The organism is Methylobacterium sp. NFXW15, from assembly GCF_049887755.1.
Lineage (GTDB): Bacteria > Pseudomonadota > Alphaproteobacteria > Rhizobiales > Beijerinckiaceae > Methylobacterium.
Genome location: NZ_JAGEKG010000004.1, coordinates 1 through 55,621, shown reverse-complemented (window position 1 = coordinate 55,621; position 55,621 = coordinate 1). Strand labels below are relative to the sequence as shown.

The following is a 55,621-nucleotide window of genomic DNA, read 5'->3' as shown; positions in this document are numbered from 1 at the left end:
TTCGAATCCATGGCTCGCGGCGGGCGTGGTGGACCCGGTGGCGGCATGGGCGAGGACATCTTCTCGCACATATTCGGGGAGGCGTTCCGCGCGGGCGGTGCCGGGCCGGGCGCCCGTCAGGCCGCGAAGGGCGAGGATGTCGCCGCCGAACTGATCGTAACGCTGGAGCAGGTCGGCGGCGAAGACAAGCTGCGCCTCAACCTTCCGACCGGTCGGGAGGTCGATGTGATGATCCCCAAGGGCGTCGTGGACGGTCAGACGATCCGGCTGCGCGGCCTCGGCCATCCCGGCGGCATGCGCGCGGAGCCTGGGGACGCGCTTCTGACGATCCGCATCCAGCCGCATCCGCGCTTCAAGGTGGAGGGTGCCGATCTGCGGGCGAGCGTCGAAGTTCCCCTCGATGATGCGATCCTTGGTGGCACGATCCGCGTGCCGACCCTGACCGGCGCGGTCGAGATGAAGATGCCGCCGATGACGAGCTCGGGCCGCACCTTCCGCCTGCGCGGCAAGGGCCTGCCCAAGAAGGACGGGACGCGCGGCGACCTCTTCGCCGTCACGGCGATCGTCCTTCCCGCTGGCGATGACGAGGCGCTGGCCGAATTCGCCCGCGCTCGCCGGGCCGCCCGCGTCGGCTGAGGTTGCTTTCCGGCCCGCACAGGCGCGGGCCGGACTTCCGTCCTCGCCGCGCCTCCGGTAAGGGAACCCCCGGCGCTACCGGCGCCGCGTTACACCGGGAAGCGTCATGGCGGAACACGGGCACGGGATTCTGGCGGGCAAACGGGGGATTGTCCTCGGAGTTGCCAACAACCGGTCGATCGCCTGGGGTATCGCCAAGAGCGCCCGCGCCCACGGCGCCGAACTGGCCTTCACCTATCAGGGCGATGCCCTGCGCAAGCGCGTGGAGCCGCTGGCCAAGGAGCTCGACGCCCAAGTCATCGGCCATTGTGACGTCACGGATGCGGCCTCGATCGATGCCGTATTCGCCGAGGCGACGCGGATCTTTCCGGAGGGGATCGATTTCGTCGTCCACTGCATCGCCTTCTCCGACAAGGATGAGCTGACGGGGCGCTACCTCGAAACCTCCGAGGAGAACTTCACAAAGTCGCTTCTGATCTCCTGCTACTCGTTCACGGCGGTAGCGCAGCGGGCGGAGAAGATCCTGCGGCCGGGCGGCTCGCTGTTGACGCTGACCTATTACGGCGCCGAGAAGTGGATGCCCCATTACAACGTGATGGGCGTGGCCAAGGCGGCCCTCGAAGCGTCCGTCCGCTACCTCGCCGCCGATCTCGGGCCGAAGGATATCCGAGTCAACGCGATCTCGGCCGGGCCGATCAAGACGCTCGCCGCCTCCGGCATCGGCGACTTCCGCTACATATTGAAGTGGAACGAGTACAACGCGCCCCTGCGCCGCACGGTTACGATCGGCGAAGTCGGCGAGACGGCGGCCTACCTCATCTCCGGCATGGCCGCCGGCATGACCGGCGAGATCCTGCACGTCGATGCGGGCTATCACGTGGTCGGCATGAAGAATCCCGAGGCGCCGGACCTCTCCCTCGACCGGGATTGACCGGCCGGATGGCCTCAGAACGAAAAAGGGCTGCCCGGAGGGGCAGCCCTTTTTCGCGGACCTCTATGCCGACCTACTCGTCGGCAGCGGGAGCCTGAGCCGCCGGCGCGTGCGGCGCGGCGTTGCCGGTCGCAGGCTTGGCGGGTGCCTTGGCCGACGGCTTCTGCGCCGTCGCCGCTGCGGGCTTTGGCATGTATTCCGGGTCGGTACGCGGGCCGTTCGGGCCGTTGGTCGGACCACCGAGCTGGCCGGGGATCAGATCCGTCACCTTATTCCAGGTCTGCGACTTGCAGAGGAACGCGATCAGGCAGCCCTTCACGGTCAACTCGCCGGGCGTCTCCGTCCAGATCGTCACCTTGTAGAACTTGCCGTCCTCGGAATTGTAGATCTGCCCCTCGTAGCGGGCTTCGTCGTTGGGCTTCAAACCCATGATGAGCTGGTGGCCGAGCGAGGGCCGGGCCTGCTTCTTCGGATCGGGGTTCTTGAAGTCGGTCCGCGGCTCACCCTTGTCATTCAGGGGAACCTTCAGCCACACGACGTAGCCGCACAGCTTGTCATTGGCGGCGCCGCACTTTTCCAAGCGGACGCGCGCACGCCCATCCTCAGTGAGGTAGGTGCCGCTGGGGTCGGTCGGTGTAGCGGCGCGGGCCGGACCGGCGAAGGCCGCAAGCGCGAACAGCGCCAGCGGCGCAGCGCGGCGACCGAGCAAGCGAAACATCATCCCTAAACTCTCCTCCATCGCGCGCCGCAGGCCATGACCAGACCCTGCCTTCGCCGAGGCGCCCCATGCCGCTCCCGACGGGCGGCACCGATGCTGCCGTGAGCCGTCTCACGCCCGATGGTGGCCGGATGATGACAGCGCGCTTCGAACAACGCCTTTTGCGCGGGACGTCGTGGTGCCGGAAAAACGAAGGGGCCGGTGCATGGCACCAGCCCCTCCGAAGCTCTCATGAGATGCGCCGGATTACTCGGCGGCGGTCATCTCGGCGGTGAAGTGGCCGCACCAATCATGGGTGGCGACAACCGGCCACAAACCCTTCGAATCGGGACCCGGCTGGCTGATCGGCGGGTTGAAGCGGCAGAGGCCCTCGTCGGCCTTTGCGACAGCGCCGTTGCCTTTGTGCTCGTCGTAGAAGCGGCAGCTCTCGCAGGACGCATTCGCGGTACCGGCCATGCTCGTTCTCCTCAAAGCTTGCGGCGGGAGACGTTGGCCCCGCCCGTAGTTCTTAATTAGAACAGCTCTAATGACGCGTCAATGACAGGCCCTCACGCAAAATGGCCCGGGGCAGCGAGCCCCGGGCCATTTGACGCCGACAGCTATGAGGGGAGATCGTTCAGGCGGCCGGGCGGGTCGCTTCGAGCGGCCGGTCCCGGAACAGGGCAGTGCAGCCCGAGCCACGATGCATGCTGAGGATCGAGGCACGGTCGATCTCGGAGTGACGCTCCAGCACGCCGCGTACGCAGGACACGACCTTCTCGTACTGTACCGGGTCGAAATTCGGCTCGAGCGGGCTCACCGCGATGTAGGTCTCGACCACGAGGACGCGCTCGGCCCGCTCCCGGCCAACTTCGACCGCGATCCACGACGACTTGATGAGGCTCGTGCTGTTGAGCATGAGAACGTCCTCCCGGTTGACCGCCGCTTAGACACAGACATGTGCGGTACGGCACTTACCGGCATAGTACGCCTCTCTGCCCGGCTCACAAGTGCGCCGGGCTCGGGGCTACTCCCAGAAACCCGGCTTGCTCTCTTCGAGGTTGGGGCCGATGCGGATGGCGGCGACCTTGGTGGCAAGTCCATCGGGCCCGGTCTCGATGGCAATTCCGCTCAACGTGCCTGGACCGCCAGCGACTTCCCAGCGCGAGCCGGGTGTCTTCTGGATCAACCGGCGGATCGGCTCATCCTTCTGCATGCCGATCACCGAATCATAATCACCGCACATCCCCGCATCCGACATGTACGCGGTGCCGCCCGGCAGGATGCGATGATCGGCGGTGGGCGTGTGCGTATGGGTGCCGACAACGAGGCTGACCCGCCCGTCGAGGTAGTGGCCGATCGCCTGCTTCTCACTCGTCGCCTCGGCATGGACATCGACCACAATGGCATCCGCTGCCGCGCCAAGCGGGCAGGCGGAGATCTCGCGCTCCACCGCCGCGAAGGGATCGTCCATCGGGTCGAGGAAGACACGGCCCATCACGTTGACGACGAGCACCCGTGCCCCGGCTTGCGTCTCCACGATGGTAGCGCCCCGGCCCGGCGTTCCCGGCGGGTAATTAGCCGGGCGGATCAGCCGCTCCTGCCGCCCGATGAAGACCAGCGCCTCGCGCTGGTCGAAGCTGTGATTGCCCAGCGTGACCGCGTCGGCACCCGCGCCGATCAACTCGTCGCAGATCGCCTCCGAAATGCCGAAGCCGCCCGCCGCGTTCTCACCGTTGATCACCACGCAATCGAGCCGCCACTGCTCGCGCAGGTTGGGCAAACGGTCGAGGACCACCGAACGTCCGGGACGCCCCACCACGTCGCCGAGGAACAGGAGCCTCATGCGCGCGGACCTTCGAACTGGAGTACGCTGTTTTCGGTGACGATGGCCGAGAGCGACTTGTCGTGCGGCTCCACCGGCACTTCGGGCACTTCCTGCGCGGCGTAACAGATGCCGATCGTCAGCAGGGATCGACCCTGCGACAGCCGGGCAATGGCACCGTCGTAATAGCCGCGCCCATAGCCGAGGCGGCGTCCCGCGCGGTCGAAGGCGGCAAGCGGCACGAGGAGCGCGTCGGGCGCCACTTCCGGTAGGGAAGGGTCCGGCTCGCTCAGGCCGAAGCCACCACGCACCAGCGCGTCGCCGGGCTTCCATTCCCGGAAGACGAGACCGCCGGGCGTGACGTGCGGCAGCGCGATCCGGGTGCCACGCGCCGCCAGCGCCGTCATCACCGGGCGGGGGTCGACCTCACTGCGGATCGGCCAATAGCCGGCGACCAAGGATGCATCGAGAAGCGGCTGGATCGTCAGGAGCCTGCTGGCGATGGCCGAACAGGCCTCTCGTCGGGCGTCGACGTCGAGGGCATCGCGGGCGGTCAAGGCCGCGCGGCGGGTCTCGGCCTTACGGGCCGCCAGCGAATGAGGATCAGGGTGCGGAGCCACGTGAGCCGTTGGAGGATCGATCCCGGGAAACCTACAGAGTAGGTGGGCGCCGTGTTGGCCAGGTCCAGGGACGAGGCCAGTGACAGCTCCCGAGGGAGTCGATAAGGCCCCGGGGATAGTGCTCCTGACGAACTCTGCAGCCCCGCCTCCACTATGTAGCCTCGCACCGATCTCCGCGCCAGGGTGATCCGCGAGAAAACGGCGAGGCTCCTTCCCTAGCGGGGGATGACGGGAGACAGATCCGCGAGGGCGGCGAGGCAGGAGTCGATATCGCCCTCTTCGGCCCAGACGTGGGGGCTGAATCGCAGGCCCCCTCCCCGCTCGCTGGCGAAGACCTTCCGCTCGGCGAGTTTCGCGACGATGCCTTCCGGCAGACCATCCGGATGCTTCACACCGAGGACATGCGGCACCCGTAGCGATGGCGGCGCGACCTCCAGACCCAAAGCCGTGCATCCATGCGCCAGACGGTCGGTAAGCACCTTGAGGCGCTGGGAGATGACGGGCGCCCCCCATTCCGCGACGAGCGACAGGCCCTCGGCCGCCATGGGCAGGGCGACGGGATCGTGCAGCTCACCCCTGTCGTAACGCCGGGCTCCGACGGCCGGGGGCCGGTTACCGTTGTGTTCATCGAGCGGCAGGCCATCCTGCCGGTGAGGTGCCGCGTAGAGGAAGGCGAGGCCGTAGGGGCCGAGGGTCCACTTGTAGGTGGGAAAGGCGAGGTAATCCGGTCGCCAGCCTGTGACATCGACGGGTATGGCCCCGACCGCTTGCGTCGCGTCGATGACGAGGATGGCTCCCGAAGCGTGGACGGCGGGCGCGATGCGGTCGAGATCGATGAGAGTGCCGTCCATCCAGTGCAGGGGCGTCAGCGTCGCGAGGGAAAGCGGCGGCGCCCCCGGCCGGGCGATGGCCGCGAGCAGCGCCTGCGTCCAATCACCATCCGCAGGCCGTTCGACCACCTCGACGATCAGCCCGCATCGCGCGGCCAGTCGGTCGAAAGGCAGGCAGAGGGACGGAAACTCATCCGCGACGCGCAGGATGCGACCGCCCGGCGAGAGCGCGAGCTGATGGGCAACGATGCTCATCGCATGGCTCACCGCGCCGACGATGGCGATGTCGTTCGGCGAAGCGCCGATCAGCGCCGCAGCCAGTGCCCGAGCCCGCTCGGTCTGCGGCGGAAAAGCCGTTCGCGAATGAGACCAAGGCTGGCTCTTGGCACGGATGCCGGCTTCACCGGCCGCGCGCGCCGCATGGGGCAGCGGCGACCACGCCGCCGCATCGAGGTAGCTCACGCCTTCGGGGAGTTCGAAGTGCCGACGCTGGCTCGGAAGGATCGGGTTCGATTCCATGGTGTCAGCCTAAGGGATCGTCCGCAGCGGGCGAAACCCGCGCCGGGCTTGATCCCCGCATGCGCATGCCGCATCCCGTGACGGTTCACAGCGACGATGAACCGACGCGTCCCAACTCGCCTTAGTCCTCTGCCATGAGTCTTCGGAGCTGCGACGCCCCTGCGAACGAGCCTGCGCCAATGCGGGTCGCCGACGCCCTCGCGTTGATCCGTGGGCGTCTGCCGATCTCGGCCGGTGTCGAACGGTTGATCTTGGGCGAGGCGGCTGGACGCATTCTGGCGCAGGACGTGTTCGCGCCGCTGTCGCTGCCGCCTTTCGATAATTCTGCCGTCGATGGCTACGCGTTCCGCCTCGATGATCGGGGGGGCGCACCTCTCCCGGTCGCCGCCCGCGTTCCGGCAGGCGCGTCCGCCCCCGCGATCCCGCCGGGCGGCGCCGTACGCATCTTTACCGGCGCGCCCCTGCCCCCCGGTGCCGACACCGTGGCGATGCAGGAGGATGTCCACGTCGAAGGCGGGGCGGTTCGGCTTCCCGAAGGCCTGACCCGAGGCGCCAATTGCCGTCGCGCGGGCGAGGATGTGAGGGCGGGAAATCTCGCCGTTCCGGCCGGGCGCCGTCTGGGTGCCCGCGATATCGCGCTGGCTGCCGCCCTCGGCCTGCGCGAACTCCCCGTACGGCATCGCCTGCGGGTCGGGCTGTTCTCGACGGGTGACGAAGTGACGGCGACAGGCGACGGACTCGCGCCTTCCGGCATCCACGATGCCAACGGGCCGATGCTCACCGCCCTCTTGGCGCGCTGGGGCGCGATTCCGCTTCAGCTCGGCATCCTGCGCGACGATCCCGCCATCGTCACAAGACGTCTCGCGGAAGCAGCCTCCGGTTGTGACCTGATCGTCACTTCCGGCGGAGTATCGGTGGGCGAGGAGGATCATGTTCGCGCGGCCGTGGGAGGGGCGGGCGGCATTGCCCTCTGGCGCCTTGCCATCAAGCCGGGTCGCCCGCTGGCCTTTGGCGAGGTCGGCGGCACGCCCTTCGTCGGCTTGCCCGGCAATCCCGGAGCCGCCTATGTGACGGCACTCGCGATCCTCTTGCCGGTCCTCCTGCATCTCGGCGGCGGCGCGGAGGAAGCCCCCCTCCCCCTCGTGCGCAGTGGTTTCGCCATGACGAAGCGGCTCGGACGGCGTGAGTACCTCCGCGTTTGCCTCCGGCCGGGGGACGATAGCCTGTCGGTGGCTATGCCGGCGCCGACCGGCGCTCTGTCCGGCTTGGCCGCCAGCGATGGCTTCGCCGAACTTCACGAGGATTGCGAGGCAATCCGCCCCGGCGACCTGCTGCCCTTCCGGGCGCACCCGCTCGGCTGACGCGCCTTGCCGGGAACCGGTCCGGCCTGTAGGCCCGAGCCCGCCCGTCATCCAGCCGCGGATTCGCCGTGACCCTCCTGACAGATCGCGCGCCCGCCAAGGTGAACCTGACGCTGCACGTCCTCGGGCGGCGCCCGGCCGATGGCTATCACGTGCTCGAAAGCCTCGTCGCCTTCGCGGGCACGGCCGACCGCCTGACCCTGCGCGCCGGGGAGACGCTCTCCCTAACGGTGAGCGGACCGACCGCAGGCCCCGCGGGGCCTGATGCGGACAATCTCGTGATCCGGGCGGCACGGAAACTGGAAGCGAAGGTGCCCGGCCTGAAGCTCGGAGCCTTCCACCTCGTGAAGCGTCTTCCGGTGGCGGCGGGAATCGGCGGCGGCTCGTCCGACGCGGCAGCGGCCCTTCGGCTGCTCGCGTGCCTCAACGGCCTGCGGCTCGATGATCCCGCGATGGTGGCGGCCGCCCGCGAGACGGGAGCCGACGTGCCGGTCTGCCTCGATCCGCGCGGGCGTATGATGCGCGGCGCAGGCGAGGATGTCGGCCCGGCCCTGAATTTTCCTGCCCTGCCTGCGGTGCTGATCAATCCCGGCGTGCCGGTGCCGACCGCGCCGGTCTTCAAGGCTCTTGGCCTGACGGTCGGGCAAACCCTTCCAGGCGCCCATCACCCCGAGATTCCGGCAGACTCGACTAGCGGCGCGCTGCTTACGGCGCTCGATCCGGCCCGCAACGATCTCGAAGGCCCGGCGCTGACGGTCGCCCCGGTGATCGGCGAATGCCTCACGGCCCTGCGGGGTCAGAAAAGTCGCCTTGCCCGCATGTCCGGCTCGGGCGCCACAGTGTTCGGCCTGTTCGAAGATCGTCACGCGGCGGTTGCGGCGGCCAAGCGTCTGCGCGCCGCCCATCCGGGCTGGTGGATCGCTCCGACCTTCCTGCGTTAACGATTGGCGGTGGTGACCGGCGAGGTCGCGCCACCGAGCGACACCCAGGCCGTCGCATCCTGGCTCTCGCGCTTGATGAAGACGTAGCCGGTGCGGTGCCAGGGCAGGATCGCGTTGGTCTTGTTGTCCAGCACGATGTCGCCCCGATCGGTGATCAGCGTCAGGACCGCGTGACCCTCACCCTTCTCGTCGATCACGACCGTCATCCGCATGGCCCGGCGCGGCAATCCGGCCTCGGCCAAGAGATGACGCTTCAGAAGCTGAAAATCCTCGCAATCGCCGATGCCGTCCTCGGCAAGGTCCCAGCGATCGGCGACATGGAGATGGTCCATATCGGTCATCGGCTCGACCGACTTGTTGATACGCTTGTTGACGGCCGTAATCGTGCTCCAGATCGCCGGAGTCAGGGTGATCCGAGCCGGCTCGCTACGGTCGACGGCGCATTCCGCCGCGTAATCCTGGCAGAAGGTGGTCCAGGCGGCGATCGGCTTGGCGTCGCCTCGCACCTTAGCTCCCACGTCCGAGGTCGACAGGCTGGCCAGCGTCTGGGCAGCGGCCCCACCCGTCATCGCGACGGTGGCGACGGCGACGACGGCGAGCCCACGCCGCAGCGTGGAAACCGCATCCCGCATCTTGGAAGCCGCGAACAGCATCGCCGTGACCCAACCGTTTAGCTCTCGTTAACGAAAGCTCTCACGACGGAGGCCTGACCGCAATCGCCCCCTTAACAAAAGGTTAATGCTGTGAGGAGTGGGCAGCAATTTGGCCACTTCCTGACACGTCGAACCAATTTTTCGGGACGGTTAATAACGTGAGGGCTGAGCAAAATCATTATCCGCCAATGTCTTGGAGGGTCAGAAACCTACCGGGCGCCCCAGACCGCCGGGTGGAGGGACTTGATTAACGAAACGTTAGCTGGGTCGACCGCCCTCCGGCGGAATGGCCGAACCGTGAGGCTTTCTCTCGCCTGCGGCGTTCCGGCAGCGTACAGACGGCGCGACCCCCGAAGAAGCCGGAGCCGAGAGCGCGTGCGCCTGACCCAGATCACCCATCACGACCTCGACGGTTATGGCGCCTCGACCGTGGCCGCCGCCTGCGCCGAGGTCGAGCGCGTTATCCATGTCCCGCGCTACAGCGATGTTGGGCCGGTCTTCGAGGAGGAGGTGAAGCGCCTCGGCAAGGCTCAGGCGTCGGAAACGCTTCTGATGACCGATCTCGGCCTTGAGGAGCAGACCATCGCCGGGCTCAAGCGGTTCGCCGCCATGAATCGCCGCCGGGACAGCGAGAAGCACCGCCTCGTCGTCCTCGACCACCACGCTTCTTCAGCCGAGCAGCTCGCTCGCCAGGGACTGGAGCCCATGCCGGTCGCCGACCGGCCCGGCCTGTCGCGCTCGGAATTCAACGATCCCGAGATCACGCTGCTGATCGAGGAGGATTCCTGCGCGTCGGCGATGACGATGACGCATCGTGCCCTCTTCGGCACGCGCGAGCCGGAGCGGGCGGAGGACCTGACGGCGTTGATCGCGGCGATCGACGCCCTCGACCTGTGGCGCAAGGAATCCCCCGCCTTCCCAGGCGGCATCGCCCTCGACGAAATCTTCTGGGAGAACGCCACGGGTTTGATCCCGCCCGGTCATCCCTGGCACGACCGGTTCGTTTCGGCTCTGCTGATGGCGGCGGGCGCCCGGCTGCGCGAAGGCGCGACCCCTGCGCAGCTTGAACAGGATGCTGTGGCGATCCGAACCCGCATCGTCGACGACCTGCTCGCCAACGAGCCCGACGACGATGCCGGCCTGACCACGCGCTCGCGGCTCGCCCGCGCGCTCGCCCGCTCGGACACGCTGTTCCGGCCTCTGAAGGATGGGACGCTACTCTCCTTCGGGCTCGATTCCGGCATGTTCCAGCGCGTCTCGGACCGGATCATGGAGGCGGGGCGGACCAAGCGGGTTGTGAACGTGCAGCGCATGGGGACGCTCTCGTTCCGCTCGGTCGACGGCACCGCGCTCGACGGCGCTCGCCTGTTCCGCGGCGGCGGCCATCGCGATGCGGCGGGCGGACGCCTGCAAAGCGGCTCGGCCTTCTCGCTGGCGGATGCGATTTCTCAGGTGGAGCCGGTTCTGAACCCGGAGAAGCCTGCGGGTTCGGATAGCCCCTTCGCGGCACTCAAGAACTGGAAGGGCTGATAGAGCTTTCCTTCGTCATTGCGAGCGTTAGCGAAGCAATCCAGGGCAGCAGGACGCTTTAGAACGGCGAGCCGTCCTGGATTGCTTCGCTGCACTCGCAATGACGACAGGGCCTAGAGCCGGAAATCCTCGCCGAGATACAGGCGTCGCGCCTCCGGGTCGGCGACGATCTGTTCGGGCGTGCCCTCGGTGAGGATACGGCCCGAATGGGCGATGTAGGCGCGGTCGATCAGGCCCAACGTCTCGCGCACATTGTGATCGGTGATCAGCACGCCGATCCCGCGCTGCTTCAGGTGCTTCACCAGATCCTGAATATCGCCCACCGCGATGGGATCGATGCCCGCGAAGGGCTCATCGAGCAGCATGAAGGTCGGCGACGAAGCGAGCGCGCGGGCGATCTCGCAGCGCCGCCGCTCGCCGCCTGACAATGCGATGGAGGGCGACTTGCGCAGGCGGGCGATGTCGAACTCTTCGAGGAGGGATTCGAGCTTGCGCGCCCGCTCCTTCCGGTCGGGCTCGGCGACTTCGAGCACCGCGCGGATGTTGTCCTCGACGGACAGGCCCCGGAAGATCGACGCTTCCTGCGGCAAGTAGCCGATGCCGAGCCGCGCCCGCTGGTACATCGGCAGATGCGTGATCGGCAGGCCGTCGAGGGTGATCTGGCCCCGGTCGGCGGCGACGAGGCCGGTGATCATATAGAAGATCGTGGTCTTGCCCGCGCCGTTCGGCCCGAGGAGGCCAACCGCCTCGCCGGTATGGACCGTCAGCCCCGCCTCATGGACGACCGTGCGCGCTCCGTAGCTCTTGCGCAGGCCCCGCACGCAGAGAATTCCAGGGCCGCCCTCTTCCACTGCTTCGACAGACGATACCTCGTCCGGCGCGATCGTGGTCGCGGTCGCCACCGGGCTCGACTTGGGCTTACGGCCGAACAGCCGCCCGAGCAGCGAGGGGCGGGCCGTCGCCCCCGGCTCGGCCTGGAGAGCCACGGTGTCGCTCAATTGGCTTGTGCCCGCGGCTTCGCCGGCGGGACGCTACACCCCTTGGCCTTCGTGTCCTTGCCATCGGACTTCTCGCCCGGCACGAACATGGCCGAGACGCGCCCGCCCGCCACCGGGTCCATATTCGCGCGGCCGCTTGCCATGTCGTAGACGAGACGCTGACCGCGGGTGACGTTCTGACACTGGCTGAGCACGACATTGCCGGTGAGCACGATGCGCTTCGCATCCTGGTCGAACACCGCATTGTCGCCGGTCGCGACCTGATCCTTTTGGGTCACCGTCACCGGCCCGGCGCACTCGACCTTCTTAATGCCGTTCTCGGCGGGGTTCTTCGAGGTCTGATCGTCGCTGCCCTCGCCGGACTTGTCCTTCGAGGCGGCGTCCTTCCCGCGCTTGTAATAGACGGTCATGGTCGTGCAGCGGATCGTGCTCTCGCCTTGAACCGCGACGACATTCCCGGCGAAGATCGCCTTGTTTTCCTTGTCGAACACGTCGAGCCGGTCGGCGTCGATCTTGATCGGCTCCTTGCCGCCGCCGCCGATATTGCCGAAGGCCGAAGACGAATCCCCCTTGGCGGCCTTCTCGGCCTGGGCCGGGGCCACAAGAGCAAAGCCGAGGGCGAGCGCGAGGGCACCGAAGCGAGCGACACTCATGGCCGGGGCTCCGCGGACGCAGCATCCGAGGTGAGGATCGTGCCCTTCAGCTTGTCCCCCTTCGCCGGGTCCGGGCTTTCGGAATTGATCACCACGCGCACGTTGCCGATGAACGAGATGACCTTGCCGTTCTCCACGACGTCGAGCCCGTCCGCATCCACGGTGCCCTTGGGTGTCGTGACGGTAACGGGCTCCTTCGAGACGATGGAGCCGGTCTTGAAGGCAATGGCCGCCGTCTTGAGCAGCGCCTCCTCACCCTTGTCGGTCCAGACGCGGATGTTGTCCTTCAGATCCAGCGCCTCACGGGCGCTATCGAACAGGCCCGATGCCGCCGAGAGCCGGGCAATCCCACCCTTGTCATCGGTCGCGATGTGACCGCGCATCTGCTGCAGTTCGATCTGGCTCGGCTTGCGGACATCCTGCAGCGCCGCCTCGGCCGTCACCTCATAGGCGCGATCGCCCTTGCGGAAGCCGGAAAGGCGCGGATTCTCCATCTTCACTTTGGAGCCCGCCAGCGTGACGGGTCCAACGGAGACACCGGGCAGGCTCGCCGCGAAAGGATTGAACAGATAGGCGAGCAGCAGCACGGTGGCACCACCGGCCACCACGGGGATCACGCGCCGCAGGCGGCGGACCCGACCGCTGTGGCGGTAGGCATGGGCATGAACGCGCCTGCGCGTTGCCGCGACAGCCTGTCCATTGCCGGCTTCAGCCTCGACGAGATTCATGCCGCGTCCGATGGGCGAGACTTCTGGTTTCTCGCCATGCCAGTGAGTTTGCGCCTGCGGCCCCCACCGCGCCCGCGCATCCGGCTGGGATGATCCCAGCCGGTGGCGAAGTTATGACTCCCACGTTTCCGAATGATCAATCATCGCGGGGCGTGGCAGGTGCGCGCCGTCACTCTTTTGGTGTTTGGGAGGCCTCGGCGAGGGCGGAAGCCACCTTTCTGGCAAAGGCAGCCGGGTCGCGAGGGCTGTCGCCATCTTGGATCCGCGCGAGATCGAGGAGCATCCCGGCCGATTCCGGCACCTGTGATTCGGGCGACGCCGCCAGGGTTCGGATGAGCGCGTGGCGTGGGTTGATCTCAAGCGTCGGCTTGCCCGCCCCACCGGCGCGACCGGCCCGCCGCAAGAGCCGCTGCATCTGCAGGTCGGGACCGGCACCGCCTGCCGAGAGCACGACCACGCTGTCGACCAGCCGATCGGTGACGCGAACATCGGCCACCTCGTCGGCCAGCGCTGTCTTCACCGCCGCTACGAAGGCATCGAGCCCTTCGACGGCCTCGGCCTCACCGCCCTCGGCGGCGAACTTCGACAAGTCGAGGCCGCCCTTCGTGACCGACTGAAGCTTCTTCTCCTCGAAGGCGCCGAGCTGGTCCGGCCAGAACGCATCGACATGATCGGACAGGAGTAGCACTTCGAGCCCACGCGCGCGAAACCCTTCGAGCTGCGCGGAGGATTTCAACGCCTCGGCATCGTCGGCGACGAGATAATAGATCGCCTCCTGACCGTCCTTCATCCGGGACACGTAGTCGGCGAGCGAAGTCCAGCCCTCGACGGCGGAGGAGCGGAAGCGCAGCAGAGGGGCGATCTCCGAGCGACGCTCGAAATCCTCGTAGATCCCTTCCTTCAGGACAGGGCCGAAGTTCTCCCAGAACGCCTCGTAATCCTCACCCTTCTTGGCGCGGTTCGTCAGCTCGGTGATGACCCGGCCGGTCACCGCCTTACGGATGCGGGCGAGCGCCGGGGTCGATTGCAGCATCTCGCGCGACACGTTGAGGGGCAGATCCTCGGTGTCGACCACACCCTGCACGAAGCGCAGCCAGGACGGCAGCAACTCGGCTTCATCGGTGATGAACATGCGCCGCACATGCAGGCGCACCTTGCTCTGCCGCTCGTTCTCGATCGGCTGGAACGGCTTCGAGCCTGGCACGAAGAGGAGCGCCGAGAATTCGAGCTGCCCCTCGGCCCGCCAATGCAGCGTGGCCCAGGGCTTGTCGAAGTTCATGCCGAGCGCGTGGTAGAACTCGGTGTACTGCTCTTCCGAGATCTCGGATTTGGACTTGCGCCACAGGGCGGTGCCCTGGTTGGCCGCCTCGTCCTTGCCGTCGCGCACGATGGCGACGGGCACGGTGATGAAGTCCGCCCACTTCCGCACGAGATGATCGAGCCGATAGGGCTCCAGATACTCGTCCGCATCCTCCTTCATGTGGAGGACGATGTCGGTGCCGGGCTCCGCACGCGTACCGGGCTCCAGCGTGTAGCTGCCCTGGCCCTCGGAGGCCCACGTCCAGGCCTCGTCCGAGCCGACCTTGCGGGACGTGACGGTCACGCGGTCCGCTACCATGAAGGCCGAATAGAACCCCACGCCGAATTGGCCGATCAGGCTCGGCCGGTCCTCGGCCTTGGCGGATTCGAGCGTTTGCGAGAAGGCGCGGGTGCCTGAGCGGGCGATGGTGCCGAGGCTCGACGCGAGGTCGTCCTTGGCCATGCCGATGCCGGCATCGGAAATGGTGAGGGTGCGTGCCTCCTTGTCGGGGGCGATGCGGACTTTCGCGTCCGGCGGAAGGGCGCTGGACTCGCTGGTCAGCGCCTCGAACCGACGCCGGTCCATGGCGTCGGCAGCGTTGGCGACCAGCTCGCGCAGGAAGATCTCACGGTCGGAGTAGAGCGCGTGCACCACGAGGTCGAGGAGACGGCCTACCTCCGCCCCGAATTCGTGCCGCTCGATCGTCTCGCTCACGGATTGAACCTCCGGTTCATTTAAGGAAATGGCGCCGCGCATATGCGCGCGAGCGCGGCCGTTTTCAATCCGTTCCCCCGCTTCCGTCATTGCGAACGCCGTGAAGCAATCCAGGGCAGCGGGACGCCATCAGGCGGGGAGCATCCCTGGATTGCTTCGCATTCGCTCGCAATGACGTGGGGGTGTTCAGATCGCGTCCAGACCGAGATCGATGATCGCCGCCGAGTGGGTGATCCAACCACACGAGATCAGATCGACGCCGGAGGCCGCGACGGCCCCCACGGTCTCGACGGTGATGCGCCCCGACGCCTCGGACAGGGCTCGGCCATCGATGATCGACACAGCCTCCGCGAGCGTCGCCGGGCTCATGTTGTCGAGGAGCACGGCATCGACACCGACCGACAGGGCCTCGCGCAGCTGATCGAGCGTATCGACCTCGCACTCGATTTTCACGAGGTGGCCGGCGCGGGCTTTCGCCCGCTCGATCGCCTGCCTTACGCCACCGGCCACGGCGATGTGGTTGTCCTTAATGAGCACTGCGTCATCGAGACCGAACCGGTGGTTCGAGCCGCCCCCGGCCCGCACCGCGTGCTTTTCCAGGGAGCGCAGGCCCGGCGTCGTCTTGCGGGTGCAGGCGATCGATGCCTTGCCGTGCGGTCGGGCCGCCTCGACCAAACCGTTCGTGGCAGTCGCGACGCCGGACAGGCGGCAAAGCAGGTTGAGAGCCACCCGCTCGGCGGTGAGGATCGCCCGAGCGGGACCATCGAGATGCAGGACTACGTCGCCGGGGGCGACGCGGGCACCGTCGCCGCGTTCGACGCTCACGCGCACTTCGGGGTCGACCAACGCGAAGGCAATCGCCGCCGCGTCCGTCCCGGAAATCACCCCCGGCTGACGGGCGGCGATGACACCGCGCATCCGCTCGCCCGGCGGGACGATGGCATCGGTGGTGATGTCGCCCGCCCGGCCGAGATCCTCGACCAGGGCCGCACGCACGATCGGCTCGACGAGGAGCCGCGGCAGGGGGAGAATGTCGGTCACGAAATGTCTCACTCTGCGAGCGCGGGAGCGGCGATGCCGGTGGGCGTCGTCTCGGTGTGGCGGGCTGGCGCCTGATGGGGATGGTCGCTGCGCCAGTGGGCGCCACGGCTCTCCTCACGCGAGAGGGCGCTGCGCGCGATGTGAGAGGCCACGAGGGCGGCGTCGCAGGTCTGCGCGAGGGGGGCGAGGATCTCAACGGCCTCGTTCAGGCCCTTCGCCTCCCGCACCACGCCGACATGGGTTTCCATAAGCGCGCGGATCGCAGGCAGATCGGAGGGGGCACGCAGGGTCGGCACGTCGGCCAGGATCCGGCGCGGCGGCGGCGCATCGAGCCCGTCCGCGATGAACCCGGCATAGGCCAGCCCTTCGAGCAGCGAATTGCTGGCAAGGCGGTTTGCCCCGTGCAGCCCGGTGGAGGAGACTTCGCCGCAGGCATAAAGGCCCGGCACGCTGGACGCGCCCTGCGCATCCACCTTCACGCCACCCATGTGGTAGTGCGCCGCCGGGCGCACCGGGATGAGCTGCACAGCCGGATCGATCCCGGCCGACGCACAGAGCGCGGCCACGGTGGGAAAGCGCATCGGCATCGCGGCGCCGAGCGCCCCGCGCGTGTCGAGATACACCGTGCGGCCCCGTTGCAGCGCCTGGAAGATGCCGCGAGCGACGACATCGCGGGGGGCGAGGTCGCCCCCGGCAATGCCCGCCATGACGGCAGCGCCGGTCTCGTCGATGAGCCGGGCGCCCTCACCGCGCAGGGCTTCGGTGGCGAGCGGCATGGGATCGCGCCCGGCCGCGATCGCCGTGGGGTGGAACTGCACGAATTCCATGTCGCGCAACACCGCGCCTGCCCGCGCCGCCAGCGCGAGGCCGCGCCCGGTGGCGCCGGGCGGATTGGTAGTGGACGCATAGAGCCCGCCGAGCCCGCCCGTGGCGAGCACGACGGCCCGTGCCGGGATGCGGAACCGGGCACCATCGCTGTCGCCGACGATGCCTGCGACAGCCCCATGCTCGTCCCGCAGGAGGTCCGTGACGGCCGCCGTCACCACCTCGATCCATGGGGCAGCCTTCACGGCGGCGACGAGGGTCTCCAACACCCGTGCGCCCGTGGCATCGCCGCCCGCCCGCACGATACGGCGGCGGCTGTGAGCGGCTTCCAGACCGAGGGCAAGCTCACCCTCGGCAGTCCGGTCAAACGGCGCGCCAAGGCTCACCAGCCAGTCGATCAGGCGCGGCCCTTCGGCGGCAATGCGCAAAGCGACATCCGGCTCGGTGAGCCCGGCGCCCGCCGCTCCGGTATCGGCCGCGTGCAGGGCGGCGGAATCGTCCTCGCCCATGGCGGCGGCGATGCCGCCCTGAGCCCAGCCGGTCGCCGTGCCGGAGCCGAGGGGCGCTGCGGTGACCAGCGTGACCGGGCGCGGCGCAAGGCGCAGGGCCGTGCTGAGACCTGCGACCCCGCCGCCGACCACGATCACGCGGTCGGCCGGGTTGCGAGAAAGAGCGTTCATCGCGTCTTGACCGCCAGCATGCGCTCCACGGCGGCCCGCGCCCGGTCGGCCAGGGCCGGATCCACCGTGACCTCGTGGGTCATCGTTTCGAGCGAGCGCCGGATGTTGCGCAGGCTCATCCGCTTCATGTGCGGGCACATGTTGCAGGGCTTGATGAACTCGATATCCGGGTTCGCCGCCGCGATATTGTCGGCCATCGAGCATTCGGTGACGAGCACCACCTGCGCGGGCCGCTTCTCCACGACGAAGTCCATCATCATCGCGGTCGAGCCGGAGAAGTCCGATTCGGCTACGACATCCGGCGGGCATTCCGGGTGGGCGATGACCGTGACGCCGGGATAGCTCTCACGCACGTCGCGGATATCGGCGGGCGTGAAGCGCTCGTGCACCTCACAGTGTCCGGCCCAGGTCAGGATCTCGACCTCCGGCACTTCGGCCTGGACGTTCTGCGCCAGGAACTCGTCCGGGATCATCAGCACGCGCGGCGCATTCAGCGAGCGAACGACCTGCACGGCGTTGCCGCTGGTGCAGCAGAGGTCGGACTCGGCCTTCACGGCGGCTGAGGTGTTCACGTAGGTCACCACCGGCACACCGGGATACTTCCGGCGCAGCGCCCGAACGTCCTCGGCGGTGATCGAATCCGCCAGCGAGCAGCCCGCGCCCATATCCGGGATCAGCACCGTCTTCGATGGATTCAGGAGCTTGGCCGTCTCCGCCATGAAGTGCACGCCCGCGAGGACGATCACATCCGCATCGACGTTCACCGCCTCACGTGCCAGGGCGAGGCTGTCGCCGACGATGTCCGCCACGGTGTGGAAGATCTCCGGCGCTTGATAATTATGCGCCAGGATGACGGCGTTCTTCTCGCGCTTCAGGCGCAGGATCGCCTCTATGTCCGGTGCCAGCGCGGGCCATTCAATCGCCGGAACGTGACGGCTGACCTTCGCGTAAAGGTCGGGCAGCGGAAGGGCTCCCGGAATGCGGGAGACGGGCGCGATGGTCGCCGTCATGGCGTCCTCCAATTATGCTCACTTTGAGCATTGTGCCGCCTAACTTATGAGCCTCCCGAGCCGCTGTCTAGATATGCTAGGTTTGAGCATAAATTGTTTGCAGCGCATTTGTCAGGGTGCGCCGCAACATCACGCTTCGCCCTCGCTGATCGAATCCGCGGGCGATCAGCAGAACGTTGCCGGATCGGGGCCGATGCGCCCGTTCGGATCGTCCAACGTTTCGATCTTTGTCATCTCATCTTCGCTGAGAGCGAAGTCGAAGATCGAGATATTCTCCAGGATCCGCTGAGGGCTCGACGTCTTCGGTATGGCGACGTCTCCGATCTGCGCGTGCCAGCGCAGTACGATTTGAGCGGGACTCTTACCGTGCGCTTTCGCGATGGCGGCAATGGCCGGATCGTTGAGCTTGCCCTGGCCCAGAGGGCTCCAAGCCTCGGTCACGATACCGCGAGCCGCGTTCGAACCCCGCGCCTCCCGCCGCTGAAAGGACGGGTGAAGCTCGATCTGGTTTACCGCAGGCGTTACGCCGGTCTCCCCGATCAGGGTCGCGAGATGCTCGTCGGTGAAGTTCGAGACGCCGATCGACTTGATCTTCCCTTCGTCGCGCAGCGCGATCATCGCCTTCCATGTCTGCACGAACAGGCGGCGCTGCGGGCAAGGCCAGTGGATCAGGTAAAGATCGACGTATTCGAGCCCGAGCTTCTTGCGGCTCTCCTCGAACGCTTTGGCAGCGTCGGGCCCCTGCCGGTCGTTCCAAAGCTTCGTCGTTAGGAAGATCTTGTCGCGCGGTACGCCCGATTCCCTGATGCCCCGGCCGACCCCCGCTTCGTTGCCATAGGCGGCCGCCGTGTCGATCAGGCGGTATCCGGCCATGATCGCCTGGGTCACGAGGGTGGGAGCCTGCGCCTCCGCGATCTGCCAGCAGCCGTAGCCGATCTGCGGGATCTGGCGTCCGTCGTTCAGGGCGAGCGTCGGGATGGATGCCATGCGGGGACCTCTCCTGCATCGGGTAAGGCCTTCACCTGTGGCGGAGGCGGCACCGGTGCCAGACCGGGCTTCGATCCCCGCGCGAATCGGGCGCAGTTTTGAGCGGATCCAGCGTGAGCGGTGGAACGTTTCCCCGCCGCACCAGAACATCGGCGCTTCAGGTTTTTTGCCGCGCGGTCGCGCAGGCCTGTCTCAGCGGGATCGCAGCATGACTGACCACTCACCGGGAAAGGCGGGTGCTCCGACGCGCCGGGCCGTCGTGGAGGGGTGTGCCCTCATCGGTGCGCTCGGAATCGGTGGCTTCGGCTTTCGGCCGATGGAAGCCCGTGCCGAGGCCCCCGCGCCCGGCGATCCCGCGCCCCAGACCATGCCGGTGCGCCTGACCATCAACGGCAAGGCCCACGATCTCACCCTCGATACGCGCACGACGCTGCTCGATACTTTGCGCGAGCATCTCGCCCTTACCGGGACGAAGAAGGGCTGCGATCACGGGCAGTGCGGCGCCTGCACGGTGCTCGTGGATGGCCGCCGGATCAATTCCTGCCTCACCCTCGCCGCCATGCACGAGGGTGATGACATCACCACCATCGAGGGCTTGGCCGAGGGCGACACGCTGCACCCGATGCAGGCCGCCTTCATTCAGCATGACGGCTTCCAGTGCGGCTACTGCACGCCGGGGCAGATCTGCTCGGCGGTCGGCATGCTGAACGAGGTGAAGGACGGCTTCCCGAGCCACGTCACCGACGACCTCGCGGGCAAGACCTCGCTGAACGATGCCGAGATTCGCGAGCGAATGAGCGGCAATATCTGCCGCTGCTCGGCCTATCCGAACATCGTCGCGGCGATCCGCGACACCGCCGGCACGAAACTGTGAGAGGCGTACGATGAAGGCCTTCACTTACGAGCGTCCGGCAACGGTGCAGGAGGCGGCGAAGATCGTCGCCGAGCGACCCAACGCCAAGTTCATCGCAGGAGGCACCAACCTCCTCGACCTGATGAAGCTTCAGGTCGAAACGCCCGCCACCCTCGTCGATGTGAACCGCCTGCCCCTGTCGCAGGTGGAGGACACGGCCGAGGGCGGGCTGCGGATCGGCGCCCTCGTCCGCAATTCGGACCTCGCCGCCCATCCCCGCGTCCGGAAAGATTACGCGGTGCTGTCGCGCGCCCTGTTGGCAGGCGCCTCCGGCCAGCTGCGCAACAAGGCGACCACCGCCGGAAACCTGCTTCAGCGCACCCGCTGCTTCTACTTCTACGACACGTCCATGCCCTGCAATAAGCGCGAGCCTGGCTCCGGCTGCGCGGCCATCGGCGGCTACAACCGCATCATGGCGGTGCTGGGCACGAGCGAACAGTGCATCGCCACCAACCCGTCCGACATGAACGTGGCCATGCGGGTGCTCGATGCCACGGTCGAGACGATCAACCCGGACGGCCAGACGCGCAGCATCGCCTTCGCCGATTTCCACCGACTGCCGGGCGACACGCCGCAGATCGAGACGGATCTGAGGAAGGGTGAGCTCATCACGGCCGTGACCCTGCCGAAGCCGGTGGAAGGCACGCACATCTATCGCAAGGTCCGTGACCGCGCGTCCTACGCGTTCGCCACCGTCTCCATCGCGGCGGTGATCGCCTCCGAGGGCAAGGGGCGGGTCGGCTCGGCCCGGTTGGCCTTCGGCGGGTTGGCGCACAAGCCGTGGCGCATCGCAGCCGCCGAGGAGGCCCTGATCCGCACCGGCTCGGCCGATACCGCCGCCGACGCGGTGCTGAAAGGCGCCCGCGGCTATGGCGCCAACGACTTCAAGATCCCCCTCACCCGCCGAACCCTGCGCGCCGTCGTCGCGCAGGCGACGCGCGCCTGACGCCGAACGCAGGACATCCGCCATGGAGATGAACCAGCCGATCGGCCGCACGCCGCTCGATGACCGCGCCGAGGGCCTCGTCGGCAAGCCGCTTGATCGGGTCGACGGCCCTCTGAAGGTCACCGGCCGCGCGCCCTACGCCTACGAAAGCCGGGCGCTGAAAAACCCCGTCTACGGGTACATCGTTACCGCGACGGTGGCGGCCGGGACGATCACGGCCCTCGATGCCGAGGCGGCTCGCAAGGCGCCCGGCACGATCTTCGTGATGACCCACGAGAACGTGCCCGAGCAGGGTGAGAAGAAGGAGCAGGTCTGGCCGCAGCTTCAGGGGCGCGAGGTCAAATTCTACGGCCAGCCCATCGCCTTCGTCGTGGCCGAGACTTTCGAGCAGGCGAGGGCCGCCGCGATGCTCGTGACGGTGATTTATGACAAGGCTAAGCCCAAAGGGCTGCTTCGCGAAAACCTCTCGGCCGCCTACGAACCGAAGCCGATGCCGACCTCGCCGGGCGTGAAGCCGGATTCGGCGCTTGGTGATTTCGATGGTGCCTTCGCCAAATCGCCGGTCCAGATCGACGTCGAGTACACCACACCGACGCAGATCCATGCGCAGATGGAGCCGCACGCGACCATCGCGGAATGGCAGTCCGGCCCGGATGGCGATGCGGTCGTGCTCTATTCGGCCAACCAGATGCCGAACCGGAACCAGCCCTCCGTTGGTTCGGTGCTGAAGATCGCGCCGGATAAGGTGCGATTCGTGACGCCGTATATCGGCGGCGGCTTCGGCTCGAAGCTGCAATCCCTTCCCGAAGCGACGCTCGCGGCCCTGGCCTCGAAGGTGATCAAGCGGCCGGTGAAGGTCACCATGACCCGCCAGCAGGAATTCCACGTCGGCACGCACCGGACGGACACGATCCAGCGCGTCCGCCTCGGCGCCGACAACGACGGTCGGCTGACGGCCATCGCCCATGAATCGTGGTCGGACACGGCGATCGACGATGGCTTCTACGAGACGTCCGCCAACGTCACCCGCTCGCTCTACGCCGCGCCGAACCGCATCACTCGCCACCGAATGGTGAACCTGAACCTGCCCATCGCCTCGTCCATGCGGGCGCCGGGCGAGGCGGTCGGTCAGTTGGCCTTCGAATGCGCGATGGACGAGTTGGCCGAGCGGCTGAACATCGATCCGGTCGAACTGCGAATCCGCAACGAGCCGCAGGAAGATCCGGAGAAGAAGGTGCCCTTCTCCACCCGCCGCCTCGTGGATTGCATGAAGGAGGGTGCGGCCCGCTTCGAATGGGACAAGCGCGGCAAGCCCGGCGCCACCCGCGACGGACAATGGCTGATCGGCCTCGGCATGTCCGCCGCTGCCCGCCAGAATCCTCTGAAGCCGTCGGCGGCCTCAGTCCGCCTCGGGCCGGATGGCGTGCTCACCGTCCGTATGGCGATGACCGACCTCGGAACGGGCACCTACACGATCCTGACGCAAATCGGCGGCGAGATGATGGGTCTGCCGCCGGAGAAGGTCCGCGTCGAACTCGGCGATACGAACTTCCCGAAATCGGCAGGCTCCGGCGGCTCGTTCGGCGCGGCCTCGGCCGGCTCGGCCCTCTACGTCGCTTGCGACAACCTCCGGCAGGCGCTGGTCGCCAAGTCCGGGCTCGATGCGGGCGAGGCGCAGTTCGCCCACGGCGCCGTCTCGGCCGGTGGCCGGAGCGTCCCCTTCACGGATCTCGTGGGGAGCGAGGGCCTGGAAGCTAAGGGCGAGATCAAGCCCGGTGAGATGGAAAAGAAGTTCTCGCAATACTCGTTCGGAGCCCACTTCGCCGAGGTCGGGGTCGATATCGATACGGGCGAAGTCCGGCTGCGGCGAATGCTCGGCTGCTTCACCGGCGGCCGAATCCTCAACGAGAAGACCGCGCGATCCCAGGCCATTGGCGGGATGATCTTCGGCGTGGGCGCCGCGCTGATGGAAGATGCCGTGATCGACCCGCGTTACAGTTATTACGTCAACCATGATCTCGGCGAATACCACGTCTCGACCCATGCCGACGTGCCGAATGTCGATGCATTCTTCCTGCCCGAATTGGATGACAAGGCGAACCCGCTGAAGAGCAAGGGGCTCGGCGAACTCGGCATCTGCGGCGCGGGCGCTTCCGTGGCGAATGCGATCTACAACGCCACCGGGATCCGCATCCGCGATTACCCGATGACCCTCGACAAGGTGCTCAAGGGGCTGGAAGAACGGGAGACGCAGCGGCGGACGTGAGATCCGCCGCGCCCGCGAGGGAACGCCCGTTGACCGAGAGCCGCCAACCGCCCGTCCGCTTCAACGCCGCGCGCTACTGCCTCGGGGAGAATGCCCGCCTCCGCCCGGAGAAGACGGCCCTTATCCTCGTGGGCGATAGCTCCGAGGCGCGGCTGACCTTCGGTGAGGTGGACCGGGCGGTGCGCGGTATCGCGGCGGGTTTGCTTCGCCTGGGGTTGAAGCCGGGCGACCGGGTAATGATCCGCATGGGCAACGATGCCGATTACGCTCTCCTCCATTTCGGCGCGATGGCGGCGGGACTGGTCTCGCTGCCCTCCTCGCCGCAATTGACGGAGGGCGAGGCCGCTTTCCTCATGCAGAATTCCGGCGCGGCGGCGGTCGCTCTGGCGGGTGGGTGCACCGTCGATCCGGCCGTGTTCGGCGACCGCATCCTGCTCGACGCCGCAGCCATCGCGGACCTGAAGGCGGGTCAGCCGCTAGCCGATTACGCCGACACGGCCGCCGACGACGCAGCCATGCTGATCTACACGTCGGGTACCACCAGCCGCCCGAAGGGTGTGCTGCACGGTCACCGGTCGGCCTATGGCCGTCGGCCGATGCTCGATCACTGGATCGGCGTCACCGAGCACGACGTGATGCTCCATGCGGGCACCATGAACTGGACTTACACGCTGGGCGTCGGCCTGTCCGATCCATGGTCGGTCGGCGCGACGGCGGTGCTTTATAATGGACCACGCGATCCGAGTGTCTGGCCCCGGCTGATCGCTACTTATGGCGCGACGATCTTCGCCGCCGTCCCGACCCTCTACCGTCAGATCCTGAAATACGGCGACCTGCCCGCGCACGATCTCAGCAGCCTGCGCCATGGCTGCACGGCAGGTGAGGCTCTCTCCACCGAACTCCTCGACGCCTGGACCTCGGCCACGGGCAAGCCCCTCTACGAGGCGTTGGGGATGAGCGAGATCTCGACCTACATCTCATCCGGGCCGACGATACCCGTGCGTCCTGGCTCGCCGGGCAAGCCGCAGCCGGGGCGGCGCGTGGCGATCCTGCCCGTGGAGGGCGCTCCCGAGCCGTTGCCGGTGGGAGAGAGCGGGCTCCTCGCTGTCCACCGCTCCGAACCCGCTTTGATGCTGGGCTACTGGAACCGCCCCGAGGAAGAGGCAGAGGTGCTGCGGGGAGATTGGTTCGTCGGCGGCGACCTCGCACGGTTCGATGAGGACGGCTACCTCTGGTTCGAGGGACGCAACAACGACCTGATGAAGGCGATGGGCTACCGCGTCTCTCCGAACGAGGTCGAAGTGGTGCTGGCCGCCCATCCCTCGGTGGCCGAGGTCGGCGTCACCGAGTTGCCGGTGAGAGCCGACGTCACGGTGATTTGCGGCTTCGTCGTTCTCCAACCGGGCGCCGCCGCGGATGCCGAGGCGCTGCTCGATTGGTGCGCGGAACGGCTTGCCGCCTACAAGCGCCCCCGCGAGATCCGCTTCCTCGACGCCCTCCCCCGCACGGCCAACGGCAAGGTGCAGAGGAAACGGCTAGTCGAGGCGGCGCTCTCCTAAAGCAGCGTCCCGCGCAGGATCAGCAACGCCACCGAGAAGTAGATGACGAGCCCTGTCACATCGACGAGGGTCGCCACGAACGGGGCCGAGGCCGTGGCGGGGTCGAAGCCGATGCGTTGGAGCAGGAACGGCAGCATCGAACCTGCGAGCGAGCCGAAGGTCACGATGCCGACCAGCGCCGCGCCGACCGTCGCGGCAACAAGCGGCCAATGCTCGCCGTAATCATAGAGGCCGAGCTTCTGCCAAGCTACGATGCGAATGACGGCGATGACCCCGAGGATGGTGCCGAGCACGATGCCGGTCGGCAATTCTCGGATCGCCACCTTCCACCAATCGCGCAGGCGTACCTGCTGCAGGGCGAGAGCGCGGATCAGCAGGGAGGTGGCTTGTGAGCCGGAATTGCCCCCCGAGCTCATGATGAGCGGGATGAACAGGGTGAGGACGATGGCCTTCTCGAGCTCGCCCTCGAAGCCTTGCATGGCCGAGGCGGTCAGCATTTCGGAGAGGAACAGGGCGCACAGCCACCCGGCCCGCTTCCGGATCATCGTAAGAAAGCCGATATCCATATACGGTTCGGGCAGCGCCTCCATGCCGCCGAAGCGCTGCACTTCCTGAGTCTGCTTCTGGACCATGGCGTCGATCATGTCGTCCACAGTCACGATGCCGATCACGTGGCCGACAGCATCCACGACTGGCAAAGCGAGCAGATCGTATTTGGAGATCAACCGCGCGGCCTCGTCGCGGCTCGCCGTGGGCGAGACGGCGAGCGGCGCCCGGCCCGGCGCGACGCTGAGCACGTTATCCTCTGGATTGCCGGAGATCAGTCGCCGCAGGGGTACGGCCTTGGTGAGCGCGCGGGTCCGCGGGTCGAGGACGAAGATCGAGTAGATCGTCTCCCGTGTCTTCTCGACATGACGGCAGTATTCGAGGGTCTGACCTACCGTCCACGTGCCCGGCACGGTGACGAACTCGGTCGTCATCAGCGAGCCGACGGTCTCCTCGCCATAGGCCGACAGCCTATCGACCGCACCACGCGTCTCGGCATCGAGCCGGGCGCGCAGATCGGAGCGGCCAGGCTCCTCGATTTCGCGGAAGACGTCGGTCACACGGTCGGCTGACATGCCCGACAGGAACGAGGCCACCCGGTCCCTGGGCAGCATCTCGATGATTTCGCTGGCGGATTCGAGCTCGGGCTGGTCGAGCACCTCGACCGCCTTCTCCATCGGCAGGCCGAGGAGGATCGCAGCGGCGACTTCCGGCGCCTCGTTGTTCAGCGCCTCGACGATGTCGGGCGCGCGTTCGTCAGCCAGCCTCGCGGCCAAAGCTGCGGGTTCGACGCGGGTGTCGAAGGGAGCCATCTCGTTCATGACGCGCCTCATGGGACGAGGCGGCGCGCCGCTGGATGTCAGGCCGCTCCCAGGCCGCTTGCCGGTCCCGCAGACCGGCGCAAGGGCGGCTCAGCGGAAGCGACGGCGCGAGGCCGGGCGCGGCAGGCACGATCGGTCGGGCACGTCGCTCACTGATCTCAGGATTGAAAGGGGGCGCGGCCTCGCCTGGGCGATACCGTGCGGCTGCCTCGTGCGCCCGGCCGCGAGTTCCGTCAAGCGCAAACGCGCCGCCCGCGCGGAGTCTACGGAGTCACTGTCCGCCGCACCACAAAGCGCCTAGCTTCCATAGGCGGTCAGCAGCCGAATGTGAGAAATATAAGCTTGCGTCCGCTTGTATTGCGCCCCAACGAACGGTTACATCCTGCATATCGCAGGGCCGGAAGGCAGGCGGTTCGGTCAAGGCCGAAGCGCAAGTCGGCTCGGATCCTCTGCGGCCAGTTCGAGCGGCCCGCGCCGCGGCGCCGTGGTTCTTATGCAGGAGATGGTTCAGATGGCTTGGTCTGCCCCCGTCGTGTCCGAGATCTGCGTCGGCATGGAAGTCACCAGCTACGAGTCGGCCGAGATCGACACCTTCAACTGAGGCACTTGCGGTCCTGAGGGATTGCAGCCTGGTTGTCGCTCAACATCACCCGAAGTCTAATCTGGAGGAATTGTAATGGCTTGGTCCGCTCCCATCGTGTCCGAGATCTGCGTCGGCATGGAAGTCACCAGCTACGAGTCCGCTGAGATCGACACCTTCAACTAAGTCGATCCGCGACCGTAGAGGTCTCTGGCGCCGCCTCCTCCCGGGGGCGGCGTTTTTCGTTTCAGGTGATGAACAGACCCGCCACGGCCGCACTCGTCAGATTCGCCAACGTGCCCGCGAGAATCGCCCGCAAGCCATAGCGCGCGACCTCTGCCCGCCTCTCCGGGACGAGGCTCGAGAAGCTCGCGAGTTGGACGGCGATCGACGCGAAGTTCGCGAAACCGCACAGGGCGAAGCAAACGATCGCCTGCGAGCGCGGATCGAGGATCCCCGCCTTCAGCGTCGGCGAGAGGGCGGCGTATGCGAGGAATTCGTTGAAGGCGAGCTTCTGCCCGATGGCCCCGCCGACGAGTCCAGCCTGATCCCAGGGCACGCCGAGCACCCACGCGAGCGGCGCCAGGACATGGCCGAGCACCGCCTCGATCGACAGGCTGGGCCATCCGACGACGCCACCGGCCCAGCCGAGCAGGCCATCGGCCAGGGCGATCAACCCGACGAAGGCGATCAGCATCGCGCCGACGGAAACGGCGACGGCCAGCCCCTTCTGCGTGCCATCCGCCGCCGCCTCAATGACGTTGGCCGCGCGTACCTCCCCGAAGGTCACACGTGTCGTCTCGATCCGCGTCGGCTCGGTCGAGGGGAACAGGATCTTGGCGTAGAGCAGCCCGCCGGGAATCGCCATCACCGAGGCCGCGAGCAAATAGGTCATGGGCACGCCCAGCGCGGCATATCCCGCGAGGATGGAGCCGGCGGTCGAGGCGGCGCCGCTCGTCATCACAGCGAAGAGTTCCGCCCCCGTCAGCAGCGGCAGGAACGGTCTGAGGGCGACGGCGATCTCACTCTGCCCGATGGCGATGGTGATGACCGCCGAGAACGATTCGATCGGCGAGGTGCCGATGATCCGCCGAAGCCCGGCGCCGAGAAAGCGAGCGGCGGCCTGCATGATCCCGAAGTGGTAGAGCACGCCGATCAGGGCGGAGACATACAAGATCTGCGGCAGCACCCGCAGAGCCAGGATGAAGCCCGAGCCGCCGAACAATTCGAACATGCGGGGCTCGACCAGCCCACCGAACAAGAAGGCGGTGCCCTTGTCGCCATAGGCGAGGAGCGCGGCCACCACATCGGCTGCTGCGTGCAGCGCTGCCTGTCCGGCGGGCACGAAGAGCACCAAAGCTCCAAGCCCGATTTGAAGGGCGAGCGCGCTCGCCACCACGCGGGGTCGCACCGCTCGGCGGTTCAACGAGAACAAAAAGGCGATGGTCAGCAGCAGTGCGATGCTGAGCGCCGCGTGGAACAGACGATCGATCATCCCTCCGGGGATGGAAGGATCGGGCCAAAGGTCAAGCTCAGGTTGTTGTCGTCGGTGTGAGGTAGGGCAGGAACAGCGCTCTCACCTGCTCGAACCCCCATTCCAGGTCCGCAGCGTCGAGGTCGGCTTTGCCCTGCAGGCGAAAGTTCATCCAATGGCTCGACACGATCCAGGCATTGTCGAGAAGCCGCGACAAGGTGGCCGGATCGATCCGCAGACGCCCGGCCTCCGCCGCCGTTTCGAAGACGCGCCGTGCCAGGGCCTGGGTGCGGTGTCGCAGCGCCCTGACCTCACCGCGTAGGGACGGCGCGATCTCAACCATGGCGATGCCGTCCCGGTAGACGCAGCGATACCGCCAGACCAGATCGAACCACGCCCGTTGATAGCTGAGCAACGCCTCGGCCCCCTCGGGATCCGCAGGCAGATGCCCCGCCACCGCTTCAGCCTCGGCGGCGAAGGTGGCGAACACCGCCTCCACCAGCAGGCTCTTGCGCGGAAAATGGTAGTGAAGGTTCCCCTCACGCATGGCGGAGGCGCCGGCGATTTCGGCCGTCGTCACACGGCCGATCCCCCGCTCGTTGAACAGAATGAGGCTCGCCGCGACGATCCTGTCGCGGGTGCGCGGGGCGTTGGGGCTCGAAGTCGCGGCACTCATGGCATCGATTGCTTTAGGGTAATCACCCTAGACAGGAAAGGCCGCCGCGCCTATCAGATCCACGGTTCCGGCTCGGCCGGAGGCGAGCCGGGAGAGACCCTTGGCCGACAAATTCCGCCTGAACGGCACCGTCGCTCTGGTGACCGGCTCGGCGAGCGGCATCGGCGCGGCACTGGCCGTCGCCCTCGCGGGCCGGGGCGTGTCCCTCATGCTCATCGATCGGGACGCCGACGGGCTGGCAGCTACCGCCGCTCGGACACGGCAGGCCGGAGCCGAAACCGAGACCCGCACCCTCGACCTCACCGATGCGGCCGCCATCGCCGCTCTGCCCGCGCAGGTCGCGGACAGGTTCGGGCGGCTCGATCTGCTCGTGAACAATGCAGGGGTGGCGCTCGGCGGACGGTTCGAGGAAACGCATCTCGACGATTTCGAATGGGTGCTCGACGTGAACCTGCGGGCCGTCGTGCGCATGTGCCACGCGTTCCTGCCCATGTTGAAGGCGAGGCCTGCGGCGCAGATCGTCAACATCTCCAGCCTGTTCGGCCTCATCGCGCCGCCCGGTCAGAGCGCCTATTGCACCAGTAAGTTCGCCGTGCGCGGTTTCTCGGAATCGTTACGCCATGAATTCGCGGGCACAGGACTTGGCGTCAGCGTCGTGCATCCCGGCGGCATCGCCACCGGCATCGCCCGCAATGCCCGCAACCCGCGCGTGCCGGATGACGACCCCGAGGTGGCGGAGACGATGCGGCTTGCCGCCGAGGCAGGGCGAATCGCTTTCGAGAAGCTCTTGACCATGCCCGCCGAGACGGCCGCCGCCGAGATTCTGCGCGGCATCGAGCGCCGGGCGCCGCGCATCGTGGTGGGCAAGGATGCGCGCAACGCTGCGTTCATCCAGCGTCTGATGCCGACGGGCTATTGGCGGGCCATCCTGCGGCTCTCCGGCGGAAAGGTATGACCATGGCGAGCCTGCGCGCGCATATCGGGGCCTGGATGGTCCGTCGCCGGGTCAAGGCTCCGCTCGCTCGGGCGCAGAGCGTCGAGGATGTCCGCCGCATCCTCGAAGGTGCCGGCTTCCCGGACCCACGCGACGTCACCTTCGAGCCCGGCAGCCTCGGCGGGGTGACGGGCGAGTGGGTGCGGCCCCTCTCCGGCAAGGCGGATCACCGGCTGCTCTACGTCCATGGCGGCGGCTTCGTGGCCTGCTCGCCGAAGACACATCGGCCGCTGACCGGGGCGCTGGCCCGGCGCGGCTTCACGATCTTCGCACCGGCATATCGGCTCGCGCCGGAACACCCCTTCCCGGCCGGGCTGGAGGATATCGTCGCGGCCTGGACCGCTTTCCGCGCGAGCGGCCCGGCGAGCCTTGCGGGCGAATCGGCGGGCGGGAACCTTGCTCTCGCGACTCTGCTCGCCGCGCGGGATCGGGGCATCCCCCTCCCCTCGGCCGCATGCCTCTTCTCGCCTGTCACCGACCTGACGGCCATCGACGGCTCGCGCATCACGAATGGAAGCCGGGACGCGATGTTCCACGCCCGCTCCATCGTCGAGGTAGCGCCGCTTTATGTCGGCGAGGGCGATCCCCGACAGCCTTTGGTCTCGCCGGTCTTCGGCGATCCGGCCGGGCTGCCGCCCCTGTTGTTCCACGTTGGAGACCGGGAGATCCTGCGCGACGATGCCATCCGCATGGCTGAGCGAGCAAAGGCGGCGGGCGTCGATGCGCATCTGCGCACATTCCCGGTCGTCGCCCATGCGTGGCAATTCGCGGATCGCGTCCTGCCGGAGGCGAAGACGTCCCTCGACGAAGCGGCGGCCTTCCTGAAACGCCATGCGGACTTGGAGACCAGCCGATGAGCGCTGCCACGGATCGCGACGGCGTCCTCGCCGTCCTCATCGTCGGCGCTGGCTTTTCGGGGATCGCCATGGCGATCCGCTGCCGCCAAGCGGGCATCGGTCCGATCACGCTGATCGAGAAAGGGGCTGGCATCGGCGGGACGTGGCGGGAGAACACCTATCCCGGCGCCGCCTGCGACGTGCCCTCGCATCTCTATTCCCTGTCCTTCGCCCCCAAGGCCGATTGGAGCCGCCTCTACGCAAAGCAGCCCGAGATCGAATCCTATCTGCAAGACGTGGCGGATGAGCACGGGCTGATGCCGCTCATCCGTTTCGGCACCACCCTGCGCCGGGCAGCCTGGGACGAGGCACGCAGCCTCTGGCGGGCGGAGACGGACAAGGGCGAGATCCTGGCCCGCGCCATCGTCTCCGGGGCGGGTGGGCTGCACCACCCTTCCTTTCCGAACATTCCCGGCCGGGAGAATTTCGCCGGATCGAGCTTTCATACGGCGGCCTGGGATCATTCCGTCGATCTCACCGGCCGGAAAGTCGGCGTGATCGGCACCGGCGCGAGCGCGATCCAGGTCGTGCCCGAGCTTGCGGGCCGGGCGGGCCACCTCACCGTGTTCCAGCGGACACCGCCCTGGATCATGCCGAAGAACGACCGGCCGATTCCGCAGGAGCGCAAGGATCGCTACGCGCGCTTCCCGCTCACGCGTTTGCTGGAGCGGTGGCGCCTGTTCTGGCGTCTCGAATTCCCGGCGCTGGTTGGCTTCACCCGCGTCTCGAAAGTGACGGATCAGGCCGAAGCCATGGCGAGGCACCACCTGCGCAAAGCTGTGCCGGATCGCGCGTTGAGGGAAAAGCTGACGCCGCGCTACCGCTTCGGTTGCAAGCGCGTGCTGCTCTCCGACGATTACTACCCCGCCCTTCAGCGGCCGGACGTGACGCTGGAAACCGGCTCGATCGCGCGGATCCGGGCCGACGGCGTGGAGATGGCGGACGGCACCGTCCACGCGCTCGATGCGCTGGTCTTCGCCACCGGATTCGATGTCCTCGGCGGATCGCTCCGCACCGAAATCGTGGGGCGTGAGGGGCGCCGCCTGTCCGAGGCGTGGTCGGACGGGATGCAGGCCTTCCAGGGCATCACCGTCGCGGGCTTCCCGAACTACTTCATCATGCTCGGCCCCAATACCGGCATCGGCCACAACTCGATCATCGCGATGATCGAAATCCAGGCCGCCCACATCCTCACGTGCCTGAAGGCTCTGATGAAGGGCCGCGATGCGATCGAGGTGCGCGAGCCGGTTCAGGCACGCTTCGTCGATCGCATCCGAAACCGGATGAAGAAAAGCATCTGGCAGGCGGGCGGCTGCACCAGTTGGTATCTCGACCCGAAGGGCCGCAACACGACACTCTGGCCGGATTCGGTGCTCGCCTACCGGCGCAGCGCCCGTCGGGCGCGCCTGTCCGATTATCGCCTGCGCTGAGCGTCTCAGGCAACCTTCAGGACAGGCGGGGCGAAGGCATCGAGGACCGACGCGGCTTGGGTAGGCCGTCCAAGATGATAGCCCTGCGCGAAGGGGCAGCCCATCTCGCGCAGCGCGATCAGATCGGTCTCGGTCTCGACGCCTTCGGCCACGACTTCGAGGCTGAGCGCCTTACCGAGATCGATCACGGCCTGAACGAGGCCGCGCTTGTCGCCCGCCTCATTGAGGCCGGTGACGAGGCTGCGGTCGATCTTCACGCGGTTGACCCGCAACTGCCGGATCCGCGAGAGCGAAGAATATCCGACGCCGAAATCGTCGATGGCGATGCTCACCCCCGCCCTGGAAAGCACGGCGAGCCGTTCCGAAGCGATGGTGGAATCGAGGGCGGTGTCCTCGGTCAGCTCGATCTCCAGCCCGTCCGCCGGAATACCGAAGGCGTCGAGCTTTTCGAGGATGAGTTTCTCGAAAGCCGTCTGGGTGAGTTCGCGCGGGCAGACATTCATGGCGATGCGGACCTCATCAAGGCCACGCTCTCGCAGAAGGAGCTTCATCCGGTAGACGTGATCGAGGATATAGCGCAGCACGGCTTCCGAGAGCCCGATGACCGCTGCGGCGGCGATGATGTCCGGTGGCGGCACCCAGCCGTGGCGCGGGTGCTTCCAGCGGATCAAGGCTTCGAGCCCGGCAAGACGGCCGGTCGGCACGTTGAGAATCGGCTGGAACCAGACCTCGATCACCCCATCCGCCAGAGCTTCCGGCAAGTCGCGTTCAGCATCGCGGCGCATGTCGAGCCGGGCGCGCAACGCATCATCGAAGACGCGGTAATGATTCCGGCCTGAGGATTTGGCGGCGTAGAGGGCCTCGTCGGCGCGGACCAGCCTTTCCGTCAGGCTTTCGGTGTCGCCGAGATGAATGCCGATGCTGACGCCGACGCGGTCGGTTTCGAACCGGTCGAACGGCTCTGCGACCGCCGCGATGATCGCCTCGGCGAGGTCACGATAGGGCAAGCCCGTGGCATCCGGATCGTAGAGCACGGCGAACTCGTCACCGCCCAGGCGTCCGACATGTCCGCTCGCGGGCACCTGCTGGCGCAGACGCCGACCGACTTCCGCCAGCACCTGATCGCCGATCTGGTGTCCGTAGATGTCGTTGACCGATTTGAACCCGTCGAGATCGAGCACCATCAGGCACGACGCGGGGGCCACCTCCGCCTCTTCGGCGAAGCCGACGCGATTGAGAAGGCCGGTGAGGCCGTCCGTAACGGCGCGCATCGCCATGCGCACCGCGAGCGCGCTCGCCTCGTTCTTCAGACCGCTAGACTGCCGGAAGCTCGCCTCGACTTCGACGGTGGCCCGGGTCAGTGCCAGCAGATAAACGATGCAGGTGGCCGCGAGGCAGTTGTGCTCGAACCCGCCCGTCAGGACTAGGCAGGCCGCGGCCGCCAGCAGCGGAGGCACGATGAAGGAGATCGGGATGCGCGCGAAGGAGGTGCCGTAGCAGACCGCTCCGGCGGTGATGCCACAGGTGACGGTGAGATAGAACAGTGTCTGCGACGACGTGTAACCGGCGCACAACAGCGGCAGGCACCCCCAGACCGTGCCGGAGAGCAGAGCCGCGAGCGCCATGAGGTGAAGCCGCCGGTCGATGGCCTCCGCAACGTCGTCGTGCTCGATCGGCGCAGAATCGTCGAGCCCTTTGCAGGGGATGCGGCAGAGATAGACCCGCAGAATGTTGGCGAGCGACGAGGCTGCGAACCAGATGCTGCCCGCCAACGCCTGATCCGATTGGATCGCGACGGCGAGGCAGGCGAGGCCGAGCATGAAATTGATGATGAGGGCGCGCAGGATGCTGCGGCGGGCTGCATCGAGCTGATCGCGACGGATGGCACGCTTCAGAAGCCGCTCCGTGGGGGCGGCGTAACTGTCAGCGATACTCGGCTCAGGGTTTGTGCCAGCGACCGCTGCCATCTTTCCATTCCTCGCGCAAAGAATGGTCTAGAGCCGGAGCGTAAATAATTCATCGAAGTCTGAGGCGCAGGCGAAGTTGGCTGACCGCGTTGCAGCGCGCTCCTGATCAGGTCCGGAGCAATGCCCGCGATAAGCTCATTTAGCCCCGCCCAGGATTGACCGGTTTCGACTGTCATCTACTCGGCGGGTGACCCGGCATGTGCCTTGCCCGCTCGCACAGCCTGAACCCGACACCACCGGCGACGTTCTGGAAAAGCACCACGGCGACGAGAGGACGACCCGATGGCACGGCATGACGAGTATATGGACGAAGCAGTGCGAATCGCTGCGGACAACGTCGCTGAAGGCGGCACGCCCTACGGCGCCGTGATCGTGCGGAACGGCGAAGTCGTCGCCAAGGCTGCCAACACGGTCCACGTGAACCACGACGCCACCGAGCATGCCGAAATGGTCGCCATTCGGCTGGCAAGCCGGGCGCTCGGCCGCAAGGACCTGTCGGATTGCGTGATGTATGCGAGCGGGCGCCCCTGCCCGATGTGCCATGCAGCTATGCGGCTTTCAGGCTTCAAGGAAGGCTATTTCGCCTTCAGCGCCGAGGAGGCGCAGCAATACGGCGCGGGCAGCGCCGAGATCTACGCAGAACTCTGCCAGCCCCTCGACCGTCAGCCGATGCGGCTCCAGCAGCTTCGTCCGGAGGGACCCTCGCCCTATCCAGCGTGGCAGGAGCGTCAGCGAGGCTGATGCGCTCCCTCCGTCGCGGTCAGTGCGTCCAGGGCGCCGTGCGGTTGAACTTGAAATTGTCGGAGTAGGAGAGGCCCTTGCGCACCGTCTCCTTGGCGGGCTCCTCGACACGATAGGTGATGCCTTCGCGCTGCGCGTAGGCCACCGCCTCCTCACGTGTTTCGAATTCCAGCCGCACCTGCTGCATCATATCCTTCGAGCCGTACCAGCCCATCAGCGGATCGGTTTCGCGCGGGCTGGTCTGATCGAAGACCAACGCCCAATGCTTCGTGCGGGCGACGCCCGACTGAGACGCATCCTTGGCGGGGCGGTAGATGCGGGCACTCGGCATGGGTGTACTGACGGCTCCAGGCATTCGGCGCTGCGGTGGATGGTCGGGGCGATAGGATTCGAACCTACGACCCCCTGGTCCCAAACCAGGTGCGCTACCAGACTGCGCTACACCCCGACGCCCATCCAAGGCCGGACAGCCGTACCGCTTCGGACCCGCCTCGGCAAGGAGGCAACGCGTCGCCTCAAGCGCTTCCTGCGGCAAAGTTGGCCGGGAAGAATGTTACGGAACTAACGGGCAGATTCGGTGATTGCTTCTACGATTACAATCATCGGAGGAAATTCTCATGAAGGTTACTCGCGCGCTCGGAACTGCGGCAATTTTCGCGCTCATGTCTGGCGCGGCCATCGCCGCACCGTGTTCCACCGGCACCACCACGCCGGACAAGCAGGCGATGAACCCGAAGAGCTCGGACGTGGACAAGTCCAGCGCTAACCTTGCGGGCGGTAACCAGCCGGCCTCGCCGGGCACTGTCGGCGCCATGAACAATGCTGGCGCGACGCAGGCCCCGACCGCCACGGGCGGCACCCAGACCGCCGACAAGGCTGATCCTGCTTCCAAGAACATGGCCGGTGGCCAGCAGCCGGCCTCGCCGGGCACCGTTGGCGCCATGAACAATGCCGCCGCCGCTGGTTCCACCACCAAGATGTCCGACAAGGACTGCTGATCGAGCCTTTACACAGCTCCGTTTAAGCAAAGCCCGCCCGGCGCACGCCGTGGCGGGTTTCTTTTTTGCGTGTGGTTGAATCGGCCGGGCGTTCGGTGCACGCACCCGGCGATGCGCGTGGACATATTCGATTTCGACCTGCCGGAGGCGAGCATCGCCTTGCGCCCCGCCGAACCGAGGGATGCCGCCCGCCTGCTCGTCGTCGAGCCCGGCCGCGACTTCGCGGACCGTGCAATTCGCGATCTGCCGAATCTCCTCAGGCCGGGCGATGCCCTCGTCTTCAATGACACCCGCGTCATTCCTGCGCGGCTTCATGGGATCCGCACGCGTCCCGGCGCGCCGGGGCAGCGCACAGAGATCATGCTCCACATGCGCGAAGCCCCGGATCGCTGGCGCGCCTTCGCCCGGCCAGCCAAGCGCCTCGCGCCGGGCGATGACCTGACGTTTGGTCATACCGCCGAGGGCATGGCCTGCGAGGGGGGTACGCTCCGCGCCAAGGTGGAGGAGAAGGCCGAGGCGGGTGAGATCGTGCTGGCCTTCGAAGTTTCGGGCCCGGTGCTGGACGAACGGATCGCGGCCCTCGGGGAATTGCCGCTGCCCCCGTACATCGCCGGTAAGCGGCCGACCGATTCTCGCGATGTCGGCGACTACCAGACGGTCTATGCCCGCGAACCGGGTGCAGTGGCCGCCCCGACGGCAGGCCTGCATTTCTCCGATTCGCTCCTCGCCGCCATCGACGGCGCAGGTCTCGCACGCCACCATCTCACCCTCCACGTTGGCGCGGGCACGTTCCTTCCGGTCAAGGCCGACGACACTGAGGGCCATCGCATGCACAGCGAGATCGGCCATCTCGATGCCGCTACGGCCGAGGCGCTGAACCGGACCCGAGACGCAGGCGGGAGGATCGTCGCCGTGGGCACTACCGCGATGCGGTTGCTTGAAAGCGCCGCAGGCGAGGATGGGCGGATCGCTGCCTTTTCCGGCCCCACGGACATCTTCATCACGCCGGGCTACCGCTTCCGGGCGGTCGATGCCCTGGTGACGAACTTCCATCTGCCGCGCTCGACCCTCTTCATGCTGGTGAGCGCCTTCTCCGGCCTTGAGACGATGCGCGCGGCGTATGCCCACGCCATCGCGACGGGCTATCGCTTCTACTCGTACGGCGATGCGAGCCTGCTCTTCCCGGCCGCACCCGGAGATGCCGCATGAACCCGACGAATTTCGGCTTCTCCCTGCACGCACAGGATGGTGCTGCGCGCACGGGCGAGATCGCCATGCCGCGCGGACGCATCCGCACCCCCGCCTTCATGCCGGTCGGCACGGCCGCCACGGTGAAGGCGATGTACGCGTCGCAGGTGCGCGAACTGGGCGCGGACGTCGTGCTCGGCAACACCTACCACCTGATGCTGCGACCGGGCGCCGAACGGATGGCGCGTCTCGGCGGCCTGCACCGGTTCATGCAATGGGACGGGCCGATCCTCACCGATTCCGGCGGCTTCCAGGTGATGTCGCTGTCGGCCCTGCGAAAGATCGACGAGACGGGCGTGACCTTCCGCTCGCATATCGATGGCACCGCCTACGAAATGAGCCCCGAACGCTCCATCGAGATTCAGGGGCTGCTCGGATCCGATATCCAGATGCAGCTCGATGAATGCGTGCGCCTGCCCGCCGAGCGCGCCGAGATCGAGAAGGCGATGCGCCTGTCGCTCCGCTGGGCCGAGCGGTGCCGCGTGGCCTTCGGTGAGCAGCCCGGCAAGGCCATGTTCGGCATCGTGCAGGGTGGCGACCTGACGGATCTCCGCGCGGAGAGCGCGCGCGAATTGGTGGATCTCGACCTCAAGGGCTACGCCATCGGGGGCTTGGCGGTGGGTGAGCCGCAGGCGGTCATGTTCACGATGATCGAGGCCACCGAGCCGCACCTGCCGCAGAACAAGCCGCGCTACCTCATGGGCGTCGGCACCCCGGACGACATCCTCGGCGCGGTCGCGCGCGGGATCGACATGTTCGATTGCGTGATGCCGACCCGCGCCGGGCGGCACGGGCTCGCCTACACGCGCAACGGCCGGGTGAACCTGCGCAATGCCCGCTGGGCCGAGGCCATCGAGCCCCTGGACGAGCAATCCTCCTGTCCCGCCGCCCGCGATTATTCCCGCGCCTATCTCCACCACCTCGTCCGTTCGAACGAGATCCTGGGGATGATGCTCCTGACGTGGAACAACCTTGCCTATTACCAGGACCTGATGGCGGGCGCCCGTGCCGCCATCCGCGAGGGGCGTTTCGCCGATTACTGCGCCGAGACGCGCGAGGGCTGGGCGCGTTCCGAGCAAAAGGCGGCCTGAGGCTTTATCGCGCCAACACACGATAGAAGCCCTGCGGATCGTCCGCCCCCATCCGCGCCGCGTCCTTCAGGCCTGCAACGATGCGGGCCGCGATCGGCAGGCGGTAGTGAAGCGCGTCCCAGTAATTCGAATCGTCCCGCGTGACCGGTGAGATCATGCGGAAATCGACAGTCAGCGCGTGATGCCGCGCCCCGATCTTTGCTGCACGTGCCTTGCAGGCGGCTTCCCGATCACCGGCGGGCGTTCCGGGTTGTCCCTGCGCGCGGGCATGAACGGGCATGAAGGCGATGATCGTTTCAGTCTGCGGCGGCAGGCTGGCCAGTACCGCGTCGAGCGCGTCGAGGGCCGGGAACGGCGCCTCCGGCGAGTCCGTCGTCATCGTAGGTTCGGCTGAAGCGATATGCATCCGCGCCCGGTGGAGGTCGTAGCTCGCCTCCGGCGGGGTAAAGACGGCATAGCCATCCGAGCGAATGCGCGGCTTCGCGCGTCCCAGCCGAACCTGAACCGCATTGAAAGCTGCCGTCAGCCCGCGCAGATTCGCTTGCCGCAGCACACCCCAGGGGGCGCCCGGCTCATAGAGCCAATCCGGGAAGGCGTGGCTCGTCCGCGCTGCGGGACGTGCGGCGCACCAGGGCGCGTCGAGGGCGAACAGCACCGCCTTCACCGGCCGCCGGGCCAGGAACAGGGCGGCGAGGCGCAGTTGCTCGTCGGGTGTGGCTGCGTTGATGGCGAGGTTCGCGAAGCGCGCCCCAAAGGCACTATCAAGCGACGCCGGATCGAGGAGGCGGGCCGTGGAAGTGCCGAACACGGCCGCGTCGAAATCGCCACCGCGGGCGATGGCTGGGTAGGAGAGCCGCTGGTTCGTGTCGACGATGGGACCCGGCGGATGCCCCGGCGCAGCGCGCAGACCGTAGGGATCGGCCAGTGCGATGAAGCCGACGATGACAAGCCCGGCCAGGCAGGTGGCGATGAGGCAATCCCGGGCGAAACACCACCAGGATCGATCTGAGCGAACGAGAGACACGCCGCGCTCGTCTGCGGCGATTGCGTCACTTTTTCGGCCGAAGGGGGCACGGCACCGTGAAGTGCCGCGCCCCCGTCCGATTAGTTCAGGGTTGCATCGGTCGGGCGCCGTTCCGCGCCGACCGTCACATCGCCGATCATCAGGCCGAGCGGGCCGAGATGAACCGGGACATGCTCCCCGTCATGAACCTTACCGGCGAGCAGGAGCTCCGCCAGCGGGTCCTGGACGTTCTTCTGGATCACCCGCTTCAAGGGCCGCGCCCCGTAGGCCGGATCGTAGCCCTTGTCGGCGAGCCAGTTGCGCGCATCCTCATCGACCTCGAGCGTGATCTTGCGCTCGTCCAGAAGCTTCTGCAGCCGCCCGAGCTGGATCTCCACGATCGACCCCATTTCCTCCCGCTTGAGGCGGTGGAACAGGATGATCTCATCAACCCGGTTGAGGAATTCCGGGCGGAAGTGACCGCGCACGACGCCCATCACCTCGTCGCGCACAGCCTCCGTGTCCTGCCCTGCGGGCTGGTTCACGAGGTATTCCGCCCCGAGGTTCGAGGTCATGATCAGGAGCGTGTTGCGGAAATCCACCGTCCGCCCCTGCCCGTCCGTCAGCCGCCCATCATCGAGCACCTGCAGCAGGACGTTGAACACGTCCGGATGCGCCTTCTCAACCTCATCGAACAGCACGACCTGATAGGGCCGCCGACGTACCGCCTCGGTGAGGGCACCGCCCTCCTCGTAGCCGACATAGCCGGGAGGCGCACCAATGAGCCGGGCGACCGCGTGCTTCTCCATGTACTCGGACATGTCGATGCGCACGAGCGCCGTGTCGTCGTCGAACAGGAAGCCCGCCAGCGCCTTAGTCAGCTCTGTCTTGCCGACGCCCGTCGGGCCCAGGAACATGAACGAGCCGATCGGCCGGTTCGGATCCTGCAATCCGGCACGGGACCGCCGGACGGCCGTGGCGACGGCTTCCACCGCCTCACGCTGACCCACGACGCGCTTGCCCAGCGAGGTTTCCATCGCCAGCAGCTTCTCGCGCTCGCCTTCGAGCATCTTGTCGACGGGCACGCCTGTCCAGCGCGAGACGACGCCCGCGATATGGCTCGGCGTGACCGCCTCCTCCATCAGACCGTTGCGTCCACCTTCGCCAGCGGCTTCCGTATCGGCGAGCTGCTTCTCCAGCCCGGGGATGATCCCGTAGGCCAATTCGCCCGCGCGCTGATACTGACCCTGACGCTGGGCGGCGGCGAGTTCGTTGCGGGCTTCGTCGAGCTTCTTCTTGAGTTCGGCGGCCGTGCCGAGCTTGTCTTTCTCGGCCTTCCAGCGCGCCGTGATCGAGGCCGAGCGCTCCTCAAGGTCGCCGAGTTCCTTCTCCAGCCGCAGGAGGCGGTCGCGAGAGGCAGAATCGGTCTCCTTCTTCAAGGCCTCGCCCTCGATCTTCAGGCGAACGATCTCGCGGTCGATGGAATCGAGTTCCTCCGGCTTCGAATCGACCTGCATGCGCAGGCGCGAACCGGCCTCGTCCACGAGGTCGATGGCCTTGTCGGGCAGGAAGCGGTCGGTGATGTAGCGGTTCGAGAGCGTCGCCGCCGCGACCAGGGCCGAGTCCTGGATGCGCACGCCGTGGTGCTGCTCGTACTTCTCCTTCAGCCCGCGCAGGATCGAGACCGTGTCCTCCACGGTCGGCTCCGAGACGAAGACAGGCTGGAAGCGGCGGGCGAGCGCCGCGTCCTTCTCGACGTGCTTGCGGTACTCCTCGAGGGTGGTCGCGCCGACGCAGTGCAACTCACCACGGGCGAGCGCGGGCTTCAGCAGGTTCGAGGCATCCATGGCCCCGTCCGCCTTCCCGGCGCCGACCAGCGTGTGCATCTCATCGATGAACAGGATGATGCCGCCCTCAGCCGCCGTGACCTCGGAGAGCACGCCCTTCAGCCGCTCCTCGAACTCGCCGCGATACTTCGCGCCCGCGATCAGCGCGCCCATGTCGAGGGCGAGCAGGCTTTTCTCCTTCAGAGACTCCGGCACGTCGCCGTTGACGATGCGAAGGGCCAAGCCTTCCACGATCGCCGTCTTGCCGACGCCGGGCTCGCCGATGAGCACGGGGTTGTTCTTGGTGCGCCGGGACAGAACCTGGATGGTGCGCCGGATTTCCTCGTCGCGGCCGATCACCGGATCGAGCTTGCCGTCGCGCGCCGCCTCGGTGAGGTCGCGGGCGTACTTCTTGAGGGCGTCGTAGCTGTTCTCGGCGCTGGCGTTGTCGGCTGTGCGGCCCTTGCGCAGGGCGTTGATCGCCGCGTTCAGCGACGCGGGCGTGACGCCCGCCGCCTGCAGAGCACGACCGGCCTCGGATTCCTTCTCGACCGCAATAGCAAGCAAAAGCCGCTCGACGGTGACGTAGGAATCGCCTGCCTTCTGCGCGGCGCTCTCGGCGGTGTCGAACAGGCGCACGAGTTCGCGCGTCGCCTGTGGGGCGGACGCGTTGCCGGATACTTTTGGCTGCTTGGCGAGCCATTGCTCGGTCTGCGCCAGCGCCACACGGGACTGGCCGCCGGCCCTATCGATGAGGCCCGCGCAAAGGCCCTCCGGATCGTCCAACAGGACCTTCAGCAGATGGCCCGGCTGCAACTGGGGATGTCCCTCGCGCATGGCGAGATTCTGCGCCGCCTGCACGAAGCCGCGGGCGCGCTCGGTGTATTTCTCGAAATTCATAAGTCGCCTTTCCCGTACCGGCATCCGCCGCCCACGAGAGGCGCGGCGCCACCGAAACGTCGCCCTCCGGCACTCTGCCGAGCGAGGGCATCGGCGCCTTGCGACCGCCGACTGGTCGGATGTGGTGTTGCATATGCGCACCACAAGACCCGGCGACGCTCTTGCGCGACATGTCACTTCAGGGCCACGATCCACGCATGACCGCATTGATTCATGTCAGCGCCCTCCACCGCTACCCCGTGAAGGGCTTGAGCCCCGAACGGCTGGACAGGGTGGAGCTGGAAACCAGCGGATTCTTTCCCGGCGATCGCCTCTACGCGGTCGAGAACGGTCCATCGGGCTTCAATCCGGTGGCCCCCCGTCACCAGCCCAAGACCAAGTATCTCATGCTGATGCGGGACGAGGCCTTGGCTCGCCTGCACACCCGCTACGACGACGCATCCGCGACGCTTCATGTCGAAGCCGGGGGCGAAACGCTCGACGCCAAGCTCGACACGCCGGAAGGCCGCGCCGCGCTGGAAGATCTGCTGCGCCGCTTTGTTCCGGACTCGCTGAAAGGCGAACCGAAGGTGTTGGCAGCCCCGCCGCAATACCGCTTCACCGATTCACCGACCGGCTACGTCTCGCTGATCAACCGCGCCAGCGTGCAAATGCTCGAGGATGAACTCGGCGTGCCGGTGGACCCTCTGCGCTTCCGAGGCAACCTGCTGGTCGAGGGTCTCGCGCCCTTCGCCGAATTGGACATGGTGGGTCAGGTGATCGAGGCGCCGAGCGGCCTCCGCCTCAAGGTCACCAAGCGGACGGTGCGCTGCGCGGCGACCAACGTGGACCCATCTACCGGCCTGCGCGACCTCGACATCCCCTGGACGATCGACAAGCGCCTCGGCCATCGCGACCTTGGCGTTTACATGGAGATCATTGCCGGGGGTGCACTGGCGGTAGGGGATGATCTGCGGGTGGTGGGCTGACGTTCCTCACCTTCGTCATGGCGAGCGAGGCGAAGCAATCCAGGGCAGCGGGCCGTTTTCGAACGTGGTGTCCCCAGATTGCTTCGCCGATGCTTGCAATAACGGAGAGGCCCTACGCCGCGGGCCTCGTCTCCAAGAACGCCTTCATCCGCTCCAGCGCACGGCGGATGTTCTCGGCGGAGTTGGCGTAGGACAGTCGGATGAAGCCTTCGCCGTTTATGCCGAAATCCGGGCCGCCGATCGTGGCGACCCCTGCCTCGTCCAGCAGTGCCGAGGCGAGTGCCTTGGCTTTCCAGCCGGTGCGGGACACGTTCGGGAAGGCGTAGAACGCGCCCTTCGGCACGATGCACGAGATGCCCGGCAGGGCATTGAGCCCATCCACCACGATCGTCCGGCGGCGGTCGAACTCGGCCACCATCTCGGCCACGCAATCCTGAGGACCGTCGAGGGCTGCGATGCCCGCCCACTGGGTCGAGGCGTTGACACAGGAATGCGCGTTCACCGCGAGCTTGCGGGCATTGTCGTAGAGGGGCTTCGGCCACACGGACCAGCCGAGCCGCCATCCGGTCATGGCGTAGGTCTTCGACGCGCCGTCGAGATAGATCAGCCGGTCGCGGATCTCGGGATACTTGAGGAGGGAGTGATGCACCTCCCCGTCATAGGTCATGGTGCCGTAGATCTCGTCCGACAGCACCGCCACGTCGGGATGCTCGGCGAGCCCCTTCACCAGGGCGTCGATCTCGGATTTGGGGCTCACGCCGCCGCAGGGATTGGCGGGCGAATTGACGATCAGCAGCCGCGTCTTCGGCGTGATGAGGGACAGCGTTTCCGCCGCCGAGAAGGCAAAGCCGTTCTCCTCGCGGATCGGCACCGCCACCGGCGTCGCACCCGTGAACTCGATCATCGAGCGGTAGATCGGAAAGCCGGGATCCGGATACAGAATCTCGGCGCCCGGCTCGCCGAACATCAGGATCGCCATGAACATGGTGACCTTGCCGCCCGGCACGACCATCACCGATTCGGGTGAAACCTCGACGCCATGACGGCGGAGGATGTCGCGCGAGATTGCCTCTCGCAGGGGCAGGATGCCGGTGGCGGGCGTGTAGCCGTGATGACCATCACGCAGGGCCTTGATCCCCGCCTCCACGACGTGGGGCGGGGTCGGCATATCGGGCTGGCCTATGCCGAGATTGATAATGTCGCGGCCCTGTGCCGCCAGCGCCTGTGCGCGGGCGAGCACGGCGAAGGCGTTCTCCTCGCCGATGCGCGAGAAGGACGGGACGACATTCAGCATGGCGGCCTCCGGGCCGAAAATAAGGGTCTTTCAGCCGGGGCGCAGAACGGCGCTTAGGACTTGGTGCGCTCGGCGAGCTTCGACGCGGCGAAGGACATGCCGATGGAAACGGCGCCGAGGATGATGAAGGTCTTCACCGAGGCGTAGAACAGCGCCGGCTCGATCCCCGTATCCGTGTAGAGCACCAGGCCGATCGCGGCGAGCGGCAGGGAGAGAAGGATGAACAGCGGGACGAGCGGGTTCATGCGGGACACTCGGAAACCGGCGCGGAGCGCGCCTGAAGGTTCAAGGCGCCCTGCATAGCATCGCACGGCGACGGTTGGCACCCCCGTTTCGGAGGAGATTGATTGCCCCGGTTCTCTCTGCCGCAGGCGCGTTTCGAGGGGCGATTTGTTTACATCCCTTGCCTCACAACTGTCGTTACGAAGTACGGTGGAGCGAGATAGTGTTTACGTCCGTATCGCGCGCATCGTCGGCCGGTGACCTGCACGCGCTCGTGCGCCAGATCGCACGGCTCGTGCGGCATCCCGCCTATCGCAGGAACCAGATCGTCAGCCCGATGCTGCTTCGCCATCTCCCGGCCGATGCTGGCTATGCTTGGCAGGGCGAGGCCGTGCTGCTCGAAAGGCTGACGAAGGCAAAGCTCGATAACCCGTCCATAGATCATCTGATCGGCAGCGTGCAGACCGAGATCGCTCGGCTACGCGGCCCCGCGGGTGGCTGATTCTCAGGCTGGCACCCTGACGGTGGCGCGCAAGCCACCGAGGGGACTGTCATGCAGGGTGATGTCGCCGCCATGGGCACGGGCGATATCGCGGGCGATGGCAAGCCCCAGTCCTGATCCGCCCGCATCCTGCCGGGCGTCGTCCAAACGCAGGAACGGCTTGAACACGTCCTCCCGTCGCTCCGGCGGGATCCCGGGGCCGTCATCGTCGATGGAAACGAGGAAACTCCGCGTCTCCCGCTTCCCGCGAATCGAGACCGTCTCGCCGTAGCGAGCCGCGTTCGAGGCCAGGTTGAACAGGCAGCGCCGAAACGCATCCGGACGCACCGTCACGATCGGACGATCCGTCAGTTCGACCTCGGCCACATGGGCGCCGAGGCGCTCGAGATCGGTCCGGAGGTCTTCGAGCAGGGCGCGCATGTCGGTCGGCGCCGCCGCCTCCGCCGAATCGCCGCGTGCGAAGGCGAGGTAGCCTTCGAGCATCCGGCTCATCTCATCGACGTCGCGGGTCAGGTCGTCGATCTCGTCGCTGTCTTCCAACAACGCGAGCGAGAGGCGGAAGCGCGTCAGGATGGTGCGCAGATCGTGGCTCACGCCGTTCAGCATCGTCGTGCGCTGCTCCATCGCCCGCTCGATACGCCGCTTCATCTCGATGAAGGCATGGCCTGCCTGCCGCACCTCGCGCGCGCCGCGCGGGCGAAATTCGATCTCGCGGCCTTTGCCGAAACCCTCGGCGACCGCGGCGAGACGCAGGATCGGCTTGATCTGATTCCGCAGGAACAGGATCGCGACACCGAGCAGCACCAGCGAGGACCCGATCATCCAGACGAGAAAGATGTGCGAGTTCGAAGCATAGGCCTGGCTGCGCCGGGCAGTGATGCGCATCACGCCGCCGGGAATGGCCACACGGATCTCGATGAGGTTCGAGCGGCCGACCGTATCGATCCAGAACGGACGGCGGATCTGCCGCTTGATCTCGTCCGACAGGGCCTCGTCGAGGATCGAGAAGAACGGGCGCGGGCCCGGTGCGGGCAGCGTCGTGCCTTCCAGGATGTCGAGGTCGAGGTTCAGGCGCTCGCCCGCGATCCGGGAGAGCGTCTCGGCATCCTTGTCCTGTGGGTAGCTCTCGTAGATGTCGATCAGCGCGGCGACATCGGCGACGACCGAGGCCGAGAGACGTTTTGTCACCAACTGCCAGTGGCGCTCCATGAAGGTGTACGCAATCACCGATTGCAGCAGCACCATCGGCGCGATGATGATGATGAGCGAACGGGCGTAAAGGCCTTTCGGTAGCGCATCGCCGATGGCGCGCGACAGGCGCTTCCAATGGCGGCGCGGCGCCGAGAGAGCACGGGAGGGGGGCTCGGTCGAACGCGCCGTCCGCGCGAGTGCGGGATCCTCGGCGTTCACGGGCCGCGGCCTTCGTGGCGGGGGATCCGGTGGGCGGTGGATGGCATGGAGAGGCGAGCCTCGGCTCCGGCCCGAAGCGGGCTCACCTTCTACCGGCCGGTGCCGCCAGCGCCAAGGGTGACAGGATCGAGTCACCACGGGGTGGCTTGCGCTGCCGCGTGGTGGCCATACCTCTGGGGCACGGGCGCTTCCGTCTTCCTCAGGCTCGCATGGCCATGCTCAGCACCGATTCCGATATCCTGGCCGCCGCGCAAGCGTGGCGGCGCGAAGGTCGCGATGTCGCCCTCGCCACCGTCATCGAAACCTGGGGCTCCGCACCCCGGCCGGTGGGGAGCCATCTCGTCATCGACGGCGAGGGCAATTTCCTTGGCTCCGTCTCGGGCGGCTGTGTCGAAGGCGAGGTGATCGTGGAGGCCGCCGACGTGATCGAAGCCGGAACGCCCCGCGTGCTCGAATTCGGCGTCGCCGACGAGACGGCATGGCGGGTGGGCCTGTCCTGCGGCGGTCGCATCCGCGTCTTTGTGGAACGGATCGACTGATGCGCGCCGACATCCTCGCCGCCCTCAACGAGGAAAGGGCCGCGCGGCGTGCGGCCATTCTCGTCACCTCCATCCCCGACGGCGCTCAGCGCCTCGTGCGCGAGGCGGAGATCGCCGCCGATCCCTTGTCCGATCTGCTCGGCAAACACCTCGCCTCTGGCAAGAGCGGCTTGGTCGAGACCACGGAGGGATCGGCTTTCCTTACCGTGCAGGTGCCGCCCGTGCGCCTCGTGGTGATCGGTGCCGTGCACATCTCGCAGGCCATGGCCAGCATGGCCGCCGCGCTCGATCTCGCGCTGACCGTGATCGACCCACGCAGCGCCTTCGCGACACCGGAGCGATTTCCCGGGATCGACCTTGTTGCGGAATGGCCGGATGCCGCCTTCGCCGGGCCAGTCCCGCCGCTGGACCGCTACTGTGCCGTTGCGGCCCTGACCCACGATCCGAAGATCGACGATCCAGCGCTGGTGGGGGCCCTCAAGGCGGGCTGCTTCTATATCGGCGCCCTCGGCTCGCGGAAGACGCATGCGGCGCGGGTCGGGCGGCTCACGCAGGCAGGCTTTTCGGAAGCCGAAATTGGCCGAATCCATGCACCGATCGGGCTCGCTATCGGCGCGGTGAGCCCGGCTGAGATCGCCCTGGCGGTCCTATCGGAAATCGTCGCCGAATTGCGCCGGGCGCCCCGGCCGGGGGCGGCGTGAGGTTCGGGCCCGTTCCTGTCGCGGATTCGGCGGGTCTCATCACCGCACATTCCCTGCGCAGCGGAGGCGAAACCCTTCGCAAGGGTTCGATCATCAGCGCCGACACGGCCGCGCGGCTTGCCGCCGAAGGGGTTCGAGAGGTCGTGGCCGTCTCCCTCGATGACGGCGACATCGGGGAAGACGAAGCGGCGGGCTCTCTGGCCGCCGCACTTCGTGGCGACAACCTGCGGGTCGAAGAGCCCTTCACCGGCCGATCCAACCTCTTCGCGACGTCGCCCGGCCTGCTTCTGATCGACCGGACGCGCGTCGATGCCGTGAATGGCGTGGACGAGTCCATCACGGTCGCGACCCTGCCTGCCTTCAAGCCCGTGGCCGAGGGCGAGATGGTCGCGACCGTGAAGATCATCCCCTACGCCGTGCGCCGCACCATCCTGGCCGAGGCGCGGGCGGAAGGCGCGGGCGCCCCCATCTCAGTCGCGCCCTACCGGCGATCGCGGGTGGGAGTCGTCTCGACGCGGCTCGCCTCGCTGAAGGATTCGACTATCGACAAGACGCTCCGCGTTCTGGCCGAGCGCTTGGCCCCCACGGGCGCTGAAATCGTGGCCGAGACGCGCGTGGCCCATACGGCGGATGGTGTGGCAGCAGGCCTTCGCGAGATCATCGATAATGCGGGCGCCGACTTGGCCGTGGTGTTCGGCGCCTCGGCCATCGCCGACCGGCAGGATGTGATCCCCGCCGGGATCGAGCAGGCCGGCGGACGGGTGGACCATCTCGGCATGCCGGTCGATCCAGGCAACCTGCTCCTTCTCGGGACACGGAACGGCGTCCCGGTCATAGGCGCACCGGGCTGCGCGCGCTCGCCCAAGGAGAACGGGTTCGACTGGATCCTCCACCGTCTCTTGGCGGATGTGCCGGTCCGGCGGGCCGATATCGTCGCCCTCGGGGTCGGTGGTCTGCTCATGGAGATCGTGTCTCGCCCGCAGCCTCGCGCGGGTGGGACGGCGGCGGACGCTGATGACTAGGGTCGGAACCATCCTTCTCGCGGCCGGGCGCGGCACCCGCTTCGGTGAGCAACCGAAGATGCTGGCGGATTTCGGCGGACGTCCGCTGGTCCGGTGCGCCGCTGAAGCAGCCCTGGCCGCCCGTCCGAGACCGGTCGTCGCGGTCCTCGGTGCTCATGCCGACGCGGTTGAAGCAGCATTGATGGGGCTCGACCTGACGCGCGTGCGGAACGAGGCCTATTCCGAGGGCCTGTCGAGCTCGCTCAAAGCCGGGCTCGCCGCCCTGCCGCCTTGCGACGCCGTGATCGTGATGCTGGGCGACATGCCGCTGATCGGTGCTGCCCTCATCGACCGGCTCACCGACGCTTTCGAGAGCGGCGGATCGACGGCGGCGGCGGTCGTCCCCGTCCATCAGGGGACGCGGGGCAATCCGGTGCTGCTGAACCTGCAGGTCCTCGCGGGAGAATTGTCCTCGCTTCGAGGGGATCGCGGTGCCGGGCCGTTGCTCGCCGGACGCACGGATATCGTTGAGATCGAAGCGGAGCCCGGCATCACCCTCGACATCGATACGCCGGAGGCGCTGTCGGCGGCGCGCAACCTCGCCTGATCGTCACTGGCCCTGGGCCTTTGCCCCACCGCGCTTGGCCTCGCTCCGGCAGCGATCCGAGCAATAGCGAACCTCGTCCCACACCCGCTCCCACTTCTTGCGCCACGTGAAAGGGCGTCCGCATTGGGCGCAGATCTTGGTGGGCAGGTCGCCCTTCCGGCGCATGGGCGGCATCAGTTGGCTCCCTTCGCTCGTGCGGCGCGCCGCCTCTGCCGCGCGTCGAAATACAGGCCCAGGCCCAGCATCAGCGACAGGCCGGTGAGGTTCACCGCGACCTGTAACGGCCAGATCGCATCGAAGGACCGGTAGAGGACGCGCCCGATCAGAGCGCAAAGACAACCGACGGCAAAGATCTCAAGCGAATGCTTTCCGCACGCCTCGGCTGCGCGCAGGAACGGCTTTTCCGACAGGCTCCGGACCGCAGGGCTGCTGAATAGCAGATAAGCGAGGGCCAGAATGTTGATGAGCCGGAGCGGCGGCACATAGCTCTTGTTCGGCGGCTCCATGGCAAGGGGATGCAGGTCGGGCAGGCCCCACTCGCTCCAGGCCCCGGCCTGGAAGAACGCGAAGGTGAGAAAGGCAATGGCGAGCGCCACAAGCGCAGGATGGCGCGGCAGAAATCCGCCCGTGTTGCGGACCGCGACCGCCAGCGCGCAACCGATCACGAACAGGAATTGCCATGCGAAGGGATTGAAATACCAACCGTCATCGGCCGCCGCGTTGGGCAGGTTGAGCTGGTGATCGACATTGGCTGCGAGCCAGATCGTCGCTGAGAGGGCCAATGTCCCCCAGATGCCTTTGGCCATCCCGAGATAGACCAGGGGAAACAGCGCCAGCAGCACGATGTAGAGCGGCAGGATGTCGAGGTAGTTCGGCAAGGCGTTCAGCGCGAGGCCGCGCAACAGGCCCTGCCACATCCCCATCTCGATGAGCGGCTTCACGCCGAAGCGCGGAGTGAGGCCGGTGATCTCCATCCAGACCCGCACGATTAGCAGCGTCGCGATCAGAAGCCCGGCTTGGTAGAGGTAGATCCGGAAGCACCGTTTCGCGATGCGCAGGAGCGTGGTGGCGACCCCAGCTCGCCGGAACAGCCCGCCATAGGCCACCATGGACGAATAGCCCGCGAGCAGCACGAACAGCTCGGCGGCATCCGAGAAGCCGAGATTATGCAGCGTGAACAAGGCGGGCACGTTGCGCGGGATGTGATCGAGGAAGATCATCAGCAACGCGAGGCCGCGCAGCACGTCGACGCGGGGATCGCGCTTGCGTGCCTGCGGCTCGGGCGACGGGTCGATCGACCCGCCTTGCGTCATCTTCGGCAAAGAGGCGTCCATCGCCTACCGCATCAACGACATGCTGGAGAGCCAGAAGCGGTAGAGGCGAGGCCACAGCGCGACAGGCGTGTCGGACTGCCCAATCCCGAATCCATGCCCGCCCACGGCGAAGCGGTGATATTCGACCGGCACCTCGGCCTTGCGGCAGGCGGCATCGAGGATGCGGCTATGCTCCGCGCCGATGACCCGGTCGTCGTCGGTCTGGACCAGAAAGATCGGCGGGCAACCGGTGCCGAGGTAGGTTTGGAGCGACCAAGCCTCGCTCTCGGCACGGCTCGGCGTCTCGCCCACGAGGGTACGGCGGGTGGTGGTCTTGTCGTTCGGCGCCTCGACCGAGACGACCGGATAGATGAGACTCGCGAAGTCCGGCCGGGCCGACATCTCGTCGGTCCCATCGACGGGCGCATAGGAGCGGAAGGCCGAGCGCGCAGCAGCCATGCCGCTGAGATGTCCGCCCGCCGAAAATCCCATGACCCCGACCCGGGCCGGATCGACCTTTAGCCGCGCCGCATGTGTGCGGATGAGGCGAAGGGCGCGCTGCATGTCCTGCAAAGGGACGTTCGACCCGTCGTTCCAACCCTCGCGCGGCAAACGGTACGTGAGCACGAATGCAGTGATGCCCTGGGCCACCAGCCAATACGCGGCCGGATAAGCCTCTTTCACGAGGCCGATGCGGGCGTAGCCGCCTCCCCCCGCCACCAACACGGCGACGCCGGTCGGCTTCTCGGGCAGGAAGGCCTCGAGGATGGGGGTGGCGATGTTGGTGACGGCGCCGCTCTCGTCGCGCCGCAGCGGTCCGGTCGGCCCTCCCCCGCCGGGAGGCGTCGCAGGCCACAGGACCATACGCTCGGGCGCCGTAATCGCCCGCGCCGGCGACACGGCGAAGGCGGCGGCGAAGCCGAGGAAGAGTGAGCGGCGATCCGGCATGCGGCGTTCCCGCGGCTGCTGCATCCCGTCGCCGCCGCTGCCAAGCAAGATCGCTGGCCCGTTAAGGTTCCGCGCTTGCCATTCCCGGCGGCTTTGTGCCGCCGGGAATGAAGCCTCAGCGAGAGAACTTCTTGTACTTGATCTTCTTCGGCATGATCGAGTCTGCGCCGAGGCGGCGCATTTTGTCCTGCTCGTAGTCGGAGAAGTTGCCCTCGAACCACTCGACGTGGCTGTCGCCCTCGAAGGCGAGGATGTGGGTCGCGATGCGGTTCAGGAACCAGCGATCGTGGCTGATGATCACAGCGCAACCCGCGTAATCCTCAAGGCCCTCTTCGAGCGCGCGCAGGGTCTCCATGTCGAGGTCGTTGGTCGGCTCATCGAGCAGGAGGACGTTGCCGCCCTTCCGCAGGGTCGCGGCGAGGTGGACGCGGTTGCGCTCACCGCCCGAAAGCGTGCCGACCTTCTTCTGCTGGTCTGGGCCCTTGAACGCGAAGGCCGCACAATAGGCGCGCGAATTGATCTCACGCTTGTTGAAATACAGGATGTCGTTGCCGCCCGAGATTTCCTGCCAGACGGTCGCGTTCGGATCGAGCGCGTCGCGGCTCTGATCCACGTAGCCGAGATGGACGCTCTCGCCGACCTTGATGTCGCCTGCGTCCGGCTTCTCGTTTCCGGTGATCATCTTGAACAGCGTGGTCTTGCCCGCGCCATTCGGGCCGATCACGCCCACGATGCCGCCCGGCGGCAGCTTGAAGGACAGATCCTCGATCAGCAGCCGCTCCCCGAACGCCTTCGAGAGGTGGTCGAACTCGATGACGTTCTGGCCGAGCCGCTCAGTGATCGGAATGACGATCTGCGCCGTGGCATCGACCTTCTGGGCCTGCTTCGCCACGAGTTCCTCGTAGCGGGTGATGCGGGCCTTCGACTTGGTCTGGCGGGCCTTCGGCGAGGCCGAGATCCACTCCTGCTCGCGGGCGATGGAGCGCTGGCGAGCCATGTCCTCGCGGCCCTCCTGCTCGAGGCGCTTCTGCTTCTGCACCAGCCAGGAGGAGTAGTTGCCCTCGTAGGGGATGCCCTTGCCGCGATCGAGCTCCAGGATCCAGCTCGTCACGTTGTCCAGGAAGTAGCGATCGTGGGTCACGATCAGGATGGCGCCCGGATACTGGCGCAGGTGGCCTTCCAGCCAGTTCACCGTCTCGGCGTCGAGGTGGTTGGTCGGCTCGTCGAGGAGGAGCAGTTCCGGCTCCCACAGGAGCAGGCGGCACAGGGCGATACGGCGGCGCTCGCCGCCCGAGAGGGTGGCGACGGGCTGCTCGTCGCTGGGGCAGCCGAGGGCCTCCATGGCCTGATCGACCTTCGAGTCGAGCTCCCACAGGCCGAGCGACTCGATCCTGTCCTGAAGCTCGGTCATCTCGTCGGCGGTTTCCTCCGAGTAGTTCATGGCGAGCTCGTTGTAGCGGTCGAGCATCGCCTGCTTCTCGGCTACGCCCTCCATCACGTTCTCGCGGACGGACTTGGTCACATCGAGTTGCGGCTCCTGCGGCAGGTAGCCGACGCGGGCCCCCTGTGCGACCCAGCCGTCACCGGTGAAATCGGTGTCGATCCCGGCCATGATCTTGAGCAGCGTCGACTTGCCTGCACCGTTGATGCCGAGCACGCCGATCTTGGCGTCCGGGTAGAAGGAGAGGTTGACGTTATCGAGGATCTTCTTGCCGCCGGTATAGGCCTTGGTCAGCCCCTTCATGTGATAGATGAATTCGCGGGCCATCGCGGGTCGTCCTTGTTCGGAATGGGGTTCGAGTCGCGGCGTTTGGCGGCGGGCGTTTGCGCCGGCCCTGTCGCGCGAGTCGGGATGTTTCGAGTGATCCGCTCGACCTATCAGGACGGCCTCGGAGCGGCAAGGATCGGGCCGCCGACGTCGCTCTCAGGCGAAGGGGTTCTTCACGTGCTTGGGGGCGATGTCCGCTGCCTCGGCCACCTTCTCCGGAAGATCCGCCGCTTCGAGGGCCTTCACGATGGCCTCGAAGGTCTCACGCAGGAGACGGGCTTGATCGAGGCCGATCCGGTCCTTGGTGACGTCGAGGCTGCCGTGCACGGCAATGCGGGCGGTGCCGTTCTCGATCGAAAGGCCACCGACGCTGCGGACGCTGGCCTCGTCGGCGAAGGGGTCGAACCGGTCCTTATTCGCATCTGTCATGGTCGCCTCAGAAGATCTGGCGAAGGAAGGCGCGGATGGTCCGCCGCAACTCACGCATCACCTCCCGCCACAGCCATTCGCGCCATCCGTGATCCGGTGAACCGTCCTGGCGCCGCGCCTCGCCGCGCGAGCTTGCCTGTGGGTCCGGCAGGGTGATGGCCGTCGCCTTGGCCTGCGGCGAGAGGGCCGGGAAAACATCGACGCCGGTCGCTTGGCGGAGCGCTGCAAGGGACAGGCCCTGCCAGTCCCGCCCAGCCGTGTTCGCGATGAGATAGGCTCCGGCCTCCCCGGTCGCCGGATCGTAGACGGCTTTATAAAGTTGCGTCGGAACGAGGACACCCGCTCCGATCTCGCGCAGCGAATCCCCGGAGAAGACCACGCCGGTGACGACATAGAGCGAGCCCCGCCGGGTCGCGAGGCGCCGTACGCTTTCCTCGATATCGCCCCAGATGCCGCGATTCATCGTCCGGTCCTGGGGGACGATATTGGCGAGACTGAACGATTCCGCCTGGGCGTTCACTGACGGCATGTCGGCGGCGGGGGCGAGATGACCCCGGTCGAAGCCGCTGCGGACGTAATCTTCCAGCCGCGCGCGGGCCTCCGGCGGGAGCCGGGTTTCTTCATGGAAGGAATCGTCACGCGCCACTGCGCGGGCGGCCGCGATGCTCTCGCGGGTGAGGTGCTCGGCCGAATAGAGCGGCGTGCGGGTCACGCCGGAATGCAGCACTGCAAAGGCCTCGAAGCACAGGGCCTGCGTCCGCTCGGCGAGCTTGGCATTGACCAGAACCGGCGCCTGCCCCCCCGCGTACAATGCAGGGCAGTCTTGAGCCTTGGCCGTAGAGACGCCTGTCGCAACAAGGATGAGGACGAGGAAACGGAAACCGTTCACCAGCAGGCCCGGACGTGCCGCGGACCCTCCGGCGTCGGCCGGTCGCGGCGCGTGCAGGGGCGCCCGAGATTCCGGGAAAACGGACGCACATCGCGGTCCGGCCCTCCGGGAACGAGCCGGGGCGGGCAATCGCCGAGGAAGTTGCAGGCAAAGCTGAGATTGCCGTCGGGCGCGCGCGGGTCGGCCAAAGCTTGGCCGGACAAAGGAAGCAGCGAGATCAGCAAAATTTTGCACAGACGAGTGACGCTCAACGGAGAACCTCATGTGGCGGCAAGGGCACGAGACTGGAAAAAAGCGTCATCCCGACATTGATCGAAGCGGCAATCGTTCGTACGTGGAACTATCGTGATAGCGGTGGCATCCCGGATTCTCATACGGTTGCGCCCCGCTCAAGGCCCGTGCGGCGTCAGGTTCTGAATCGGCGCGACGGGCGGCACAGTGAATTAGCGAGTGCGAGCATTGGCGATCACCCCTGAGCAATCAGCGTTGCTGGATCGTGTGAACGAGCCGTCGGATCTGCGGCGCGTGCCGGAAGGCGAGCTGCAGAACGTGGCCGATGCCGTGCGCGCGGAGATGATCGACGCGGTGTCGGTGACCGGCGGCCATCTCGGCTCGGGGCTGGGCGTGGTCGAGCTGACGGTGGCGCTGCACCACGTGTTCGACACCCCCGACGACC

The 55,621-nt window shown here is 67.0% G+C and carries 56 protein-coding genes, 1 tRNA gene and 1 other RNA gene (1 of these 58 cut by a window edge); 25 read left to right on the top strand and 33 right to left on the bottom strand.

Features of this window, described 5'->3' with window-relative positions:
* Together J4O73_RS10280 and fabI are read left to right on the top strand one after the other, a co-directional pair.
* Positions 1–636 carry the 3' portion of a DnaJ C-terminal domain-containing protein gene (locus J4O73_RS10280; protein ID WP_426216998.1) on the top strand. It extends 291 nt beyond the left edge of the window, so 636 of the gene's 927 nt are visible here — the last part of the coding sequence; its start codon lies beyond the left edge, outside the window; the stop codon is at positions 634–636.
* Positions 637–742: 106 nt separating this feature from the next.
* Positions 743–1,567 carry an enoyl-ACP reductase FabI gene (fabI, locus tag J4O73_RS10275; protein ID WP_426216996.1) on the top strand — a complete coding sequence of 275 codons (825 nt, stop codon included), beginning with the start codon at positions 743–745 and terminating at the stop codon, positions 1,565–1,567.
* A 73-nt stretch (positions 1,568–1,640) separates the two neighbouring features.
* Here fabI and J4O73_RS10270 read toward each other — a convergent pair whose 3' ends face one another.
* From J4O73_RS10270 to J4O73_RS10240, 7 genes are all read right to left on the bottom strand, one after another.
* Entirely contained in the window at positions 1,641–2,288 is a 648-nt protein-coding gene (locus J4O73_RS10270; RefSeq protein ID WP_426216994.1) for a DUF2147 domain-containing protein, read from the bottom strand.
* Positions 2,289–2,531: 243 nt separating this feature from the next.
* Positions 2,532–2,741, bottom strand: coding sequence for a hypothetical protein (locus J4O73_RS10265; protein ID WP_426216992.1), 210 nt, complete (start codon positions 2,739–2,741; stop codon positions 2,532–2,534).
* 160 nt (positions 2,742–2,901) lie between these two features.
* On the bottom strand, positions 2,902–3,183 hold the full coding sequence (locus tag J4O73_RS10260; RefSeq protein WP_426216991.1) for a hypothetical protein: 282 nt from the start codon (positions 3,181–3,183) through the stop codon (positions 2,902–2,904).
* A gap of 108 nt (positions 3,184–3,291) precedes the next feature.
* Positions 3,292–4,110: a TIGR00282 family metallophosphoesterase gene (locus J4O73_RS10255; RefSeq protein WP_426216989.1), complete on the bottom strand. Its 819-nt coding sequence runs from the start codon at positions 4,108–4,110 to the stop codon at positions 3,292–3,294.
* A complete protein-coding gene (locus J4O73_RS10250; RefSeq protein WP_426216987.1) occupies positions 4,107–4,709 on the bottom strand; it encodes a 5-formyltetrahydrofolate cyclo-ligase in 603 nt (200 codons plus the stop codon). The genes J4O73_RS10255 and J4O73_RS10250 overlap by 4 nt, the downstream gene beginning before the upstream one ends.
* Positions 4,699–4,855, bottom strand: a non-coding RNA gene (gene ssrS / locus J4O73_RS10245) — 6S RNA. The genes J4O73_RS10250 and ssrS overlap by 11 nt, the downstream gene beginning before the upstream one ends.
* A 69-nt stretch (positions 4,856–4,924) precedes the next feature.
* Entirely contained in the window at positions 4,925–6,058 is a 1,134-nt protein-coding gene (locus J4O73_RS10240; protein WP_426216985.1) for an aminotransferase class V-fold PLP-dependent enzyme, read from the bottom strand.
* A gap of 179 nt (positions 6,059–6,237) precedes the next feature.
* Here J4O73_RS10240 and glp point away from each other — a divergent pair, with 179 nt between their 5' ends.
* Together glp and J4O73_RS10230 are read left to right on the top strand one after the other, a co-directional pair.
* Entirely contained in the window at positions 6,238–7,419 is a 1,182-nt protein-coding gene (glp, locus tag J4O73_RS10235; RefSeq protein WP_426216983.1) for a gephyrin-like molybdotransferase Glp, read from the top strand.
* A gap of 68 nt (positions 7,420–7,487) precedes the next feature.
* Entirely contained in the window at positions 7,488–8,360 is an 873-nt protein-coding gene (locus J4O73_RS10230; protein ID WP_426216981.1) for a 4-(cytidine 5'-diphospho)-2-C-methyl-D-erythritol kinase, read from the top strand.
* On the opposite strand, the gene J4O73_RS10225 is transcribed toward J4O73_RS10230, so the two are convergent.
* Positions 8,357–9,013, bottom strand: coding sequence for a transglutaminase-like cysteine peptidase (locus J4O73_RS10225; protein WP_426216979.1), 657 nt, complete (start codon positions 9,011–9,013; stop codon positions 8,357–8,359). The two genes, J4O73_RS10230 and J4O73_RS10225, sit on opposite strands and share 4 nt — an antisense overlap.
* 375 nt (positions 9,014–9,388) lie before the next feature.
* Between J4O73_RS10225 and J4O73_RS10220 the strand changes: the two genes are divergently transcribed.
* Positions 9,389–10,543, top strand: a complete 1,155-nt coding sequence (locus J4O73_RS10220; RefSeq protein WP_426216977.1) for a dimethylmenaquinone methyltransferase — start codon at positions 9,389–9,391, stop codon at positions 10,541–10,543.
* Positions 10,544–10,656: 113 nt separating this feature from the next.
* Here J4O73_RS10220 and lptB read toward each other — a convergent pair whose 3' ends face one another.
* The 8 genes from lptB to J4O73_RS10180 all read right to left on the bottom strand — a co-directional run bounded on the left by lptB (position 10,657) and on the right by J4O73_RS10180 (position 19,479).
* Positions 10,657–11,445: an LPS export ABC transporter ATP-binding protein gene (gene lptB / locus J4O73_RS10215; RefSeq protein ID WP_426217703.1), complete on the bottom strand. Its 789-nt coding sequence runs from the start codon at positions 11,443–11,445 to the stop codon at positions 10,657–10,659.
* A gap of 92 nt (positions 11,446–11,537) precedes the next feature.
* A complete protein-coding gene (locus J4O73_RS10210) occupies positions 11,538–12,194 on the bottom strand; it encodes an LptA/OstA family protein (protein WP_426216975.1) in 657 nt (218 codons plus the stop codon).
* Positions 12,191–12,922, bottom strand: coding sequence for an LPS export ABC transporter periplasmic protein LptC (lptC, locus tag J4O73_RS10205; protein ID WP_426216973.1), 732 nt, complete (start codon positions 12,920–12,922; stop codon positions 12,191–12,193). Before lptC ends, J4O73_RS10210 begins: the two co-directional genes overlap by 4 nt.
* 169 nt (positions 12,923–13,091) lie before the next feature.
* Positions 13,092–14,936, bottom strand: coding sequence for a molecular chaperone HtpG (gene htpG, locus J4O73_RS10200; protein WP_426216972.1), 1,845 nt, complete (start codon positions 14,934–14,936; stop codon positions 13,092–13,094).
* 186 nt (positions 14,937–15,122) lie between these two features.
* Positions 15,123–15,977, bottom strand: coding sequence for a carboxylating nicotinate-nucleotide diphosphorylase (nadC, locus tag J4O73_RS10195; protein ID WP_426216970.1), 855 nt, complete (start codon positions 15,975–15,977; stop codon positions 15,123–15,125).
* Positions 15,978–15,985: 8 nt separating this feature from the next.
* A complete protein-coding gene (locus tag J4O73_RS10190; RefSeq protein ID WP_426216968.1) occupies positions 15,986–17,482 on the bottom strand; it encodes an L-aspartate oxidase in 1,497 nt (498 codons plus the stop codon).
* Positions 17,479–18,492, bottom strand: coding sequence for a quinolinate synthase NadA (gene nadA / locus J4O73_RS10185; RefSeq protein ID WP_426216966.1), 1,014 nt, complete (start codon positions 18,490–18,492; stop codon positions 17,479–17,481). Before nadA ends, J4O73_RS10190 begins: the two co-directional genes overlap by 4 nt.
* 165 nt (positions 18,493–18,657) lie before the next feature.
* The gene (locus J4O73_RS10180; protein WP_426216965.1) at positions 18,658–19,479 is read right to left on the bottom strand and encodes an aldo/keto reductase; all 822 of its coding nucleotides are present in this window, start codon (positions 19,477–19,479) and stop codon (positions 18,658–18,660) included.
* 208 nt (positions 19,480–19,687) lie between these two features.
* Here J4O73_RS10180 and paoA point away from each other — a divergent pair, with 208 nt between their 5' ends.
* Genes paoA through J4O73_RS10160 form a run of 4 tightly spaced genes read left to right on the top strand, consistent with a single transcriptional unit; the run spans position 19,688 to position 25,163 of the window.
* Entirely contained in the window at positions 19,688–20,353 is a 666-nt protein-coding gene (gene paoA / locus J4O73_RS10175; RefSeq protein WP_426216963.1) for an aldehyde dehydrogenase iron-sulfur subunit PaoA, read from the top strand.
* A gap of 10 nt (positions 20,354–20,363) precedes the next feature.
* On the top strand, positions 20,364–21,338 hold the full coding sequence (locus J4O73_RS10170; RefSeq protein WP_426216962.1) for an FAD binding domain-containing protein: 975 nt from the start codon (positions 20,364–20,366) through the stop codon (positions 21,336–21,338).
* A gap of 22 nt (positions 21,339–21,360) precedes the next feature.
* The gene (locus J4O73_RS10165; RefSeq protein WP_426216960.1) at positions 21,361–23,604 is read left to right on the top strand and encodes a molybdopterin cofactor-binding domain-containing protein; all 2,244 of its coding nucleotides are present in this window, start codon (positions 21,361–21,363) and stop codon (positions 23,602–23,604) included.
* Positions 23,605–23,633: 29 nt separating this feature from the next.
* On the top strand, positions 23,634–25,163 hold the full coding sequence (locus J4O73_RS10160) for a class I adenylate-forming enzyme family protein (RefSeq protein ID WP_426216958.1): 1,530 nt from the start codon (positions 23,634–23,636) through the stop codon (positions 25,161–25,163).
* On the opposite strand, the gene mgtE is transcribed toward J4O73_RS10160, so the two are convergent.
* Positions 25,160–26,530, bottom strand: coding sequence for a magnesium transporter (gene mgtE / locus J4O73_RS10155; protein WP_426216956.1), 1,371 nt, complete (start codon positions 26,528–26,530; stop codon positions 25,160–25,162). The genes J4O73_RS10160 and mgtE overlap by 4 nt on opposite strands.
* Positions 26,531–27,041: 511 nt before the next feature.
* Between mgtE and pqqA (J4O73_RS10150) the strand changes: the two genes are divergently transcribed.
* Together pqqA (J4O73_RS10150) and pqqA (J4O73_RS10145) are read left to right on the top strand one after the other, a co-directional pair.
* On the top strand, positions 27,042–27,131 hold the full coding sequence (gene pqqA / locus J4O73_RS10150) for a pyrroloquinoline quinone precursor peptide PqqA (protein WP_007559225.1): 90 nt from the start codon (positions 27,042–27,044) through the stop codon (positions 27,129–27,131).
* Between the two features lie 75 nt (positions 27,132–27,206).
* Positions 27,207–27,296 carry a pyrroloquinoline quinone precursor peptide PqqA gene (gene pqqA, locus J4O73_RS10145; protein ID WP_007559223.1) on the top strand — a complete coding sequence of 30 codons (90 nt, stop codon included), beginning with the start codon at positions 27,207–27,209 and terminating at the stop codon, positions 27,294–27,296.
* A gap of 61 nt (positions 27,297–27,357) precedes the next feature.
* On the opposite strand, the gene J4O73_RS10140 is transcribed toward pqqA (J4O73_RS10145), so the two are convergent.
* Positions 27,358–28,605 (bottom strand): NupC/NupG family nucleoside CNT transporter, encoded by a 1,248-nt coding sequence (locus tag J4O73_RS10140; RefSeq protein WP_426216954.1) that lies wholly within the window; start codon positions 28,603–28,605, stop codon positions 27,358–27,360.
* A gap of 37 nt (positions 28,606–28,642) precedes the next feature.
* A complete protein-coding gene (locus J4O73_RS10135; RefSeq protein WP_426216953.1) occupies positions 28,643–29,260 on the bottom strand; it encodes a TetR/AcrR family transcriptional regulator in 618 nt (205 codons plus the stop codon).
* Positions 29,261–29,360: 100 nt separating this feature from the next.
* Between J4O73_RS10135 and J4O73_RS10130 the strand changes: the two genes are divergently transcribed.
* The 3 genes from J4O73_RS10130 to J4O73_RS10120 are packed head-to-tail and all read left to right on the top strand — an operon-like array spanning position 29,361 to position 32,580.
* Complete coding sequence (locus J4O73_RS10130) at positions 29,361–30,215, top strand: SDR family NAD(P)-dependent oxidoreductase (protein ID WP_426216952.1); 855 nt, start codon at positions 29,361–29,363, stop codon at positions 30,213–30,215.
* Between the two features lie 2 nt (positions 30,216–30,217).
* Positions 30,218–31,111, top strand: a complete 894-nt coding sequence (locus J4O73_RS10125; RefSeq protein WP_426216950.1) for an alpha/beta hydrolase — start codon at positions 30,218–30,220, stop codon at positions 31,109–31,111.
* A complete protein-coding gene (locus tag J4O73_RS10120; RefSeq protein ID WP_426216949.1) occupies positions 31,108–32,580 on the top strand; it encodes a flavin-containing monooxygenase in 1,473 nt (490 codons plus the stop codon). Before J4O73_RS10125 ends, J4O73_RS10120 begins: the two co-directional genes overlap by 4 nt.
* 5 nt (positions 32,581–32,585) lie before the next feature.
* Here the strand turns inward: J4O73_RS10120 and J4O73_RS10115 are convergent, their stop codons facing one another.
* Positions 32,586–34,547 (bottom strand): putative bifunctional diguanylate cyclase/phosphodiesterase, encoded by a 1,962-nt coding sequence (locus tag J4O73_RS10115; RefSeq protein WP_426216947.1) that lies wholly within the window; start codon positions 34,545–34,547, stop codon positions 32,586–32,588.
* A 282-nt stretch (positions 34,548–34,829) separates the two neighbouring features.
* Here J4O73_RS10115 and J4O73_RS10110 point away from each other — a divergent pair, with 282 nt between their 5' ends.
* The gene (locus tag J4O73_RS10110) at positions 34,830–35,288 is read left to right on the top strand and encodes a nucleoside deaminase (RefSeq protein WP_426216945.1); all 459 of its coding nucleotides are present in this window, start codon (positions 34,830–34,832) and stop codon (positions 35,286–35,288) included.
* A 19-nt stretch (positions 35,289–35,307) separates the two neighbouring features.
* Here J4O73_RS10110 and J4O73_RS10105 read toward each other — a convergent pair whose 3' ends face one another.
* Entirely contained in the window at positions 35,308–35,619 is a 312-nt protein-coding gene (locus tag J4O73_RS10105; RefSeq protein ID WP_426216944.1) for an ETC complex I subunit, read from the bottom strand.
* Positions 35,620–35,659: 40 nt separating this feature from the next.
* Positions 35,660–35,736 (bottom strand) — tRNA-Pro (locus J4O73_RS10100).
* Positions 35,737–35,905: 169 nt separating this feature from the next.
* Between J4O73_RS10100 and J4O73_RS10095 the strand changes: the two genes are divergently transcribed.
* The 3 genes from J4O73_RS10095 (at position 35,906) to tgt (ending at position 38,625) form a co-directional block, all read left to right on the top strand.
* Complete coding sequence (locus tag J4O73_RS10095) at positions 35,906–36,286, top strand: exopolysaccharide production protein YjbE (RefSeq protein ID WP_426216942.1); 381 nt, start codon at positions 35,906–35,908, stop codon at positions 36,284–36,286.
* A gap of 111 nt (positions 36,287–36,397) precedes the next feature.
* Positions 36,398–37,495, top strand: coding sequence for a tRNA preQ1(34) S-adenosylmethionine ribosyltransferase-isomerase QueA (queA, locus tag J4O73_RS10090; protein WP_426216940.1), 1,098 nt, complete (start codon positions 36,398–36,400; stop codon positions 37,493–37,495).
* Positions 37,492–38,625: a tRNA guanosine(34) transglycosylase Tgt gene (gene tgt, locus J4O73_RS10085; RefSeq protein ID WP_426216938.1), complete on the top strand. Its 1,134-nt coding sequence runs from the start codon at positions 37,492–37,494 to the stop codon at positions 38,623–38,625. Before queA ends, tgt begins: the two co-directional genes overlap by 4 nt.
* Positions 38,626–38,629: 4 nt before the next feature.
* Here tgt and J4O73_RS10080 read toward each other — a convergent pair whose 3' ends face one another.
* Together J4O73_RS10080 and clpB are read right to left on the bottom strand one after the other, a co-directional pair.
* On the bottom strand, positions 38,630–39,649 hold the full coding sequence (locus tag J4O73_RS10080) for a hypothetical protein (protein ID WP_426216936.1): 1,020 nt from the start codon (positions 39,647–39,649) through the stop codon (positions 38,630–38,632).
* Between the two features lie 80 nt (positions 39,650–39,729).
* On the bottom strand, positions 39,730–42,354 hold the full coding sequence (gene clpB, locus J4O73_RS10075; protein WP_426216935.1) for an ATP-dependent chaperone ClpB: 2,625 nt from the start codon (positions 42,352–42,354) through the stop codon (positions 39,730–39,732).
* A 197-nt stretch (positions 42,355–42,551) separates the two neighbouring features.
* Here clpB and J4O73_RS10070 point away from each other — a divergent pair, with 197 nt between their 5' ends.
* A complete protein-coding gene (locus J4O73_RS10070; RefSeq protein WP_426216933.1) occupies positions 42,552–43,322 on the top strand; it encodes an MOSC domain-containing protein in 771 nt (256 codons plus the stop codon).
* A 112-nt stretch (positions 43,323–43,434) separates the two neighbouring features.
* Here the strand turns inward: J4O73_RS10070 and J4O73_RS10065 are convergent, their stop codons facing one another.
* Entirely contained in the window at positions 43,435–44,616 is a 1,182-nt protein-coding gene (locus tag J4O73_RS10065; protein ID WP_426216931.1) for a pyridoxal phosphate-dependent aminotransferase, read from the bottom strand.
* A gap of 53 nt (positions 44,617–44,669) precedes the next feature.
* On the bottom strand, positions 44,670–44,861 hold the full coding sequence (locus J4O73_RS10060; RefSeq protein WP_426216929.1) for a hypothetical protein: 192 nt from the start codon (positions 44,859–44,861) through the stop codon (positions 44,670–44,672).
* A gap of 251 nt (positions 44,862–45,112) precedes the next feature.
* Between J4O73_RS10060 and J4O73_RS10055 the strand changes: the two genes are divergently transcribed.
* Positions 45,113–45,340, top strand: coding sequence for a hypothetical protein (locus J4O73_RS10055; protein ID WP_426216927.1), 228 nt, complete (start codon positions 45,113–45,115; stop codon positions 45,338–45,340).
* A gap of 3 nt (positions 45,341–45,343) precedes the next feature.
* Here J4O73_RS10055 and J4O73_RS10050 read toward each other — a convergent pair whose 3' ends face one another.
* Complete coding sequence (locus J4O73_RS10050; RefSeq protein WP_426216925.1) at positions 45,344–46,750, bottom strand: ATP-binding protein; 1,407 nt, start codon at positions 46,748–46,750, stop codon at positions 45,344–45,346.
* A gap of 215 nt (positions 46,751–46,965) precedes the next feature.
* On the opposite strand from J4O73_RS10050, the gene J4O73_RS10045 reads away from it, so the two are divergent.
* Genes J4O73_RS10045 through J4O73_RS10030 form a run of 4 tightly spaced genes read left to right on the top strand, consistent with a single transcriptional unit; the run spans position 46,966 to position 49,598 of the window.
* Positions 46,966–47,289 carry an XdhC family protein gene (locus J4O73_RS10045; protein WP_426216923.1) on the top strand — a complete coding sequence of 108 codons (324 nt, stop codon included), beginning with the start codon at positions 46,966–46,968 and terminating at the stop codon, positions 47,287–47,289.
* A complete protein-coding gene (locus J4O73_RS10040; protein WP_426216921.1) occupies positions 47,289–47,990 on the top strand; it encodes an XdhC family protein in 702 nt (233 codons plus the stop codon). The genes J4O73_RS10045 and J4O73_RS10040 overlap by 1 nt, the downstream gene beginning before the upstream one ends.
* On the top strand, positions 47,987–49,012 hold the full coding sequence (locus J4O73_RS10035) for a molybdopterin-binding protein (protein ID WP_426216919.1): 1,026 nt from the start codon (positions 47,987–47,989) through the stop codon (positions 49,010–49,012). Before J4O73_RS10040 ends, J4O73_RS10035 begins: the two co-directional genes overlap by 4 nt.
* Positions 49,005–49,598, top strand: coding sequence for a nucleotidyltransferase family protein (locus J4O73_RS10030; protein WP_426216918.1), 594 nt, complete (start codon positions 49,005–49,007; stop codon positions 49,596–49,598). The genes J4O73_RS10035 and J4O73_RS10030 overlap by 8 nt, the downstream gene beginning before the upstream one ends.
* A 3-nt stretch (positions 49,599–49,601) precedes the next feature.
* On the opposite strand, the gene J4O73_RS10025 is transcribed toward J4O73_RS10030, so the two are convergent.
* The 6 genes from J4O73_RS10025 to J4O73_RS10000 form a co-directional block, all read right to left on the bottom strand.
* Complete coding sequence (locus J4O73_RS10025; RefSeq protein ID WP_426216916.1) at positions 49,602–49,772, bottom strand: DUF2256 domain-containing protein; 171 nt, start codon at positions 49,770–49,772, stop codon at positions 49,602–49,604.
* Positions 49,772–50,932 carry an OpgC family protein gene (locus J4O73_RS10020; protein WP_426216914.1) on the bottom strand — a complete coding sequence of 387 codons (1,161 nt, stop codon included), beginning with the start codon at positions 50,930–50,932 and terminating at the stop codon, positions 49,772–49,774. The genes J4O73_RS10025 and J4O73_RS10020 overlap by 1 nt, the downstream gene beginning before the upstream one ends.
* Positions 50,933–50,935: 3 nt before the next feature.
* Complete coding sequence (locus J4O73_RS10015) at positions 50,936–51,859, bottom strand: alpha/beta hydrolase (protein WP_426216912.1); 924 nt, start codon at positions 51,857–51,859, stop codon at positions 50,936–50,938.
* Between the two features lie 115 nt (positions 51,860–51,974).
* Positions 51,975–53,627 (bottom strand): energy-dependent translational throttle protein EttA, encoded by a 1,653-nt coding sequence (gene ettA, locus J4O73_RS10010; protein WP_426216910.1) that lies wholly within the window; start codon positions 53,625–53,627, stop codon positions 51,975–51,977.
* Between the two features lie 156 nt (positions 53,628–53,783).
* Entirely contained in the window at positions 53,784–54,056 is a 273-nt protein-coding gene (locus tag J4O73_RS10005; RefSeq protein WP_426216908.1) for a hypothetical protein, read from the bottom strand.
* A gap of 7 nt (positions 54,057–54,063) precedes the next feature.
* On the bottom strand, positions 54,064–54,945 hold the full coding sequence (locus J4O73_RS10000; RefSeq protein WP_426216906.1) for a DNA/RNA non-specific endonuclease: 882 nt from the start codon (positions 54,943–54,945) through the stop codon (positions 54,064–54,066).
* A 459-nt stretch (positions 54,946–55,404) separates the two neighbouring features.
* On the opposite strand from J4O73_RS10000, the gene J4O73_RS09995 reads away from it, so the two are divergent.
* The coding region (locus J4O73_RS09995) for a 1-deoxy-D-xylulose-5-phosphate synthase N-terminal domain-containing protein (protein ID WP_426216904.1) at positions 55,405–55,621 on the top strand (217 nt) is incomplete at its 3' end.

Coding starts and splice junctions, on each gene's coding strand:
- fabI (WP_426216996.1), top strand. CDS start 743: ATGGCGGAACACGGGCACGGGATTCTGGCGGGCAAACGGGGGATTGTC.
- J4O73_RS10270 (WP_426216994.1), bottom strand. CDS start 2,288: ATGATGTTTCGCTTGCTCGGTCGCCGCGCTGCGCCGCTGGCGCTGTTC.
- J4O73_RS10265 (WP_426216992.1), bottom strand. CDS start 2,741: ATGGCCGGTACCGCGAATGCGTCCTGCGAGAGCTGCCGCTTCTACGAC.
- J4O73_RS10260 (WP_426216991.1), bottom strand. CDS start 3,183: ATGCTCAACAGCACGAGCCTCATCAAGTCGTCGTGGATCGCGGTCGAA.
- J4O73_RS10255 (WP_426216989.1), bottom strand. CDS start 4,110: ATGAGGCTCCTGTTCCTCGGCGACGTGGTGGGGCGTCCCGGACGTTCG.
- J4O73_RS10240 (WP_426216985.1), bottom strand. CDS start 6,058: ATGGAATCGAACCCGATCCTTCCGAGCCAGCGTCGGCACTTCGAACTC.
- glp (WP_426216983.1), top strand. CDS start 6,238: ATGCGGGTCGCCGACGCCCTCGCGTTGATCCGTGGGCGTCTGCCGATC.
- J4O73_RS10225 (WP_426216979.1), bottom strand. CDS start 9,013: ATGCTGTTCGCGGCTTCCAAGATGCGGGATGCGGTTTCCACGCTGCGG.
- J4O73_RS10210 (WP_426216975.1), bottom strand. CDS start 12,194: ATGAGTGTCGCTCGCTTCGGTGCCCTCGCGCTCGCCCTCGGCTTTGCT.
- lptC (WP_426216973.1), bottom strand. CDS start 12,922: ATGAATCTCGTCGAGGCTGAAGCCGGCAATGGACAGGCTGTCGCGGCA.
- J4O73_RS10190 (WP_426216968.1), bottom strand. CDS start 17,482: ATGAACGCTCTTTCTCGCAACCCGGCCGACCGCGTGATCGTGGTCGGC.
- nadA (WP_426216966.1), bottom strand. CDS start 18,492: ATGACGGCGACCATCGCGCCCGTCTCCCGCATTCCGGGAGCCCTTCCG.
- J4O73_RS10180 (WP_426216965.1), bottom strand. CDS start 19,479: ATGGCATCCATCCCGACGCTCGCCCTGAACGACGGACGCCAGATCCCG.
- paoA (WP_426216963.1), top strand. CDS start 19,688: ATGACTGACCACTCACCGGGAAAGGCGGGTGCTCCGACGCGCCGGGCC.
- J4O73_RS10170 (WP_426216962.1), top strand. CDS start 20,364: ATGAAGGCCTTCACTTACGAGCGTCCGGCAACGGTGCAGGAGGCGGCG.
- J4O73_RS10165 (WP_426216960.1), top strand. CDS start 21,361: ATGGAGATGAACCAGCCGATCGGCCGCACGCCGCTCGATGACCGCGCC.
- mgtE (WP_426216956.1), bottom strand. CDS start 26,530: ATGAACGAGATGGCTCCCTTCGACACCCGCGTCGAACCCGCAGCTTTG.
- pqqA (WP_007559225.1), top strand. CDS start 27,042: ATGGCTTGGTCTGCCCCCGTCGTGTCCGAGATCTGCGTCGGCATGGAA.
- pqqA (WP_007559223.1), top strand. CDS start 27,207: ATGGCTTGGTCCGCTCCCATCGTGTCCGAGATCTGCGTCGGCATGGAA.
- J4O73_RS10140 (WP_426216954.1), bottom strand. CDS start 28,605: ATGATCGATCGTCTGTTCCACGCGGCGCTCAGCATCGCACTGCTGCTG.
- J4O73_RS10135 (WP_426216953.1), bottom strand. CDS start 29,260: ATGAGTGCCGCGACTTCGAGCCCCAACGCCCCGCGCACCCGCGACAGG.
- J4O73_RS10125 (WP_426216950.1), top strand. CDS start 30,218: ATGGCGAGCCTGCGCGCGCATATCGGGGCCTGGATGGTCCGTCGCCGG.
- J4O73_RS10120 (WP_426216949.1), top strand. CDS start 31,108: ATGAGCGCTGCCACGGATCGCGACGGCGTCCTCGCCGTCCTCATCGTC.
- J4O73_RS10115 (WP_426216947.1), bottom strand. CDS start 34,547: ATGGCAGCGGTCGCTGGCACAAACCCTGAGCCGAGTATCGCTGACAGT.
- J4O73_RS10110 (WP_426216945.1), top strand. CDS start 34,830: ATGGCACGGCATGACGAGTATATGGACGAAGCAGTGCGAATCGCTGCG.
- J4O73_RS10105 (WP_426216944.1), bottom strand. CDS start 35,619: ATGCCGAGTGCCCGCATCTACCGCCCCGCCAAGGATGCGTCTCAGTCG.
- J4O73_RS10095 (WP_426216942.1), top strand. CDS start 35,906: ATGAAGGTTACTCGCGCGCTCGGAACTGCGGCAATTTTCGCGCTCATG.
- queA (WP_426216940.1), top strand. CDS start 36,398: ATGCGCGTGGACATATTCGATTTCGACCTGCCGGAGGCGAGCATCGCC.
- tgt (WP_426216938.1), top strand. CDS start 37,492: ATGAACCCGACGAATTTCGGCTTCTCCCTGCACGCACAGGATGGTGCT.
- clpB (WP_426216935.1), bottom strand. CDS start 42,354: ATGAATTTCGAGAAATACACCGAGCGCGCCCGCGGCTTCGTGCAGGCG.
- J4O73_RS10070 (WP_426216933.1), top strand. CDS start 42,552: ATGACCGCATTGATTCATGTCAGCGCCCTCCACCGCTACCCCGTGAAG.
- J4O73_RS10065 (WP_426216931.1), bottom strand. CDS start 44,616: ATGCTGAATGTCGTCCCGTCCTTCTCGCGCATCGGCGAGGAGAACGCC.
- J4O73_RS10060 (WP_426216929.1), bottom strand. CDS start 44,861: ATGAACCCGCTCGTCCCGCTGTTCATCCTTCTCTCCCTGCCGCTCGCC.
- J4O73_RS10045 (WP_426216923.1), top strand. CDS start 46,966: ATGCTCAGCACCGATTCCGATATCCTGGCCGCCGCGCAAGCGTGGCGG.
- J4O73_RS10040 (WP_426216921.1), top strand. CDS start 47,289: ATGCGCGCCGACATCCTCGCCGCCCTCAACGAGGAAAGGGCCGCGCGG.
- J4O73_RS10030 (WP_426216918.1), top strand. CDS start 49,005: ATGACTAGGGTCGGAACCATCCTTCTCGCGGCCGGGCGCGGCACCCGC.
- J4O73_RS10025 (WP_426216916.1), bottom strand. CDS start 49,772: ATGCCGCCCATGCGCCGGAAGGGCGACCTGCCCACCAAGATCTGCGCC.
- J4O73_RS10020 (WP_426216914.1), bottom strand. CDS start 50,932: ATGGACGCCTCTTTGCCGAAGATGACGCAAGGCGGGTCGATCGACCCG.
- J4O73_RS10015 (WP_426216912.1), bottom strand. CDS start 51,859: ATGCCGGATCGCCGCTCACTCTTCCTCGGCTTCGCCGCCGCCTTCGCC.
- ettA (WP_426216910.1), bottom strand. CDS start 53,627: ATGGCCCGCGAATTCATCTATCACATGAAGGGGCTGACCAAGGCCTAT.
- J4O73_RS10005 (WP_426216908.1), bottom strand. CDS start 54,056: ATGACAGATGCGAATAAGGACCGGTTCGACCCCTTCGCCGACGAGGCC.